Source organism: Mycoplana sp. BE70 (genome assembly GCF_031455855.1).
Classification (GTDB): domain Bacteria; phylum Pseudomonadota; class Alphaproteobacteria; order Rhizobiales; family Rhizobiaceae; genus Mycoplana.
The window spans coordinates 1-54,458 of sequence record NZ_JAVDTM010000011.1; the positions used below are offsets into that span (position 1 = coordinate 1).

General features: G+C 61.8%; 56 protein-coding genes and 2 pseudogenes. 25 read left to right on the forward strand and 33 right to left on the reverse strand.

What is annotated here, in order from left to right:
* Positions 1–659: 659 nt before the first annotated feature.
* Together hutC and J2Y48_RS19440 are read right to left on the reverse strand one after the other, a co-directional pair.
* Positions 660–1,415, reverse strand: a complete 756-nt coding sequence (gene hutC, locus J2Y48_RS19435) for a histidine utilization repressor (protein WP_310421286.1) — start codon at positions 1,413–1,415, stop codon at positions 660–662.
* 103 nt (positions 1,416–1,518) lie between these two features.
* Positions 1,519–2,451 (reverse strand): DUF6282 family protein, encoded by a 933-nt coding sequence (locus tag J2Y48_RS19440; protein WP_310421288.1) that lies wholly within the window; start codon positions 2,449–2,451, stop codon positions 1,519–1,521.
* A gap of 199 nt (positions 2,452–2,650) precedes the next feature.
* On the opposite strand from J2Y48_RS19440, the gene J2Y48_RS19445 reads away from it, so the two are divergent.
* A complete protein-coding gene (locus J2Y48_RS19445) occupies positions 2,651–3,904 on the forward strand; it encodes an MFS transporter (protein ID WP_310421290.1) in 1,254 nt (417 codons plus the stop codon).
* 113 nt (positions 3,905–4,017) lie between these two features.
* Here the strand turns inward: J2Y48_RS19445 and J2Y48_RS19450 are convergent, their stop codons facing one another.
* The 6 genes from J2Y48_RS19450 to J2Y48_RS19475 all read right to left on the reverse strand — a co-directional run bounded on the left by J2Y48_RS19450 (position 4,018) and on the right by J2Y48_RS19475 (position 7,347).
* Positions 4,018–4,434 carry a hypothetical protein gene (locus J2Y48_RS19450; protein ID WP_310421292.1) on the reverse strand — a complete coding sequence of 139 codons (417 nt, stop codon included), beginning with the start codon at positions 4,432–4,434 and terminating at the stop codon, positions 4,018–4,020.
* Positions 4,435–4,447: 13 nt separating this feature from the next.
* Positions 4,448–5,140, reverse strand: coding sequence for an ABC transporter ATP-binding protein (locus tag J2Y48_RS19455; RefSeq protein ID WP_310421294.1), 693 nt, complete (start codon positions 5,138–5,140; stop codon positions 4,448–4,450).
* 1 nt (position 5,141) lies between these two features.
* Complete coding sequence (locus tag J2Y48_RS19460) at positions 5,142–5,522, reverse strand: FtsX-like permease family protein (protein ID WP_310421296.1); 381 nt, start codon at positions 5,520–5,522, stop codon at positions 5,142–5,144.
* Between the two features lie 252 nt (positions 5,523–5,774).
* Positions 5,775–6,275: an ABC transporter permease gene (locus J2Y48_RS19465; protein ID WP_310421298.1), complete on the reverse strand. Its 501-nt coding sequence runs from the start codon at positions 6,273–6,275 to the stop codon at positions 5,775–5,777.
* A gap of 247 nt (positions 6,276–6,522) precedes the next feature.
* Positions 6,523–6,747, reverse strand: coding sequence for a hypothetical protein (locus J2Y48_RS19470; protein ID WP_310421300.1), 225 nt, complete (start codon positions 6,745–6,747; stop codon positions 6,523–6,525).
* Positions 6,748–6,750: 3 nt separating this feature from the next.
* Positions 6,751–7,347, reverse strand: a complete 597-nt coding sequence (locus J2Y48_RS19475; RefSeq protein WP_310421301.1) for a TetR family transcriptional regulator — start codon at positions 7,345–7,347, stop codon at positions 6,751–6,753.
* A 343-nt stretch (positions 7,348–7,690) separates the two neighbouring features.
* On the opposite strand from J2Y48_RS19475, the gene J2Y48_RS19480 reads away from it, so the two are divergent.
* The 8 genes from J2Y48_RS19480 to J2Y48_RS19515 are packed head-to-tail and all read left to right on the forward strand — an operon-like array spanning position 7,691 to position 15,773.
* Positions 7,691–10,090: an FdhF/YdeP family oxidoreductase gene (locus J2Y48_RS19480; protein ID WP_310421303.1), complete on the forward strand. Its 2,400-nt coding sequence runs from the start codon at positions 7,691–7,693 to the stop codon at positions 10,088–10,090.
* A 26-nt stretch (positions 10,091–10,116) separates the two neighbouring features.
* Positions 10,117–10,710, forward strand: a complete 594-nt coding sequence (locus J2Y48_RS19485; protein ID WP_310421305.1) for a cytochrome c — start codon at positions 10,117–10,119, stop codon at positions 10,708–10,710.
* Positions 10,707–11,693, forward strand: a complete 987-nt coding sequence (gene coxB, locus J2Y48_RS19490) for a cytochrome c oxidase subunit II (RefSeq protein WP_310421307.1) — start codon at positions 10,707–10,709, stop codon at positions 11,691–11,693. Before J2Y48_RS19485 ends, coxB begins: the two co-directional genes overlap by 4 nt.
* Positions 11,690–13,600 carry a cytochrome c oxidase subunit I gene (gene ctaD / locus J2Y48_RS19495; protein WP_310421309.1) on the forward strand — a complete coding sequence of 637 codons (1,911 nt, stop codon included), beginning with the start codon at positions 11,690–11,692 and terminating at the stop codon, positions 13,598–13,600. The genes coxB and ctaD overlap by 4 nt, the downstream gene beginning before the upstream one ends.
* Positions 13,597–14,199 carry a cytochrome c oxidase subunit 3 gene (locus J2Y48_RS19500; RefSeq protein ID WP_310421311.1) on the forward strand — a complete coding sequence of 201 codons (603 nt, stop codon included), beginning with the start codon at positions 13,597–13,599 and terminating at the stop codon, positions 14,197–14,199. Before ctaD ends, J2Y48_RS19500 begins: the two co-directional genes overlap by 4 nt.
* Complete coding sequence (locus J2Y48_RS19505; protein WP_310421313.1) at positions 14,196–14,507, forward strand: hypothetical protein; 312 nt, start codon at positions 14,196–14,198, stop codon at positions 14,505–14,507. Before J2Y48_RS19500 ends, J2Y48_RS19505 begins: the two co-directional genes overlap by 4 nt.
* Positions 14,495–15,388 carry a cytochrome c oxidase assembly protein gene (locus J2Y48_RS19510; protein ID WP_310421314.1) on the forward strand — a complete coding sequence of 298 codons (894 nt, stop codon included), beginning with the start codon at positions 14,495–14,497 and terminating at the stop codon, positions 15,386–15,388. Before J2Y48_RS19505 ends, J2Y48_RS19510 begins: the two co-directional genes overlap by 13 nt.
* Positions 15,372–15,773, forward strand: coding sequence for a c-type cytochrome (locus J2Y48_RS19515; RefSeq protein ID WP_405030262.1), 402 nt, complete (start codon positions 15,372–15,374; stop codon positions 15,771–15,773). Before J2Y48_RS19510 ends, J2Y48_RS19515 begins: the two co-directional genes overlap by 17 nt.
* Here J2Y48_RS19515 and J2Y48_RS19520 read toward each other — a convergent pair whose 3' ends face one another.
* Entirely contained in the window at positions 15,774–16,679 is a 906-nt protein-coding gene (locus J2Y48_RS19520) for a cytochrome c (RefSeq protein ID WP_310421565.1), read from the reverse strand.
* A gap of 58 nt (positions 16,680–16,737) precedes the next feature.
* On the opposite strand from J2Y48_RS19520, the gene J2Y48_RS19525 reads away from it, so the two are divergent.
* Together J2Y48_RS19525 and J2Y48_RS19530 are read left to right on the forward strand one after the other, a co-directional pair.
* Positions 16,738–17,037 (forward strand): hypothetical protein, encoded by a 300-nt coding sequence (locus J2Y48_RS19525; RefSeq protein ID WP_310421316.1) that lies wholly within the window; start codon positions 16,738–16,740, stop codon positions 17,035–17,037.
* On the forward strand, positions 17,034–17,606 hold the full coding sequence (locus tag J2Y48_RS19530) for a hypothetical protein (RefSeq protein ID WP_310421318.1): 573 nt from the start codon (positions 17,034–17,036) through the stop codon (positions 17,604–17,606). Before J2Y48_RS19525 ends, J2Y48_RS19530 begins: the two co-directional genes overlap by 4 nt.
* Positions 17,607–17,876: 270 nt before the next feature.
* Here J2Y48_RS19530 and J2Y48_RS19535 read toward each other — a convergent pair whose 3' ends face one another.
* A complete protein-coding gene (locus J2Y48_RS19535) occupies positions 17,877–18,383 on the reverse strand; it encodes a sigma-70 family RNA polymerase sigma factor (protein ID WP_310421320.1) in 507 nt (168 codons plus the stop codon).
* A gap of 279 nt (positions 18,384–18,662) precedes the next feature.
* On the opposite strand from J2Y48_RS19535, the gene J2Y48_RS19540 reads away from it, so the two are divergent.
* The gene (locus tag J2Y48_RS19540) at positions 18,663–18,854 is read left to right on the forward strand and encodes a hypothetical protein (RefSeq protein ID WP_310421322.1); all 192 of its coding nucleotides are present in this window, start codon (positions 18,663–18,665) and stop codon (positions 18,852–18,854) included.
* 81 nt (positions 18,855–18,935) lie between these two features.
* Here the strand turns inward: J2Y48_RS19540 and J2Y48_RS19545 are convergent, their stop codons facing one another.
* The 12 genes from J2Y48_RS19545 to J2Y48_RS19600 all read right to left on the reverse strand — a co-directional run bounded on the left by J2Y48_RS19545 (position 18,936) and on the right by J2Y48_RS19600 (position 30,731).
* Positions 18,936–19,736, reverse strand: coding sequence for an SDR family NAD(P)-dependent oxidoreductase (locus J2Y48_RS19545; protein WP_310421324.1), 801 nt, complete (start codon positions 19,734–19,736; stop codon positions 18,936–18,938).
* Positions 19,737–19,748: 12 nt separating this feature from the next.
* Complete coding sequence (locus J2Y48_RS19550) at positions 19,749–20,918, reverse strand: zinc-dependent alcohol dehydrogenase (RefSeq protein ID WP_310421326.1); 1,170 nt, start codon at positions 20,916–20,918, stop codon at positions 19,749–19,751.
* A 322-nt stretch (positions 20,919–21,240) separates the two neighbouring features.
* Complete coding sequence (locus J2Y48_RS19555) at positions 21,241–21,702, reverse strand: YbhB/YbcL family Raf kinase inhibitor-like protein (RefSeq protein ID WP_310421327.1); 462 nt, start codon at positions 21,700–21,702, stop codon at positions 21,241–21,243.
* A gap of 24 nt (positions 21,703–21,726) precedes the next feature.
* Positions 21,727–21,876, reverse strand: coding sequence for a hypothetical protein (locus J2Y48_RS19560; protein ID WP_310421329.1), 150 nt, complete (start codon positions 21,874–21,876; stop codon positions 21,727–21,729).
* A 49-nt stretch (positions 21,877–21,925) separates the two neighbouring features.
* A complete protein-coding gene (locus J2Y48_RS19565) occupies positions 21,926–22,687 on the reverse strand; it encodes a BON domain-containing protein (RefSeq protein WP_310421567.1) in 762 nt (253 codons plus the stop codon).
* A gap of 292 nt (positions 22,688–22,979) precedes the next feature.
* On the reverse strand, positions 22,980–24,041 hold the full coding sequence (locus J2Y48_RS19570; RefSeq protein ID WP_310421331.1) for an SDR family oxidoreductase: 1,062 nt from the start codon (positions 24,039–24,041) through the stop codon (positions 22,980–22,982).
* 13 nt (positions 24,042–24,054) lie between these two features.
* Complete coding sequence (locus J2Y48_RS19575; RefSeq protein WP_310421333.1) at positions 24,055–25,167, reverse strand: glycosyltransferase; 1,113 nt, start codon at positions 25,165–25,167, stop codon at positions 24,055–24,057.
* Entirely contained in the window at positions 25,164–26,249 is a 1,086-nt protein-coding gene (locus J2Y48_RS19580) for a glycosyltransferase (RefSeq protein ID WP_310421335.1), read from the reverse strand. Before J2Y48_RS19580 ends, J2Y48_RS19575 begins: the two co-directional genes overlap by 4 nt.
* On the reverse strand, positions 26,246–27,358 hold the full coding sequence (locus tag J2Y48_RS19585; RefSeq protein WP_310421337.1) for a glycosyltransferase: 1,113 nt from the start codon (positions 27,356–27,358) through the stop codon (positions 26,246–26,248). Before J2Y48_RS19585 ends, J2Y48_RS19580 begins: the two co-directional genes overlap by 4 nt.
* 3 nt (positions 27,359–27,361) lie before the next feature.
* Positions 27,362–28,435 (reverse strand): glycosyltransferase family 4 protein, encoded by a 1,074-nt coding sequence (locus J2Y48_RS19590; protein ID WP_405030265.1) that lies wholly within the window; start codon positions 28,433–28,435, stop codon positions 27,362–27,364.
* Positions 28,436–28,503: 68 nt separating this feature from the next.
* On the reverse strand, positions 28,504–29,628 hold the full coding sequence (locus tag J2Y48_RS19595; RefSeq protein WP_310421341.1) for an NAD-dependent epimerase/dehydratase family protein: 1,125 nt from the start codon (positions 29,626–29,628) through the stop codon (positions 28,504–28,506).
* On the reverse strand, positions 29,625–30,731 hold the full coding sequence (locus J2Y48_RS19600) for an SDR family NAD(P)-dependent oxidoreductase (RefSeq protein WP_310421343.1): 1,107 nt from the start codon (positions 30,729–30,731) through the stop codon (positions 29,625–29,627). The genes J2Y48_RS19595 and J2Y48_RS19600 overlap by 4 nt, the downstream gene beginning before the upstream one ends.
* Before the next feature lie 165 nt (positions 30,732–30,896).
* Here J2Y48_RS19600 and J2Y48_RS19605 point away from each other — a divergent pair, with 165 nt between their 5' ends.
* From J2Y48_RS19605 to J2Y48_RS19615, 3 genes are all read left to right on the forward strand, one after another.
* On the forward strand, positions 30,897–31,448 hold the full coding sequence (locus tag J2Y48_RS19605; protein ID WP_310421345.1) for a DUF1003 domain-containing protein: 552 nt from the start codon (positions 30,897–30,899) through the stop codon (positions 31,446–31,448).
* Between the two features lie 100 nt (positions 31,449–31,548).
* Positions 31,549–32,532, forward strand: a complete 984-nt coding sequence (locus J2Y48_RS19610; protein WP_310421347.1) for a zinc-binding dehydrogenase — start codon at positions 31,549–31,551, stop codon at positions 32,530–32,532.
* On the forward strand, positions 32,529–33,548 hold the full coding sequence (locus tag J2Y48_RS19615; protein WP_310421349.1) for a Gfo/Idh/MocA family oxidoreductase: 1,020 nt from the start codon (positions 32,529–32,531) through the stop codon (positions 33,546–33,548). The genes J2Y48_RS19610 and J2Y48_RS19615 overlap by 4 nt, the downstream gene beginning before the upstream one ends.
* Before the next feature lie 73 nt (positions 33,549–33,621).
* Here J2Y48_RS19615 and J2Y48_RS19620 read toward each other — a convergent pair whose 3' ends face one another.
* Positions 33,622–35,367 (reverse strand): hypothetical protein, encoded by a 1,746-nt coding sequence (locus J2Y48_RS19620; protein ID WP_310421351.1) that lies wholly within the window; start codon positions 35,365–35,367, stop codon positions 33,622–33,624.
* Positions 35,368–35,508: 141 nt separating this feature from the next.
* Here J2Y48_RS19620 and J2Y48_RS19625 point away from each other — a divergent pair, with 141 nt between their 5' ends.
* Positions 35,509–36,612, forward strand: coding sequence for an inositol-3-phosphate synthase (locus tag J2Y48_RS19625; RefSeq protein WP_310421353.1), 1,104 nt, complete (start codon positions 35,509–35,511; stop codon positions 36,610–36,612).
* Positions 36,609–36,728: pseudogene (locus tag J2Y48_RS19630) on the forward strand (histidine phosphatase family protein); the annotation flags it as partial. The gene J2Y48_RS19625 and the pseudogene J2Y48_RS19630, both read left to right, overlap by 4 nt.
* 238 nt (positions 36,729–36,966) lie before the next feature.
* On the opposite strand, the gene J2Y48_RS19635 reads toward J2Y48_RS19630, so the two are convergent.
* Positions 36,967–37,278, reverse strand: coding sequence for a succinoglycan biosynthesis protein exoi (locus tag J2Y48_RS19635; RefSeq protein WP_310421355.1), 312 nt, complete (start codon positions 37,276–37,278; stop codon positions 36,967–36,969).
* A 564-nt stretch (positions 37,279–37,842) separates the two neighbouring features.
* The gene (locus tag J2Y48_RS19640) at positions 37,843–38,274 is read right to left on the reverse strand and encodes a MucR family transcriptional regulator (RefSeq protein ID WP_405030263.1); all 432 of its coding nucleotides are present in this window, start codon (positions 38,272–38,274) and stop codon (positions 37,843–37,845) included.
* 690 nt (positions 38,275–38,964) lie between these two features.
* Here J2Y48_RS19640 and J2Y48_RS19645 point away from each other — a divergent pair.
* Positions 38,965–41,073, forward strand: a complete 2,109-nt coding sequence (locus tag J2Y48_RS19645; RefSeq protein WP_310421359.1) for a catalase — start codon at positions 38,965–38,967, stop codon at positions 41,071–41,073.
* Positions 41,074–41,673: 600 nt separating this feature from the next.
* Here the strand turns inward: J2Y48_RS19645 and J2Y48_RS19650 are convergent.
* Complete coding sequence (locus J2Y48_RS19650) at positions 41,674–42,831, reverse strand: PHB depolymerase family esterase (protein WP_310421361.1); 1,158 nt, start codon at positions 42,829–42,831, stop codon at positions 41,674–41,676.
* A gap of 363 nt (positions 42,832–43,194) precedes the next feature.
* Between J2Y48_RS19650 and J2Y48_RS19655 the strand changes: the two genes are divergently transcribed.
* The 5 genes from J2Y48_RS19655 (at position 43,195) to J2Y48_RS19675 (ending at position 48,260) form a co-directional block, all read left to right on the forward strand.
* Positions 43,195–43,398 carry a cold-shock protein gene (locus tag J2Y48_RS19655; RefSeq protein WP_310421363.1) on the forward strand — a complete coding sequence of 68 codons (204 nt, stop codon included), beginning with the start codon at positions 43,195–43,197 and terminating at the stop codon, positions 43,396–43,398.
* 1,010 nt (positions 43,399–44,408) lie between these two features.
* Complete coding sequence (locus J2Y48_RS19660; protein ID WP_310421365.1) at positions 44,409–45,461, forward strand: type III polyketide synthase; 1,053 nt, start codon at positions 44,409–44,411, stop codon at positions 45,459–45,461.
* On the forward strand, positions 45,458–45,964 hold the full coding sequence (locus J2Y48_RS19665; protein WP_310421367.1) for an isoprenylcysteine carboxylmethyltransferase family protein: 507 nt from the start codon (positions 45,458–45,460) through the stop codon (positions 45,962–45,964). Before J2Y48_RS19660 ends, J2Y48_RS19665 begins: the two co-directional genes overlap by 4 nt.
* A complete protein-coding gene (locus J2Y48_RS19670; protein WP_310421369.1) occupies positions 45,948–47,492 on the forward strand; it encodes a DHA2 family efflux MFS transporter permease subunit in 1,545 nt (514 codons plus the stop codon). Before J2Y48_RS19665 ends, J2Y48_RS19670 begins: the two co-directional genes overlap by 17 nt.
* Positions 47,493–47,837: 345 nt before the next feature.
* Positions 47,838–48,260: a GNAT family N-acetyltransferase gene (locus J2Y48_RS19675; RefSeq protein ID WP_310421371.1), complete on the forward strand. Its 423-nt coding sequence runs from the start codon at positions 47,838–47,840 to the stop codon at positions 48,258–48,260.
* Positions 48,261–48,385: 125 nt separating this feature from the next.
* Here the strand turns inward: J2Y48_RS19675 and J2Y48_RS19680 are convergent, their stop codons facing one another.
* Positions 48,386–48,679: a type II toxin-antitoxin system RelE/ParE family toxin gene (locus tag J2Y48_RS19680; RefSeq protein WP_310421373.1), complete on the reverse strand. Its 294-nt coding sequence runs from the start codon at positions 48,677–48,679 to the stop codon at positions 48,386–48,388.
* Positions 48,676–48,984 carry a type II toxin-antitoxin system RelB/DinJ family antitoxin gene (locus J2Y48_RS19685; protein ID WP_310421375.1) on the reverse strand — a complete coding sequence of 103 codons (309 nt, stop codon included), beginning with the start codon at positions 48,982–48,984 and terminating at the stop codon, positions 48,676–48,678. Before J2Y48_RS19685 ends, J2Y48_RS19680 begins: the two co-directional genes overlap by 4 nt.
* A 239-nt stretch (positions 48,985–49,223) precedes the next feature.
* On the opposite strand from J2Y48_RS19685, the gene J2Y48_RS19690 reads away from it, so the two are divergent.
* Positions 49,224–49,397 (forward strand): hypothetical protein, encoded by a 174-nt coding sequence (locus tag J2Y48_RS19690; RefSeq protein WP_310421377.1) that lies wholly within the window; start codon positions 49,224–49,226, stop codon positions 49,395–49,397.
* Between the two features lie 211 nt (positions 49,398–49,608).
* On the opposite strand, the gene J2Y48_RS19695 is transcribed toward J2Y48_RS19690, so the two are convergent.
* From J2Y48_RS19695 to J2Y48_RS19705, 3 genes are all read right to left on the reverse strand, one after another.
* Positions 49,609–49,731 carry a hypothetical protein gene (locus J2Y48_RS19695; RefSeq protein ID WP_310421379.1) on the reverse strand — a complete coding sequence of 41 codons (123 nt, stop codon included), beginning with the start codon at positions 49,729–49,731 and terminating at the stop codon, positions 49,609–49,611.
* Between the two features lie 140 nt (positions 49,732–49,871).
* Positions 49,872–50,684: a Ku protein gene (locus tag J2Y48_RS19700; protein WP_310421381.1), complete on the reverse strand. Its 813-nt coding sequence runs from the start codon at positions 50,682–50,684 to the stop codon at positions 49,872–49,874.
* 4 nt (positions 50,685–50,688) lie between these two features.
* On the reverse strand, positions 50,689–51,555 hold the full coding sequence (locus J2Y48_RS19705; protein WP_310421383.1) for a Ku protein: 867 nt from the start codon (positions 51,553–51,555) through the stop codon (positions 50,689–50,691).
* Positions 51,556–51,950: 395 nt separating this feature from the next.
* On the opposite strand from J2Y48_RS19705, the gene J2Y48_RS19710 reads away from it, so the two are divergent.
* Positions 51,951–52,766: a hypothetical protein gene (locus tag J2Y48_RS19710; RefSeq protein ID WP_310421385.1), complete on the forward strand. Its 816-nt coding sequence runs from the start codon at positions 51,951–51,953 to the stop codon at positions 52,764–52,766.
* A gap of 23 nt (positions 52,767–52,789) precedes the next feature.
* Here the strand turns inward: J2Y48_RS19710 and J2Y48_RS19715 are convergent.
* Positions 52,790–53,105, reverse strand: a pseudogene (locus J2Y48_RS19715) (exodeoxyribonuclease III); the annotation flags it as partial.
* Positions 53,106–53,253: 148 nt separating this feature from the next.
* Complete coding sequence (locus J2Y48_RS19720) at positions 53,254–54,363, reverse strand: flavodoxin family protein (RefSeq protein WP_310421387.1); 1,110 nt, start codon at positions 54,361–54,363, stop codon at positions 53,254–53,256.
* Between the last annotated feature and the right edge of the window lie 95 nt (positions 54,364–54,458).

The window sequence follows — 54,458 nt, forward strand, 5'->3', positions numbered from 1 at the left end:
GCAGATCGCCACTGAGCGCAGTGACACGTCCAACGCAGCATAGAACATCGTCATCTCCCTTAATCTCGGTTGCACCGGGACTGTACTGGGAGCTTGCCCCTTGTGGGACCGCCCGATTACGCATGCTTTGGGCCACTAGCAGACGTCACACATCGTCCGCTTTGGGCCAATCCCAGACCTTGAGGGCAAAAAATCTCATGTCCGCTTTCCGTGTTGGGTGTCCTAGCAGCGGACGGTCGGCCATCCGCCCCATATCCGTCGCCGCAGTGCCCGGTAAGATCTCCTATCTACGCGAAGTTCCGTCGTATATATAAAGTCGAGTGACGCTCAACCACTTCTAATGTTAACCCGATTAGACGCGGTCTACATGAGGATCGCCGGCGGCAGTGCCTTTACGGACCTCACTGCCGTTGCCCCCTCGGAGCTTGGCCTAAGACCGGCGCCCACATTCTAATCGACATGTCGAACGATGTGGCAGGAGTGCCAGGTCACGCACCACTCCCCTGCGTCGCTGGATGACTGGCCAGCAAATTCATAAGTTCCATAACCTAGCCGATGATTCAAGCAGATACTTCGAAAAACATGGGCACTATTTATCGATCGTCCTGCTTCGCATTGGCGCGGTACTTTTCGGGCTTGTTGGCCTCCAAATAAGGCTTTCATTCGATCATCGAGCCATCGGCTTTCAATTTATAGCGACCACCCAACCGGTATCTCGACGATGGATAGATAAAGAGGCTGAAACTGGTCACAGTCGCTCCGTTCCACGTGCGGCGCTTTAGGCGCAAGCATGGAGACATCGCATCGATCTGCATCAGCGTCTGGATCCTGATGTCGGGCAGAATGGCATCTAGAATTTGCTCGGCTTCGGTCATTGGGCTCCGGGCATTGAGGTACTCGTAGGTCGTCGTCCTCTCGAAATCCTGCTGCAGAAATTCCGGCGCGATGCTGGGTCGAATAAATCGCTCTTCACACTGGACGGCCACGTCTTCGCTGAAGTGGATGACCACGGAGTGGTATACTTCCGCACCCAATTTTACGCCAAGCTCTCGGACAAGTTCCTTGCCGGCTGCAAGTGCTTCAAGGGTGATTACCCTGCTGGAGTGCCGGTGGCCCTGCTCAGAAATTTCCTGGGAGATGTTGCGAATGGCGAGCAATGCCGCTTGCGGTTTGGGATCAGCCACGAAGGTGCCGGTGCGCGGCGTACGGATAAGGACTTGCTCAGCTTGTAACTCGCGGAGCGCCCGGTGGATCGTCAACCGGGACACCCCAAGGATTTCCACCAACTCCTGTTCCGAGGGTATGCGGTCTCCAATAGACCACTGTCCTTCCAGAATCTGTTGCAACACGAAAGCCTTGACCCTTTTGTACAAGGGGCCGCTGCCTCTCATCATCTTCGAAGTCGCCAGCGTCATACCTGTCCAACCGTCCGTCGGGCATTCTCACCCCGAATCCAACTGCATCCATATTGCAGCTGGCCGACAAATGCCAACGACGGCTGATCGCGAAGTGCCGCGGCTACGCTATGTCTTCGAACAGGAGCCTGTTGGTGTTCAAGACTGACATCTGGACGATGTCGTCTTCTGCGACGCCGCGCTTTTGAAACTCACCGAAAAACTCGCGCAAAGCGTCACCGACGTTGGGGGAAAAAGTCTGACCTACATCGGAAGACAGGATGACGCCCTGGGGTCCGACAGCTTCGATTACCTCGATGTATTGTTCATATGTCAGGTGATCCATAGCGAGATTGACGAATGCCAGTTCGCTATATGCTCCGTACTCCTGCCACAGTCGCGACATCGTTTCGGGATCAAGCTTGGTAGATTGGAACAGGGGATGTGTAAGGATGATCCGCTTGACGCCGGACTCCCGCGCCATCTTGACAACGGTTAGCGTTTCATCGCGATCGAGATGGCCGGTTGCAAGAATGAGGTCATTGTCAGCGATAGTTTGCAGAGCGCGCTGCAGCGCCGCCGTCTTGTCGGCGTTGTCGGTATCAACGGTGTAGCCGGTGCCCTCGGCATAAAATCTAGTATGCTTGCGTTCGATACCCCATTTTTCCGAAACGTCGTGACGGTTGTAGCAGCGCAGGTGCGCTTCGCAACACAGCGTAGGCATCCAGACAACGAAACGATCTGAATCCGGATTGGCTGCGGTCACGTCACTCTTCCATCCGGAAATGGCAGCGCGCACGCCGTGATCGTCAACGCCTCCAGAGCCGAAATTCAGCGCTACCGACCCAACGAGTGCAACTTTGTCGTCGGGTCGACGAACCTGACTGACTTGTCCGGTCGTTGGCTGGAAGTGGTTTTTCATTACGACGCCAAAACCTTCGCGGCGCGCCTCTGCGGCCAGCGTTTCGGCGTTGTATTTGCGGCGGAGGAATTCAGGACCGATGTGGACATGCATATCGATGACCCGCTTGTCGCCGACGTGGGGTAACGCATTCATATGTCTTCTCCTTTGGTACTGCGCAAATCATTTATATATACAAATGGATTGCGGCGACAAGCAGGAACTGCTAAATAATCACGCGAATGAAGCCTAGACTGCTGCTTTCATTGCGTAAAAGAATCAAGCCATGCCGACGCAATCGACAAATTGCGCGCATGAATGTGCAATTTGTAAATGCTAAAAATGGGAGAGGGATATGACTGATTTACATGTGGCTAGCCGGACCGCTGGACGGTCGGTGGAGGCGGGGGAGGTCGATGGATACGCAAGGAAGGCTCTGGTTGCGTCGAACCTAGGCTATGCGATGGACGGCTTCGATCTGATGATCCTGAGCTTCATGATGCCCGCAGTGGTTGTAGGCCTCAATCTCACCAGCTCGGAGGCAGGCTCTCTCGTTACATGGACGCTGATTGGCGCAGTTCTCGGCGGTCTCATCGCTGGCGTGCTCAGTGACCGATTCGGTCGAATTCGCGTTCTGTCATGGACAATCATGCTTTTTGCCGGGTTCACCGGTCTATGCGCTCTCGCCCAGGGTTACTGGGACCTTTTACTTTACCGGGTGGTCGCAGGTGTCGGCCTGGGCGGTGAGTTCGGCATCGGTATGGCGCTGGTCGCCGAAGCGTGGCCCGCGCATAAACGCGCTCGCGCATCATCTTATGTCGCACTTGGCTGGCAGGCGGGTGTTCTCTCCGCAGCTCTCCTGACGCCGCTATTATTGCCAATCATAGGTTGGCGTGGGATGTTTCTTGTCGGGTTGCTGCCGGCGGTTCTCGCCTTCGGTTTGCGCAGCGTTCTTCACGAACCAGAAATCTTCGTGGCCGCCTCGAAAAAGACGCGCGGTGAGCAGATGAACCCGTATAAATACCTTGTCGCGGATCGAGGCGCGATCACCTCGACAATCGGCATTGGCATCATGACGTCCGCGCAGAATTTCGGCTATTACGGCATGATGATCTGGCTGCCGTCCTATTTGTCAACGCAGCTTGGCTTCTCACTGACCAAATCGGCGCTCTGGACGTCTGCCACGGTGCTGGGCGGTGCTGTGGGAATGTGGTTGTTCGGACAACTGGCAGATCGCATTGGTCGCAAGCCATTGTTTATAGCCTATCAGATCGGGGCGTTGGTGATGGCGTTCATCTATCCGCAGATCACGGATCCTGCCCTCCTGCTCTTTGCGGGCGCGGTGACCGGCATCTTCTTGAGTGGCATGATAGGCGGCTATGGCGCATTGATTTCGGAAAGCTATCCGACGCAGGCGCGAGCGACAGCGCAAAATGTGCTGTTCAATGTGGGCCGAGGCATTGGCGGCTTTGGGCCTTTGGTTATCGGGTGGCTCGCCGCCCAATACTCCCTTCAGGCGGCTTTGTCGCTTCTCGTCGTCGTCTGGTCCGTCGACATCATCGCGACCGCTTTCTTGATCAAGGAACGCAAGGGCCAGGCGTTAGTCTGACTTGCGACGCGAGGCCAAACAAAAGCTTCCAAAAGGCTGGTCGTTTGAGACGGCCAGCTTCTCCTGCTGAGCAATCGAGCAAACGTGCACCCATGCCATGATCGGTGTTTCGTTCAATGTCGGGAATTTTCGTGGTGAGGAACAGCGCAATCCCTTCGGACTCGTCTGTTTCCGGCGGCGACCGTCACAATGGCTGACCAGACGGCAAATCGCAGGACCATAGCGACGGCGGTACGGAGCTCGTATGGCCCGCCGCGCCAGACATGCCAGAGAAAGGCAGCGAAGGCTAACGCCGTTGCGACCGCAACACCGATGGACAGGGCGAACGCCCATCCCGCACCTCGCCAAAGTGCAAACCCGGTCAGCACATAGACGAACCCGGCCACGCAGTTGAACCATAGGACGAAAGGAACCACCGCGCCCATGTTGGCGTCACCAAAAAGCGCGCGACCACCCGAGAGTACGGTCACCAAACCAAATATCACCGCCACACCGGCGGAGATGGAATGAGAAAGCGGCCTTGTGGTCATGGTGTCCTCCGGGTCAGGCGTCGGCCAACCGGCCGTCGCGCAGATGGATCAGGCGGTCAAAACGATCGAAGATCTTCTCGTCATGGGTGACGGTTACGATGCAGGCCTCCTGCTCGGCGGCAAGCTTGCGCAACAGATCCATCACCAGCCCGGCCCGTTTGCTGTCGAGCGCGGCGGTGGGTTCGTCAGCGAGGATGATGCGGGGGCGATTGGCTAGCGCCCGCGCGATGGCCACTCGCTGCGCCTCGCCGCCGGACAAAAGCGCGGGTTTGGCCGCAGCGCGGCGGTCGACTTCGAGATAGTCAAGCAGATCGCGCGCCCGCGCCCGCGCCTTTTCCGTCGACCAGCTGGCAAGATCGAGAACCACCGCGACGTTCTCCTCTGCCGTGAGGAAAGGCAGCAGGTTATGAGTCTGGAAGATGAAGCCGATCTTGTCGAGCCTGAGCCGCCGCAAGTCGTGCCGCAGCCATTCGCCATCAAATACTGTCTCGCCGTCCAGAGCCACCCGGCCAGCCGATGCCGCAAGGATGCAGCCGATGACGTTAAGCAGCGTCGTCTTGCCCGAACCCGATGGGCCGAGAAGCGCGATCACTTCGCCGGCCCGCACCTGAAGGCCCACGTCGCGCAGCGCATCGACACGGGTCTCGCCTTTGCCGAAATGCTTGGCTACGCCATGCACGTCGATCAGGATTTCGTTGGGCGCCATGTCAACCTCCCAGCGCGGTGGGCGGATCCACCTTCATCGCGGCACGAACACCAAGACCAGAGGCGACGATGCAGACGGCGAAGATGATCCCGGCCAGCACCATGACGTTGAACGGCTCGAGCACCACCCGGCGGGGGAAGTAGTCCTTCACTACTAAGACGAGTGTCAGCCCGATTCCCCAACCCGTAGCGCCAAGGATCAGCGCTTGCTGCACGATGAGTCCGATGATCGTACGGTCGGGCGCACCGATCAACTTCAGCGTCGCAATCTGCTTCAGCTTCTCCATCGTCATCGTGTAGATGATCAAGGCGATGACCACTGCCGAGACGCTGAGCAGGATGCCGAGGAACAGGCCGATCTGCCGTCGCGCCAGATCTACCACCGAGGCGAGAAGGATTTCCTCCTGTTCTGCTTGGGTCAGTGCCGCCAGATGTTTCCAATTGCCGCACGGTCGCGGTTAGCAATTCGACATCCGCCCCCTGTTCCATCCGCGCGATCACCGCCGCGACCGAAGCGGACTTGGACAGAAACCGTGCCCCGCGCCGCCTGAACGCGCTGCGCTGCGCGATTAAGCTCGGTCTGAAGCGCCATCGCATCGGCCAGCGTGATTAGACCGCCGGATCGCCACCCGAATTCATCGCCCCTTCGACCAGCCCGCCACAGTGAAGTGGTTGCGCCCCAGACGGATCGTGTCACCGGGCAGAAGGCCGGTCCTTCTGTCGGCCACCAGTTCGAAGTGGCTGGTGCCGATGGCCCGCCCCTCGGCGATGCGCTGCGGGCCGCCGGGATGGCGCGGCTCATACCCGATGACGTAAAGCCGCAGGGAGGCGCCGGCATGCGCGGCCTCGACATTCTGGAAATTGATCGCCCCGGTCTCGGCTACGCCGGGCATCCGCGCCACCGCATCACGGATCGTAAGCGGGATGTTCGACGCTTCGGCGAAAGGCCCCCTGGTGTCGCTCTCAACCACCCATACATCCACCGCCGGGGCCCTCACCACGGCAAGTGCATCGGCGACAAGGCCATTGTAGATGCCGATCATCGACAGGACGACCGTCATAAGCAGCCCCAACCCAAAACAGGTGAGGACAAAACGGCACAATCCGTGGTGGATATCTTTGAGCGCAAGGTTCATGGCGTGTTCCTGACTCGCGCCCGCCGTCCCTCGGATACGCCCTGTGGCGGTTGGGCGACGATGGCCGCACCCTCCGGCAGGCCGCCCGTGACCTCGACCGGTGATGGGCCAGAAGCACCTCCTCCTGTTGCAAAGCGGCGGCCGCATCGACGCCCTGAGCGCGGACCACCGCCATTCGCGGCTCGGGCGCGAGCGACACGCGCTTCCTGCTCGGCCGGATTCAGGACCGCCAATTCCTGCCCCCGGATCACGCTATCCCCGCATCGGCGGCCAGCACGGTCAGGGCGGCCCCAACCTCGAATCCAACCCGGCTGAGGATCCGCGCCTCGACCGAACCAAGACCATAGATGCGCAGCGCCACCTCGTGTTCGGACTGCACCACGCTTACTGGAAGCGGTCGTTCCGTCAGAAACAGCGCCACTGCCCCGAGTGCCAGAACCGCCACCACACCGTAAAGCCACAGACGCCGCATGGCCTAATCTCCCTTCACGGCCAGAAGCCGCAGTTGCACTTCAAAGAGCCGCATCCCTTCCTCAATCAGCGGAAAGTCGCGCGCGCCAAGCGACCAGCGGATCGCCATCCCCTGTACCAGTGACGTCAGCAGCACCGCGGCATCACCCGGAACCAGATCATGACGCAGGGACCCGACCTCCTGCCCATGCGCAAGCTCGGTCACGATCAGCGCGTGAAACCTCATGAGTAGGCCGTGGAAGGCTGCGCGGAGATCCCTATTTTCGACATTCAGTTCGCGTGAAAATAGAAGCATGGGCAGCGCCGGTGTGGCCGCTATCTGCCCCAATTGTGCACCTACCAGCGCCCTAAGTCTCCCAACGGGGTCATCGGTGTGGGCCAGAGCTCGTTCCCAGGCAGTCGTCAGTTCCTCGGTCACATGGTCCGCCACGGCGCGCCACATCGCGGCCTTGGTTGGGAAATGCCGAAACAAAGCAGCCTGGCTCACGCCCACCGCCGATGCCGCCGCGCCGGTTGTGACCCGGTCCGGCCCAATCCGATCGGCCAGAGCCAGAACGGTGGTGACGATTTCTGCCTTGCGCAATTCTGCCGATTTTCGCATGAGTAACCTAAGTGAGTGAGTAGTCACTATCTATAATTGGTAGGAGGAATTGCGGTCAAGAGAAGCGGCCGTGGCTTTCGGCCGCTTCTCGTTCCGTGACCGCTTCCGTCGTTCGGACCGCCGGTTTAGCTTGGGCAGGCGTTCGCCCGGCGCCGCCAAACTTTGCCTGGGGCATCCTCGGTCCACCGCCGAGGTTCATGGCCGGGCTGGAAGCGGAAGGAGTGATCCGACCAGAAACTTCGCGATCCGTGCCTAAAGACCGCTGGGAACATAGTCCCCCTGCCTTCGTTAAGTCCCGTCCTGCAAAATTTCCGTGTCCGCGTCGGCGGCGACAGGAGGAGCTATGACGGAAAGGCCCCGGCCTGAACCAAGGATCGGCTTCGATAGTGGTCCCGCCGGCGGGTGGGGGTCGGCAAAATCAGTCAGCGCGATCGTGCTCCGCGAGCACATCCCGCTTTCCGGTCCCTCACTGCTGCTCCACCAGAACAGACCCGACGGCTATATGTGCGTAAGCTGCGCCTGGGCGAAGCCCGCCAAGACCCATGCCCTGGAGTTCTGCGAAAGCGGTGCTAAGGCGACGGCCTGGGAGATCACGAACCATCGCACGGATGAGGCCTTCTTTGCCGCGCACACGCTGCGCGAACTGGAAGGCTGGCTGGATCACCGCCTGGAGGAGCAGGGTCGCCTGACTCGGCCACTGCGCTGGCACCCCGCTTCGGACAAGTACGTGCCTGTCACCTGGGAGGCAGCCTTCGAGGAGATCGGTCGGGAACTGCGGCAGCTGGATCCGGCGGCCGTCGAATTCTACACGTCCGGCCGTGCCTCGCTCGAAGCCTCCTACATGTATCAGCTCTTCGCGCGCATTTACGGCAGCAACAACCTGCCCGATTCCTCCAACATGTGCCACGAAAGCTCGTCCGTCGGCTTGCCGGAGAGCATTGGTGCGACGGTCGGCACTGCAATCCTATCTGATTTCGAAAATTGCGACTGCATCTTCTACATGGCCCAGAATGTCGCGACGTCGTCGCCGAGGATGCTTCACGATCTGCAGGATGCAGTCGATCGGGGCGTGAAGATCATTTCCTTCAATCTGCTGCGGGAGCCCGGGCTCGAGCGGTTTGTAAACCCGCAGGCGCCAAGCCAGATGCTGACAGGCAAGGAGACGCCGATCTCGAGCGCGTACTACCAGGTGAGAAATGGCGGAGACGTCGCCGCGCTGTTCGGCGTCTGCAAGGCCTTGATCGAGGCGGACGACGCGAAGAATGCAGGGCACTCAAGCGAGGTTTCTGGTTCCGACGCAAAGCCGAAGGACGAAAGTGCCGCGGCCGTCGCTTTCGCCGCCTCCATCGCCGCGGCCGACAAGAAGCACGTTCTCGACCATGATTTCATTGCCGAGCACACCGCCGGCTTCGAAGAATTCGCCGCTGCCGCCCGCGCCCATTCCTGGGACGAGCTGGAGCGGATTTCGGGTCTGACGCGCGACCAGATGATGCAGGCGGCCCACACCTATGCGGCATCCGATGCGGTCCTGCTGATCTACGGCATGGGTCTCACCCAGCACGTCATGGGCGTCCAGAACGTCCAGATGGTGGCCAACTTGGCCTTGCTGCGCGGCAACATCGGCAAGCCAGGCGCCAATATCTGCGCCGTCCGGGGCCACTCGAACGTGCAGGGCCAGCGAACGGTCGGCATCACCGAGAAGGCGGCCCTCGTGCCGCTCGACAAGTTGGCCGAGCTATACCGATTCGAACCGCCCCGCTGGGACGGGCATTCGACGGTCGATGCGTGTGAGGCGATCCTGAAGGGCGAAACACGCGGCTTTGTCAGCCTCGGCGGTAATTTCCTGCGGGCGATACCGGATACGACGGCAATGGAGGCTGCCTGGCGAAAGCTTCGCCTGACCGTGCAGATCGCGACAAAGCTCAATCGGAGCCACCTGATTCATGGCGCGGTGGCCTACCTGCTCCCGTGTCTCGGCCGGCTGGAGATCGACCAGCAGGCGTCCGGGCCGCAAGCGGTCTCCATAGAAAGCTCGGTGGCGCATTTCCACGGGTCGCGTGGCCGGGCAACTCCCGCCAGCCCTCATCTTCTCTCCGAACCGGCGATCATCGCCGGACTCGCGAGGGCCACCCTCACCCGTGGTACCGTGCCGTGGGATCATTGGGTGGCCGACTACTCGAGGATCCGTGAGGCCATCGAGCGGACCTACCCGGAAACCTTCAAGGATTTGAACGAGCGGCTGTTCCAGCCGGGCGGCATTCCGCGGCCGGTGCCGGCCCGCGAGCGGAAGTGGGTCACGTCCAACAAGAAGGCCAACTTCATCACGCCGCCACGGCTGTTTCCGGACTTCGGCGAAGGAGTACTCGCGGACGACGTGATCAACCTCGCGACGCTGCGGTCGAACGACCAGTTCAACACGACGATCTATGGCTACAACGACCGCTACCGTGGCGTCGACGGAACCCGGCAGGTCGTCTTCGTCAATGAGAACGACATCACGCGGCTCGGTTTTGCTCCGGGCGATCTGGTTGACCTGACAACGGCAATCGATCCGCAGACGGAGCGCACGGTGCGCGGCTTCCGCCTCGTCGGTTACGACATTCCCGAAGGCTGTTGTGCAGCCTACTATCCCGAGACAAACCCGCTGTTTCCGCTCTCTCATCACGACCCTAAGGCGAAGACGCCGTCATACAAGCTCTTGCCTATCCGCTTCAGTCGCTCGCATACTGCACCGATCCAATAGGCATCGCGTTAGAACGGCGGTTGGCCATGGACAGCATTGCGCCGGTGAAGACCTTGACGGTGATTGGTGCGATCTCCCTCATCGCCATAGCCGCTGCGATCGGCTGGGCGAGAGAGCCCCGGCAATATCGCACCGATCCCCCCGCCGCGGCCGCGTTCGACCAGTTGCGGCTGATGCCCGACGGCATCAGCGGCACGCCGCCGGAAGTCTATTTCGCGATGGGAAAGCCCTACGAGAGTACCGGGTTCGATCTCAGCCAGGGCAAGCGGCTATATTCCTGGTTCGGCTGTTCGCAATGTCATGGGGACGGCCGCGGCGGCAAAGGTCCTTCCTTTATCGACGGGTGGTGGCTCTATGGTCCTTCTTTAGTGTCGATAGCAGCCTCGATCCGAAACGGCCGGCCCCACGGAATGCCCGCCTTCAAGGACAAGATGACGAGTGACCAGATCTGGCAGCTCGCCGGATACGTCAAGTCGATCGGCGCCTATTCCGCCAGCGTGGTGGCGCCGAGCCGCAACGACGACAAGACGAACCGGCCGGCGGAAAATCGCGCGCCGGCCGCCATCCTCTTCGACGAAGGGCCGGCTCCGCTCCATCCAGACCAGGGGCCGTCACCTTGAAGGCCGCGCTCGTCATCATTTTCATCGTCTTGCTCGCCGGATGCGGCGGCAACCAGTCCGCGCTCGAGGCGCACGGCCCCTCGGCGGTGGCGCTGAAGGACTTGATCGTTCTTTTCACCCTGCTCTGTTTCGCCATCTGGCTTCTCGTCACCGGCTTTCTCCTCTGGGTGCTGGCACGCCGCAGGGCGGAGCCTCGCCAGGATCAGGCGGCGGAGCAAAGAATGACGGTGGCGGTCAGGGCATCGGTGGCCGCCACCGTGCTCGTTGTCGCCGGCCTGACGGTGGCAAGCTTCCATGCCACTCGGAGCCTGAACAGCGGCGCGGATGACGCCGTGCTCGTCAGCGTCAAGGGACAGCAATGGTGGTGGCAGTTCACCTACAAGGACGCAACTCAAGCGTCGATCTTCCAGGCTGCCAACGAACTTCACATTCCGGTCGGCAAGGACGTCCGCCTGGAACTGGAATCGATCGACGTCATCCATTCGCTGTGGATCCCCAGCCTTGCGGGCAAGCTGGACCTGATCCCGGGTCGCAAGAACGACCTGACGCTGCGGGCCGACCGGCCGGGGACCTATCGCGGCCAGTGCGCCGAGTTTTGCGGTTTGCAGCACGGACACATGGCATTCCTCGTGATTGCGCAGGATGAAGGCGATTACCGGCAATGGGCGGCGGCGCAGGCCGCGCCGGCCACAGAGCCGTCCGACGCCGAAGCCGCCGCCGGCAAGGTGGTGTTCATGAGCAAGCCTTGTGCGGCCTGCCACACTATCCGGGGCACGCCGGCCATCGGCTCGTCAGGCCCGGACCTCACGCATGTCGGCGGTCGGCAGACCATCGGCGCCGGACTGCTGGAAACGACGCGCGGCTCGCTTGCCGCCTGGATCGCCGACCCCCAGACGCTGAAGCCGGGCAACAACATGCCACTCGTGCCACTGACAAGTGAGGAGTTGCGGCAGCTTTCCGCTTACATGGAAGGCTTGCGATGATGGGGGAGCAGGAAACATACGCGGCACTGGACGTGGACCTCCATGATGTCGAACTGGAGGCGAAACTCGACAAGACATGGGGTTCCCGCCCCGGCTTCTGGCGAGCAATCGCCACCGTCGACCACAAGGTCATCGCCCGCCGCTACATTGTTACTGCCTTTGTCTTCCTGATCCTTGGAGGCTTGCTGGCAATGGCGATGCGCCTGCAGCTCTCTCAGCCCGAGGCGCGATTCATCGGCCCTGACCGCTACAACCAGATCTTCACCATGCACGGCTCGAACATGATGTTCCTGTTCGCGGTGCCGGTCATGGAGGCCATGGCGGTCTATCTCGTTCCGCTGATGGTCGGCACCCGCAACATCGCCTTCCCGCGTCTCAACGCCTTCTCCTACTGGACGTTTCTGTTCGGAGGCCTCCTGCTCTGGCTGTCCTTTGCACTCGACACGGCACCGGATGTCGGCTGGTTCGCATACGTTCCGCTGTCCGGCCCTGAGTACGGTCCCGGTAAGCGCGCCGACCTTTGGGCACAGATGATCACTTTCACCGAACTCGCGGCGCTCGCCGTGGCGGTGGAAATCGTCGTCACGGTGTTCAAGCAGAGGGCTCCAGGTATGTCGCTCGATCGCATTCCGGTGCTGGTCTGGGCGATGCTGGTGATGTCCTTCCTCGTCATCGTGGCAATGCCGGCAATCATGGTCGCGAGTTCGACGCTCATCCTCGACCGGCTGGTCGGAACCCAGTTCTACAACCCGGCGCTTGGCGGGGATGCGCTTCTCTGGCAGCATCTGTTCTGGTTCTTCGGGCACCCGGAGGTCTACATCATCTTCCTTCCTGCAGTCGGATTGGTCTCGTCCATCCTGCCGACCTTCGTCGGACGGCCGCTGTTTGGCTATCTGCTCCTGGTGATGGCGTTGATCGCTACAGGCGTGCTCTCCTTCGGGCTGTGGGTCCACCACATGTTCGTGGTCGGGCTTCCGCGCGTCGGCGAAAGCTTCTTCACAGCGTCGAGCATGGCCATCGCAGTGCCGGCAGGCGTGCAGATCTTCTGCTGGCTGGCAACCCTGTGGGCCGGACGGCCGGTCTTCCGCACGCCACTGCTGTTCGTGCTCGGTTTTATCGTGACCTTCGTCATGGGCGGCCTGACCGGCGTCATGGTGGCCTCGGTCCCCCTCGACAGCCAGGTTCATGACACCTATTTCGTGGTCGCCCATTTCCACTATGTCCTGGTTGGCGGCGCCGTGTTCCCGCTGATCGGGGCGGTGTACTACTGGTTCCCCAAGATGACCGGGCGGCTGATGAGCGAACGGCTTGGACGGTGGGCCTTCGGGCTCATCTTCGCAGGCTTTCACCTCACTTTCTTTCCAATGCACATCCTCGGGCTCTGGGGCATGCCGCGGCGCGTCTACACCTACCAGCCGGAGCTGCCCTGGGCCGGCCTCAACCTCTTCGTCAGCCTGAGCTCGGTGGTCCTGGCCGCAGGGTTTCTGGTGTTTTTCATCGACGTGCTGCGCAGTTGGAAAAACGGGCTGCCGGCCGGCCCTAATCCCTGGAAGGCGTCGACGCTCGAATGGGCGACATCGTCGCCGCCGCCTGCCTACAACTTCCGCCGCATTCCTGTTGTCGGCAGCCGCGATCCTCTTTGGTCGGACGCCGACCTACCGGTCGCGGCCGGCATGAGAACCGATCGCCGCGAACTTCTAGTGACCAGCATCGTTGAAGCCTTGCCCCAGGCGAGAGAGTCGTCACCCAGCGATTCCGTCTGGCCGTTCTGGACAGCGATCGCCACCGCGATCATGCTGATCTGGTCGATCTTCTCGCCGTGGGCGGTGGTATGGGGTTCCATCCCGATCGCCGTAGCCCTGATCGGCTGGTTCTGGCCGAAGGGAACACCGGAGGACGAATCGTGAAGGACCGCATTGTACTGGACGTTTCCAAGCTGCCGCTCCACGGCATGGGCATGGTGAGCCCCACATGGTGGGGGACATGCGCGTTCATGCTGATCGAGGGTACTGGCTTCGCGCTGGTCATTGCTGTGTACTTCTACCTGATGGGTCTGGCGCCACATTGGCCGATCGATGCGCCTCCGCCCGATCTCTGGGCGGGAACATGGCTGACAGGCATCCTTCTTGCCAGCGTCGTTCCCAACATCCTTGTCTCTCGCTGGGCCGAGCGGAGGCAGTTGCGCCGTGTGCAGATCGGCCTCGTCGTGATGACGCTCTTCGGCATCGCGCCGCTCGGCTTCCGCGTCTTCGAGTTCCCGGCCCTTCACATCAACTGGGACGACAATGCATACGGGTCGATCGTTTGGACAATGCTCGGTCTGCATACGACCCACATCCTGACCGACGTCGTCGATACGATCGTCCTGATGGCCCTGATGTTCTCGCGCCATGCGGACAATACCCGCCGCTACGGCGATGTTCAGGACAATGTGCTGTATTGGAATTTTGTCGTCATTACCTGGCTGCCGATCTATGCCTGCATCTATTGGGTGCCGCGCCTATGACCTTCGTGCTGACAAGATATGCAGGGCTGTATCTGCCCCCGGCGGCCTGGGCGGTCAACACCCAGCTTGGCCAGATCCTGCCGTATGGTGATTGCAGCGCGGGAGCGCGATGGACCGCCTTTGCGGCTTTCATCGCGGCTATAGTCGCAGTCTCTGGCGTAATCGTTTCGCAGCGGGCGACGGCGGCGACGGTGTCGCGCACGGTGCTGTTTTTGGGTAGGATCGCGTTCCTGCTCGGCCTGTCCTTCGCATTCGCGCTAGTCTTGCAGGGAGCAGCCACCGTGCTGGTCAATCCATGCCTCCATTGATCGCCATCTGCCTCCTGATCTGTCAGGCGACCGCTGCAGCCGCCCACGGCAACGAGAGCCACGACAGCCTATCGTGGACATTTGATCCCTGGATCCTTGCACCGCTTGTCACGATCGCCGTGCTTTACGCGCTGGGCGCAATCCGGCTATCGCGCCGGCGTCATGGTTTCCCGCACTGGATGAGGCGACCGGCCATCCTCTTCTGGACCGGCCTCGCCACGCTTGCGGTCGCGCTCGTCTCGCCCCTGCATGATCTGGGCGAGCACCTGTTCAGCGTCCACATGGTCGAACACGAGCTGATCATGGCGGTAGCAGCGCCGCTTCTGGTGCTGGCAAGGCCGGTCGCCCTTCTGCTGTGGGGCCTGCCCGGTGGGATGCGCCGGCGCGTCGGAAGCGGACTGGCCAGCCGCGGCGTCCGGGTGGCATGGCAGACCTTGATCATCCCTGCCGTCGCGGCGGTTCTGCATGGCCTGGCGATTTGGAGCTGGCACGCGCCGCCATTGTTCGATGCGACGGTGAGCGATGTCCTGCTGCATCGGCTGCAGCACCTGAGTTTTTTCCTGACCGGAATTGTGTTCTGGTGGGCGGTGATCTGGGGCTGCAGCCGAGGCGCCTCCGCCTGGCTCCTGTTCGTAACGATGCTGCATACGAGCATCCTTGGCGCCCTGATCGCGCTGGCGCCCCGCGTGCTCTACCTCGCCCAGACCCAATACGCCGGCGAATGGGGCCTGGCGCCCCTGGAGGACCAGCAGCTTGCCGGGATCATCATGTGGGTCCCGGGCGGGATCGTCTATGCGGGCGCGACGCTGTGGTTCCTCGCCACATGGATCCAAGGCGCAAGCACGGGAGGGGGAAATGCCCAGCATGTCCGCCTGGTATAGGCTGGCAGGCGTGATGCTGATCGGGGTGGCGCCACTGCTTGTCGCCGCCTCCGTCTATTCAGCCAAGGAGCGCTCGAAGCGCCACGCGATGGCGATGGCAATGACGGGCGGCGATCCCGCCCTGGCACCACCCATCTTCCGCCAGTATGGCTGCAGCGGCTGCCACACCATACCGGGCATACCGGAGGCGGACGGCAAGGTCGGAGGCCCCCTGCAGGGGCTTTCGCAGCGGGTCTATATCGGCGGCGTTGCCAACAACTCGGCCGACAATCTCGTCGCCTGGATCGTTTCACCGCAAAGGTTCTCCCCAAACTCTGCGATGCCGGCGACTGGCGTGAGCGCAGCCGAGGCGCGGCATCTGGCCGCCTATCTTTACGCCCATTGATCAGGGGTGCGGCGTCGGCCGCGGTGGCAGCGACTTGATGTACCGGGCGATTGCCTCCCGGTCGCTGCGCGGCAACTGCGCCGTGTTCGTCACCACATCCGCCATTGACGAACCGACCCGCCCATGGTTCGGGGTCTGTCCGGTCTCGAGCAGCCTGACGATGTCGGCCTCCGACCAGTCGCCGATCCGGCTCGGCGTGATGTTGGGAATAAAGCCGGTGCCCTCCGGATCGGGGCCACCGGCAAAACGGGTGGAGGGCTTGATCGCGCCAAGCACGTTGCGCGTTGAATGACATTCAGCACAGTGTCCGAGCGTTTCCACGAGATAGCCGCCGCGGTCACGAACCGGATCGCCATTGAAGACCGCTTCCGACTTCCCCTCCGTAAAGAACAGCAGCTTCCAGAATGCCAGCCCGCGCCGGACGCGAAACAGGAGCGGCAGGTCGTGCGGCGGCGGGCGCCCCGACACGGGCTGCAAGGTCCGCAGATAGGCGTAGACATCGCGCACGTCGGCGAGCGTCATGCCGGTATAGCTGGGATAAGGAAAGACCGGATAATAATGCTGCCGATCGGGGGAGACGCCGGCGATCAGGGCATTGGCCAGATCGGATGCCGACCACAATCCGATGCCGTCGACGGGATCGGGCGAAATATTCGGCACCCTGAACGTGCCGAATGGTGAAGCCAACGCCTGCCCCCCGCCGAGCTTCAGGCGATCAGACTCACCCGGAGTTGCATGACAAGATGCGCAATCGCCGACTGCAAAAACCAGTGCGCCTCGCGCGGCGTCGCCGCCTCCCAGCCGCGGGTCATCTGTCGGAAAGCGCGGCACGGCCTCCGTGACCTTCCACAAGAACAGGACCGCAAGCACGATCGCAAGGATTCCACCCAATAGCCATCGTGCCATGCTCGAACGGAGGCGATCGGGACGGTCGGTGCGATTGACACTCGTAATGGTAGGGGACATGTCCGACCTGCATCTCTCGTTGCCGCTCGGTGGTCGTTTCAGAACAGGCTCTAATGCCGCCCTGTATGCGGTAGATAGGGCATTCGATCGTGTCGGCGAGACCTCCTCACACGACGTAATGGATCGGCGCGTGCTGGTGCACGTCCCATTTGCTGATAACTTCGAAAAGCGCGTGCTCGCGTCCCGCCGCTATCCATCGCCGCCGAATTCGTCAGTCTTCCCGTGGAACCAGTCCTGCCAAGGCGGGTTTGGGGCTTGCCGCAAAAAGCGGCATTATCCCGAAGGAGAACAGCTATGACAAAGTTCATTGCGATTGCTGCGCTTGCGGTCTGTCTCGGCACGGCGGCATTTGCCCAGAGCGGCGGCGGGGGCGGAGGCGGCGCCGGCGGTGCAGGCGGCTCAGGAACCGGCGGTGGTGTAGCCACCGGGGGAACGGGCGCTTCGGGAATGAGCCGCGGCGCCGCCAGCGGATTGGGCGCCGCGGGAGCCGGCAGCGGATTGGGCGCCGCGGGAGCCGGCAGCGGTACAGCCGGCCTGTCCGGTAGCGGGGCGGGCACGACCATGCAGATGTCGAATGGCTGGTCCGGCAATATCGGAAGAGCCTTCTTCAGCAATTCGAACGGCACCACCGCTCGTTCGGCACGTGATATCCGGACGAATTGGAACTCGCTGAGCCGACAGGAGCAGGCCCGGGTCAGGTCCGACTGCAAGAGAGTTGCTTCGGCGGGCACGAGCACCACGACTGGCGCCGATACCAGCGCCGGAGGCGTCAGCAACGAGAGCACGGCAAGCACGACGAACGGCGCCACGGGTAGTCTGACGGGTGCGTCGATGCGGCAGGTCTGCGGCGTCGTCAACGGCATGTAAGTTCGAGCCAAAAAAGGTGAGACTTCTCCTTGTGCCCCCAAGATCGGACCGCTCAGGTAGGGATAGTAGCGGTCCGACCGTGTCGTAAACGCTCGAGAACGAGCGCTCGACGCCACTCGGGTGCGGACAGGAACCGGCCAGGGCATTTCCGGCGTATTGCTGTTCAGGGCAGGCGATCGCACCGGCCGCGCCGGAAGGCGCCTCATTGATGGCGAGGGGCAAACCATTGGGGAATGCGGCCCAAAGGGCTGATCGCGGCTTTCCGCAGCGTCATCCCGACCGGGGGTTGTCGACTTCGGCGGCTAGGCGCATCCGCGCCCTGTTGAGGCGGCTTTTGACGGTGCCGACCGCGCATCTCAACCGTGCGGCTGCCGCCTCATATGTCGCCCCCTCGATCGCCACAACTTCGATGATAGTCCGGCTCGCGGGCGAAAGCCTGGCAAGGGCTTGCTCCAGTTCGAGGCCGCGCAGATGCCATTCCTGCTTCGCCGGCGTTGATCCGGCAAGCGCGCCACAATCCTCGTCGCGGCCGGGCGCTTCGCGCTTGGCCAATTTCGCGCGCGTGCAGAAGGTGTTGCGCATGATGGTGAACATCCAGGATTTCAGGTTCGTTCCCTCCTGGAACTTGTCCAAATTCGCGAGCGTCTTCAGCAGCGTTTCCTGAACAAGGTCGTCCGCATCGGAGGCGCTGATGTGGAAGGTACGCGCAAAGGCGCGAAGCGCCGGCATATAGTCGACGATCTCGGCGCGGATCCGCTCATTTGGCATGGACGACATGACGGTTTCCCTCCGGAACTACGTCCGGAAAAATGCGCCCCGCGCCGGAACGTTCCTTAACTTCCAAGGTCAAAGGGAGATTAATTTGATGGAAAAAAGGGACTAACCGTGGACTAGAAGGCAGCTGGAGAACTGTGGACCGACGATGACTTCGGTGAGCGGGCATTTGTCCTTTGCGGGCGCCGGGCGCGCCTCGCATCTAAGGACAATGATCCTTCTCCGGTCGAACAAATCGAGCCCGGCACCGTTATCTATCGATCAAACGACGGAAACGCGGAAATGCCCCGTTCGGCGAAAAAGCAAACGAGCAGTCTTGACGCGATCGCGCAACAGGAAGAGGCGGACTACTTGCGCCGCACGTCGATGACATTCCTTGAATGCGCCATTCACCTCTGCGTCACTCATATGCCCATGAAGGAAGTCGCCAGCATCCTTGAACGCCATGCCAGCATATTGCGGGAATACGGGTAGTGTAGGGGCGGCGCAGAGCACACGGGCATGGCGCCCTTGCCCCTAGCGCCGCTTCCGGGCTCCCGCTCTCGTTCGGCCGGATCAGTCAGCGGCCGAACCCGGTTCGGCCATCTTGCGATGCTTCTCGGCGAGAATGCTCGCGGGTGTAATGTTGGCCACCGCCGCCTGCAGCTTGTTCTTCCAGCCACTGACGACGTCGCCCTCACCGTCCATCATCGCATCGTAGCCGATTTTCGCGACGTCGGCCGCATCGTCTTTCTTCGCCTGGCCGATCGCGGTGTCCATCAGTCGGGCGCGTTCGAAGAAGCGGGTCTCCGTCGCCCCGGGCATCAGGCAACTGACGCTGACGCCCGAGCCCTGGAGTTCCTCGCGCAGCGCGAAGGAGAAGCTGTTGATGAACGCCTTCGTAGCGTTGTAGACGGCCTGATAGGTGCCTGGCATGAAGCCGGCAATCGAGCCGGTGAACAGGATCCGCCCGTATCCCTGGCTGCGCATGAGATTGCCGATACGCTGGGCCAGGTAGATCGTGCCGGTGATGTTGGTATCCACCACCCGCCGCGCTTCGGCAAAGTCCTGGTCGAGAAAACCCTCGCCGAGCCCGCGGCCGGCATTCGCCATCAGGAGGTCGATCGGCCGGTTCGCCGCCTGCACACGATCGACCAGCCGCTCGACGCCCTCCACCGTCGCCAGGTCGGCCTCGACGGCCTCGACCGACACGCCAATGTCGCGAAGCATCGCCGCCGCCTGGTGAATTTCCGGCTCGTCCGCGGCAATGACGAGGTCATAGCCCTCCGAGGCCGCGCACTTGGCGAGTTCGCAGCCGATGCCGCTCGAGGCACCGGTGACGATGGCAAGACCTTTCTCGGTCCGGTTCGTGTTCATGGCAGTGCTCCTTCAGGGCTTGAGAACGACCTTGACGCAGCCGTCCTTCTTTTCCAGGAATGTCTTGTAGAGATCGGGCCCGTCTTCCAGGCTGCCGCGATGTGTGATCACGAAGGAAGGATCGATCTCGCCTCTCTCGATGCGCTCCAACAGCATCGGCAAGTAGTGCTGAACCGGCGTCTGGGCCATGCGGAAGGTCAGTCCGCGGTTGATCGCGGAACCGAATGGAATCTTGTCCAGAAAGCCGCCGTAAACGCCGACGATCGAGACGGTGCCGAAGTTGCGGCAGCAATGAATCGCCTGGCGCAGCACGTGCGGGCGGTCCGTACCCATGAAGGTCGCGACCTTGATGCGGTCCCAGCGCGCATCCCAGCTCGCCGACGGATCCGACTCAGTCCCGACGGCATCAATGCAGGCATCCGCCCCTCGCCCCCCGGTCAGCTCCATGATGCGATCGTAGACATCCTCGTCGAGATAATCGAGCGTTACCGCCCCGGCGGAGGTCGCCAGCGTCAGCCGTTCGGGGACGCTATCGATTGCAATTACGCGCTCGGCGCCGAGCAGGAAGGCCGAGCGTATCGCCATCTGGCCGACCGGACCGCAGCCCCAAATTGCGATCGTGTCGCCCTCCTGGATGTTGCAGAAGTCCGCGGCCATGTAGCCGGTGGGGAAGATGTCGGACAAAAACAGCACCTGCTCGTCGGTCAGTCCCTCCGGCACCTTGGCCGGCCCGACGTCGGCATAGGGCACCCGCAGGTATTCGGCCTGGCCGCCGCTGTAGCCGCCGAGCAGATGCGAGTAGCCGAACAGGCCAGCTGGCGAGTTGCCCCACATCTCGGTGACTTTCTCGCGATCGGGATTGCTGCGCTCACAGCCGGAAAAATAGCCGCGCCGGCAAAAGAAGCACTCGCCGCAGGCGATCGTGAACGGCACGACGACGCGGTCGCCGACCTTGAGCTTCCTGTTGTCCTTGCCGACCTCGACGACCTCGCCCATCGTCTCGTGGCCCATGATGTCCCCGCTGTGCATAGACGGGATGATGCCGTTGTAGAGGTGCAGATCCGATCCGCAGATCGCGCAGGCCGTCACCTTGATGATGGCGTCGCGCCCGTCCTCGATGGTCGGGTCGGGAACGCTTTCGCAACGAATGTCATGCTTGCCGTGCCAGGTCAGCGCTTTCATGGTCGCCTCCTTCGATGTTTGGCTACTCCAACACGCCGACCGGCAATCGGTTCCCCCAGAATGGGTGCCAGGACGGCGCGCGCGTCAGAAGGGTTTTTCGGCAGCGCCGAGGGCTCCCTACAGGAGCGACAGTGCATCCTCGACCGAGCCGCCGCTTCGAAGCTGAATATGCCGCGGTCCGAACATCTGCATCAGGCCGAACCCCGTGAAGCGGCCATGGGAGCGCGGTTGTTCCAGCGGTTCGCCTGGGCGAACCGACGCGGTCGGTACCCTCGCGGCTCAGCATTTCCGCGCAGCTGCTCGGCCGTTGTCCAGTTCGAGCTCATCGCTCGTAAAGGCCGGTAAGGGTCGCTTCCGCAACGCTGTGCTTGCGGGCTGCCGCCCACATCGACGCGGCATCAACCGCGTCCGGCAGGCCAAGCCGCGCGACGTCAAGGGCGGCGAGCCGGAAGACATACCGATGCGGTCCGCTGCCCGGTGGCGGCTGGGGGCCGTCGTAGCGCACATTGCCGAAATCGTTCTTGTGGAAGCGCGACCCGTGGTCCGGCGCGGTGTCGGCGCTTGCCGGCAGTTCGGTCCAATCCGACGGTATGTTGGACAACCCGAAATGCCGGAACGTTCCGCGGGGTGCATCCGGATCCTCGATGACCAGCGCGAAGCTGAGCGTGCCTTCCGGCGCGCCCGTCCATTTCAGCGGCGGACAAAGGTTCTCGCCCATCCGCGTGTACTTGAGAGGGATTGTCCCGCCTTCGGCGAAGGCGGGACTCATCAGCGTAAACCCCACTGGAGCCTCCTGTTCGGTCGAGCTCTAGTGCCCGCGCCGCTTGCGATGCTCGCTTTCGCCCCGCTGCTCGAGGTCGCGTTCCTTGGGAAGGCCCGCTTGGCCCACTTGCGACTGCTTCAGGTCGGCCGAGACGTCGAAGTCCGCACCTGCTATTTGTGTCTTTCTACTTTGCATGTCACTCTTCGCGTGAGGACCGCAGACTGTGGGTCGGCGGTCCTGCTCGTCACGTTTGGTCGGTGCTTCGGCCCATCGAACCCGTCGAGCCCATCGTTCCAGCCGAGCTTCCGGTCGCGCCGGTGGTCGTGCTTGTGCTGCCCGTCGAGCCGGTCGCGCTCGTGCTTCGGTTCGAGCCTGACGTGCCGGTCTGCGACTTTGCCCAATCGCTGTCATTGCGGGTCTTGACGCGCAGGTTGTTCTGGACGTTGGAGACGCCCGAGATTGCTTCGGCGCAGTCTTCGGCGCGGCGTTTGTCCTGGCGGCTGGAGACGTGTCCGCTCAGGGTGACTTCTGCGTTCGACACCTTCACCTCGATATCGCTAGCGTCGAGATAGGGATCATCGCTCAAGCGGTCATTGACATCCTCTTCGATCCTGGAATCGGAGCGGGTATAGCCGCGCGGGCCCTTGCCGCGATGCTGGTCCATCCGCCGCCGTCGGGCCGCGTCCTCGTCGCCGAACCAGGAAGCCACTTCGTCGCCGGCGCGATCCATGAAGCCGCGGCGATTATCATAATCCCGATCGTAATCACCGCCACGATTGTAATCGTCGCGGTAGCCGCCCGCGCCGCGGCCCTGGGTGCCGTAGTAGCCGCCGCCGTAGCGGTCACCGTAGCCGCCACCGCTCATGCCGTACCTGCCGGCGGAATAGCCGTAGCCGCGGTCGTTGTAGCCGAGATCGTCACTGGTCCACATATCGCGGTCGCCGCGATCGAAGTCCGAACCGCGCCAGCGGCGACCTTCTCCCCGCCCTTCATCAGAGGAGCGCATTCCGCCTTGGTAGCCGCCGCCCTGCCGGCGGCCCTGCTGGCGCCCATCGCGGGAACGGTTTCCACGATCGTCGCGCATATCCTCATACCAATCGTCTGCCATCGGAATTTTCTCCTTGTCTGGATGAGTGGGGCAGAACCGCGCAGAGAACCAAAAGTTCCCAATGCAAACGTGTCCATCGCGAACAGGGCGGGCAGCGTCAATGTCCCCGCCCAGCGCTTTCAATCTGGGCGCGACAGCGGACGGCGGGACCGATCAAGGATCGAATTCCCGCAGCTTTATTGGATAGTCGTCATTCGTGAGGCAGTTCATCGCCCGGCCTTGTCGCACCATGTTCGAGTTCAGCCATCGGACGGTGCGCGCGCCTGGGGACCGCCATCGCCGGCGGGATCTTCTGGCTGAACCAGGCGACCGTGTGCTCCAGCCCTTCGGCCAGGACTACCTTCGGCTCCCAGGCGAGCAGTTCCTTAGCGCGCGAGATGTCGGGGCGGCGGCGCTTCGGATCGTCGGTCGGCAGTGGCCTATGCACGATCTTGGACCGTGTCGGCACGCGAGCCAGCACCATCTCCGCCAGTTCGGCGATGGTGAACTCGCCGGGGTTGCCGAGATTGATCGGCAGGCCCGGATTGGGCTCGACGTTCATCAACCGTATCAGTCCGTCGACGAGATCGGAAACGTAGCAGAAGGAACGCGTCTGCTGTCCGCTGCCAAAGATCGTCAGCGGCTCGCCGCGCAGCGCCTGCACGATCAGGTTGGAGACGATCCGACCGTCATCCGGCTGCATCCGCGGTCCGTAGGTGTTGAAGATACGCACAACCCGCGCATCGACCGAGCCGGCCCTCAGGCTGTCGAAGCAGAGCGCCTCGGCGGCGCGTTTCCCCTCGTCGTAGCAGGCACGCGGACCTGTGCAGTTGACATGCCCCCAATAGCTCTCGTCCTGCGGGTGCTGCTCCGGGTCGCCGTAAATCTCGCTGGTGGAGGCGAGCAGGAACGCGGCTTGGTGCTGCACGGCAAGCTTGAGCAGGTTGGTCGTACCGGCAACGCTGGTCAACATCGTGTGGATTGGGTCAGCCTGGTATCGCGGCGGCGAGGCGGGACAGGCGAGATTGTAGATCTGGTGCAGCGGCGCGATCATCGCAGCCAACGGCTCGCAGATATCGTGACGGACCACCGAAAAGCGCGGATGGTTCTGTAGTGGCGCGATATTTTCGAATGATCCTGTCAGGAAACTGTCGACGCAGACGACGTGGTGCCCAAGCCCCAGAAGCGCGTCGCAAAGATGAGAGCCGAGGAAACCGGCACCGCCTGCGACGAGCACGGTCTTGCCGCCGAAAGCATTGGGTCGCTGCAACATCGGAACCTTCCTTCTATACCTGCGTCTGTCGGGATTGCCGTGAGAGCCTCTGCTTTTCTCTCAGGCCCAGGCATTGGAGCGCCGAGGCGAGCTCACGCGCACGGACCTGACCGGTATGACGACGGAGCACGCAGGCGCGCGCCCGCGCTGCAAGGTCTTGCCTCCGGGGCTCGTTTATCGTCGTGAGCGCACGAACCACATCGGCGGTATCGTCGACGACCACGACCGCTGTGCCGAACAACTCGTCGAGGCCGCGCCAGAAGTCGCTGATGAGCGGCGCTTGGCAGGCCGCCGCCTCGAACAGACGCACGCTCGGCGACCAGCCGGCAGCGACCATGTCGGCGCGGGTGACGTTCAGCGTGAAGCGCTGGCGGCTGTAGAAAGAAGCGTGCTGCGCCGGCGGCAGGTGTTCGATCCGCTCGACATTGCCCGGCCAGTCGATGGTGGCGGGGTATTGCGGACCGGCAACGACGAAGCGCATCTGCGGCAACCGACGGGCCGGCTCGATCAGCAGGCGCTCGAGCACGGGTTGGCGGTCCTCGCTGTAGGTGCCAAGATAGCCAAGGTCCCAGCACGCCGCTTCGCCGCTGTGGCGATAGTTCTCCGCGTCCACGGAACAATAAAGGGCGATCGCACGCCGGGCGCGGTATACCCGCTCCAGCCGCTCCAGAACCGGGCCGCCAGTAAAGGAAAGATAGAGGTCGAAACCGGGGATTTGTCGTCGCGCCAGATAGGTCTCGTCGGCCCGGTCGAGTTTTGCCAGCGTCACGGGCGTGTCGATGTCATAGAAGCAGAGACCTTCGCTTCGCAGGGCATGTAACGCATCGATGATGCGAACGCCGTCCGGCAGGTAGGAGCCGACCACCACCGAATCGGCACTCGCCAGCCGGTTCGAAAAGCGCGCCAGCAGGTCCGGCAAGTCGCAGTAGAACGAAAGCGCGCAGAACCCGGGGGTGGCGAGGTCGCGATTTTGCGCATACCAGGGGACGTCGCGTTCGAGGAAAAGCAGCCGATGCCCTTCCGCATCCAGCCCCTTCAACAGGGCCCGGTATGTCGTGGCGTGGCCGTTGCCCCAGGAGGACGAAAGCGACAGGCCGAGAACGACGATGTCGAGCGGTTTTGTCATTCAGCCGCCTCCCGTGTTGCGAGCATCTCGAGAAAGCGGTCGACCTCGGCTGCGCGCTGCTCGTAGGTGTGGTGTCGCAACACATGCTGCAGCGCGGCGGCGCCTATTTCGGCAGCCCGCTCTGGCGTCAGTTGCGAGAGGATCTCTTCGACGTCGTGACCGTCGCGGGCGACCAGCACCTCCTTGCCGGGTTCCAGGAAACGCTCGATCCCTTCCCAGGCGTCTGTGATGAGGCAGGCCCCGGCGCCTGCCGCCTCGAAGACGCGGGTCGCCGGAGAGAAGCCGATCTTCGCCATGTCCTGCCGCGAGATGTTCAGGACCGCGAGCGGCGAGGTGTTGAGGGCGTTGTGGTCGCGGGTCGGCACGTGACCGAGGTAACGGACGTTGGGCGGCATCGACTTGTCCTGCCAGCCGCTGCCGCCGAGCAGGAATCGGCGGCGGTAAAGGCGCCTGGCAGGCTGCAGGAAGAATGTGTCCACCCGTGCCTCCCGGTCTGGGAGCCGATTGCCCAGAAAAGTGAGGTCGGCGGCAAATTGCGGCTTCGGCGGCACTGGCCGATGCGTTTCCGGATCAAGCGCATTGTAGATCGGCACGCAGAGCTTGGCACCGACCTCCCGATAGGCCTCGATCACAGGCTCGCCGCCGCCGTAAGTGAGCACGGCATCGAGGCCGGGAAGCGCGCGCCGCAACGGATTGGCGGGGTCAGCCCGCACAGCGGCGAGCGTCGCAGGCGCGTCGACGTCCCAGAACAGCTTCAGTGCGCCCGGCCGCGCTGCGGCAATCAGACACTTCAGCAAAAGGTCGTCCTCGAAGCCGACGCCGCTCGCCTTGACGACGACGTCCGCTGCGGCCGCCTCCGCGGCAGCCACCTTCAGCGCCGGCACGGTGCCCGGATAGACGGCGACGCAGCACCAGTCGGGCGGATCGATATCTCGATTGTCCTGCCGATCAAAGACGTCGGGCTCGTAGAAGGTGATCGCGTGGCCCCGCGCGGCAAGCGCGCGCAGCAGCCCCCGGTAGTAAGTTGCAGCCCCATTCCAATAGGCCGACAACAAACTCGAACCGTAGAATGCAATCTTCATGCGGCCGTCTCCCGTAGTGGCGTCCTGCCGAGCCCGGCGATGATCGATAGAAGCTCGTCGACGCGGTGCCGGCAGGTATGCCGCGCACGAACGGTCTCAAGTCCGGAAGCAGACAGCGCCGCGGCGAGATCCGGGTCCGAGAGAATTACGCGAATGTGCCGCGCCATCTCGCCTTCGCTTCGGGCAAACAGAAAGTCCTGCCCCGGCCGGAACAAGCCTTCGCTGTCCTGCCACGGTGCCGAGACCAGCGGAATCCCGCAGGCGAGTGCCTCGAAGACGCGGATCGTCGGGATCCCGGCAAGGGCCTGAACATAGGGCCGGCGTGGAATATGCACGGTGAGGCGGCTGCCGGCGAACGCGCGCGGGACTTCGGCGTTGGCGATCCAGCCGCCGTAACGGACGCCGGATCTCTTAAGCAGTTCGATGGCTTCGGCGGGATAGCGCACCCCGCGCACGGCGGCCCGGATGCCGAGTTGCCGGACCGGTCCGACCAGGTAGGCCATGATCTCGTCGCTGCGCTCGTCATCGCCCCAATTGCCTACCCAGAGGAGGTCGTCCGTCCTTGCGATCTCGGGAACCGGCCGGAAGAGGTGATCGTCCGCCGCCTCGTGCCAGGTCACGACCTGCCGCCCCCAGCCGGCACTGAGATAGCGCTGACGAAGCGTTTCGCCGAAGGCCAGCACCAGGTCGTAGTCGCCGAGATCGAGATGGGCGAGTTCGCTGCCGCGGGACACGGCGCGGTGATGGGTGTCGTGGAAGACCAGCAAGAACCGGCTGCCGTCGCGGCGAATTCGGCCGAGCCGGCCCACCAGCGCCGGATCGTTCCACTCATGCATCACGACGACATCGGCGTCATCCGTCTCCGCCTCGTGGTCGAACGCTGCATCATAAATTTTCGAGCGAAGACCCGGAAAGGTGCGATGAAAGGCGGCAATCGCTCCATGGCCCTGGTCAGCAATGAGGTTACGCCGGCTCCAGGAATTCGCCGGCTCCAGCGCCACCGCCTCGTGCCCACGCAAGACCAGTTCGCGCATCACCCCGCGCAGGAAATGCGCGTTGCCGTGGTTCCAGTCCGAAATCAGCGAGTGCGTGTAGAAAACAAATTTCATGGCCTACTCCGCCGCCTCGATCCTTTGCGGGCGCTCCAGCGCACGGGCATAGACGTCGAGCGCCTGCCGGCATTGATGCTCAAGAGAAAACTGCAGCGCCCGTTCGCCTGCATGCTGCGCAAGTCGGCTCCTGAGGCGGGGATCGTCTGAAAGTCGGTCGACCGCGGCGGCAATCGCGCCTGGATCTTTCGGATTGGCGAACAGCGCGGCCCCATCCCACAGTTCCCGGTAGGTCGCGATGTCGGCGAGCACTAGCGCCGCGCCCTTGCGTGCCGCTTCCAGGGCCGCAAGTCCGAACGGCTCGTACAGCGACGGCGAAACGAAGATCGCGGCGCTTTCCATCAGCGCGGCCACCTGTGCATGCGGGAGTTCGCCGAGCACTCGCGCGTGGGCAACTTCAAACCGGCTGCCCTCTGGCCCCGCGAACGCTCCGGCCATCAGCACGGGGGTGCGGCACTGTGCGGCCGCCCGGTCGAGCGCTGCGCCGTTCTTGCCCTCGTCCCACCACCTGGCGGCGGCCAAGGCGAAGGCTTGCCTCGGACGCTGCTCGACCGGCAAAGCGCAGGCGTTGTGGAGCACCTCCAGCCGCGCCACGGGGCCGTAGCACCGCCGAAGCGCGTCGGCATGGCTGCGGCTCGGCGCGATCACGACGTCGGCCCTTTCGAAGCCGTGCCGGTTGCGGCGCTCGTGCCACGCCCAGCTCTCCGGCACGCCGCTGCCCCGCACGGCCTCGAACCAGGTGACGACGCAGGAATGCGACACGGCGACGACCGGCACCGAGACGTCGAGCCCGGCCGCCTGTGACGGCGCATTCAGGTGCACAAGGTCGATCGCAAAGGCCCGGACAAGCCTTTCGATCAGTGCGGGGATGCGATCGAGTCTCTCCTCCCCCTCGCCGGTCCAGTCGAGATCGGCGTCGAGCCACACGAGCGTCCCGATCGCCGATGCTTCTGCCGCCTGCACATCGGAAGGGGGTGGACCGAAGCCGGCGAAAACCACGGCGCAACCTTCCCGGCGCAGTCCGCCGGCGAGGTCCATGGCGTATCGCCAGACGCCGCCGACCGCGTCGACGCTCATCAGCACGCGGCAGCCTCGGGCGCGATCGCCGCACCCGGTCGCCTGCCGGTCGATTCCGGATCGGGCGTTCATGCAACGCCCCTCCTGTGCTGCATCTCCGCCGGGTTTGGACGGCTGGCGCGGATCCAGTCGCACAGGTCGGAAAGACCGGGCCGCCAGCCGATCCGAGGCCGCCAGCCGATGGCTTTGCAAAGCGCTCGCGTGTCGGAAACGTAGTAGAGCTGGTCGCCCGGTCGCCATGCCCGGTGCTCGCAGGCCACGGGATGGTGGAGCAGGGTTTCGATTTCGTTCAGGAGGCTTCGGAGGCTGACGGCGTTCTCCGGGCCGCCGCCAAGGTTGAAGGCGCGTCCGGCGAGCATGCCGATCTCATCCAGTACCGCCCGGTAGGCGCCCACCGCGTCCCTGACGTGCAATACGTCACGCACCTGCCGCCCGTCGCCGTACAGCGTGATGCTTCGGCCACTGATCGCGCGCCTCAGGAAATGGGCGACCCAGCCCTGGTCCTCGGTGCCGAACTGGCGCGGGCCGTAGATGCAGCTCATGCGAAGCACCGCGGTCGGAAGCCCGAAACTCGTCGCGTAATCGAGAACATATTGGTCCGCCGCGCCCTTGGAGCAGCCATACGGCGTGCAAAAGTCGAGCGGGCGATCCTCGCCGACGCCGTGGATGCGGATCGCCTCGTCGGTCGGCTGGTATTGGTCGCCCGCCTTGGCAACACCGAGGTCGCCGAGCGCGCCATAGACCTTGTTGGTGCTGGCAAAGATGACGGACGCGTTCCGACCAGCCTTCCGCGCCGCCTCGAGCACATTGAGTGTTCCGAGGGCGTTGACTTCGAAATCCTCGAGCGGGTGCGAGAGGCTGGTCGTCACTGCCGTCTGTGCGGCGAAATGGAAGACAGCACGCGCATCTGCAAATGCTGGTTCGATCGCCGCTGCGTCGCGGATGTCGGCGATGACGGGATGCACGCGTGCGCCGTGCCGGGTTTTCAGCCAGTCGAGGTTTTCCTCGGCGCCGGCGCGGCTGAGATTGTCGAGCACGATAACGTTCTCGCCGTCCGCGAGGTAGCTGTCGGCCAGATTCGAGCCGATGAATCCGCTGCCGCCGACGACAAGGACCGGAGCCGTCCGTCCGTTGAAAGCCGGCCGCGACCCTGCCTTGTCGCGCGTTGCGTGTGAAAGGTTTCTGCCCGTCATGAAACCAACCCCCGTTCTTCCAACTGCCGCCTCATCTCCGGCCCACGGTCGACGGCACCGCTTGTCCGAGCCCAAAGGGCGAAGTCCTCCAGCGATCGTTCGAGCATGTGCTGCGGATCGAAACCGAGCAGGCGTTTGGCCTTTGAGATATCCGCAAAGCAGTTGCGGATATCTCCGCTGCGCGCCTTGTTGGTGATTTCCGGGGCGATGTGCGGCACCGCCATTTCCCGCGCCAGCAACCTTGCGACCTCTTCGATGGAATAGGATTGCCCGCTGCCGATGTTGATCGCTTCGCCTGCCGCCTGCGGCTCCTCCAGCGCCTGCCGAAAGGCGCGGGCGACGTCGCGCACGTGGACGAAGTCCCGTCGCTGGCGGCCATCCTCGAAGAGGATCGGCGGCTGGCGGTTGGCGAGGCGCGATGCGAAGTTCGCAAGCACCCCCGTGTAGGGGTTGGCAAGCGCCTGGCCGGCGCCGAACACGTTGAACAGCCGCAACGCCACGGCATCGATGCCGTAGGTTCGCCCGAAGATCAGCACCTGGCGTTCCTGCGCGAATTTGGTGAGAGCATAGATCGATTGAAGATCAGCCGGCTTCGCCTCGTCGGTGGGAACCGGTGTGACCGCGCCGCCATTCGGTCCGGTGGGATCCCATCCCAGGTCAACGGATCGACCGCGTGAGCAGCGCACGACCTCCAGTCGCTCCCCCGTTTCGCTCACGTAGCGGCCCTCGCCGTAGACGCTCATGGACGAGGCGACAACCACGCGCTCGATCGGAAGGCCGATCATCGCCTCGAGCAGCACGGCCGTCCCGAGGTCATTGGTACCGACATAGCGCGAGATTTCATACATCGATTGGCCAACGCCGACCTCGGCGGCGAGGTGCACCACCTTGGCGACGCCCTCGAGCGCCCGGCGCACCGCACGGCCGTCGCGCACGTCGGCGCGGATGATCTCGGCCTCCTCGGATACATCCGTCTGCGCGTCCTGGTGCACCTGCGCGATAAGGGCGTCCAATATCCGTACTTCATTCCCGTGGGCGAGGAGTTCTTCGACGACATGGCGGCCGATGAAGCCGCAACCTCCGGTGACGAGTATCCGTGCCATGGCAGGTCCTGCGTGTTAGGTACAAACGTTATAGATGCGCCACAACAACGGTATCCCGCGAATGTTCCATTCAGGGTTCTTTATAGTGGCCGTGCCGCCCGGCCGTGGGAACCCTTCGGTTTCCGTCGCGTTGGCAGAGTCCTATCCTCAAAGCGGATGTCGCGAATGAACCGGAATACGGAAGTCCCGTCGCCCTGCGATGCCGACGACGATCGAGTTTCGAGAGTGCTGGACCGCAATATTGACGTCCTCCTCTCCCGCCAGGGCGCTGCGGAAAGTGCGATGACGCTGCAGACGCGCGTCGCCGATGCGATAACCCGCTTCGTCGGGAGTATGACTTTCGTCTATATCCACCTGACGGCAGTGGTGCTTTGGGTGTTGGCAAACCTCGGCTGGTTTCCGCCGGTGCCAATCTTCGATCCGTCCTTCGTGATGCTCGCCATGGTGGCCTCCGTGGAGGCGATCTTCATTACGACGTTCGTGCTGATCAGTCAGAATCGCATGATGGAGGTGGAAAGTCGGCGCGCAGACCTCAACCTGCAGATCTCTCTCCTCGGAGAGCACGAGACCACGCGCCTGATCGCCCTCGTCTCGGCCATTGCCGAACGGCTCGATGTTGAGACTGACGTCAAGCCCGAGGAACTGGACGACCTGAAGCAGACCGTCTCTCCGGAAGCGGTCCTCAACCGCATCGAGCGTAAGCGCAAGGCGGACTGAGGCGGACAAGCGCCAGCTTCTTTATACCCCGCGGGAACCTGGCAGCCACCTTCGAGTTATGAGCGCATTCGGACAGGGCGTGCGAGCGGAGGGACCTGCCATGAACGTGTCCACAGTGCTGCGCGATATGAGGGCGGCGATTGTCACCAGTCCGGGCCGGATGAAGGTGGAGAGATTACCGATCCCTGAACCCGGATCGGGTCAGGTCCGCATTCGGCTGGAAGGCTGCGGTGTTTGTGCCTCCAACCTCACGCCCTGGGCTGGTCCGGAATGGATGACATTCCCGACCGATCCCGGCGGACTCGGGCATGAGGGTTGGGGAAGGATCGATGCCGTCGGCGAAGGTGTGTCGGACGTCGCAATCGGCGAACGCGTCGCCGCCCTCTCCTATCATGCCTACGCCACGCACGACCTGGCCGATCGGTCGGCGATCGTGCCGCTGCCGCCGGCGCTCGACGGCATGCCGTTTCCGGGCGAGCCGCTCGGCTGTGTCATGAATATCCTGCGCCGCAGCGCGATCGTTCCCGGCGAGACGATCGCGATTGTCGGGATCGGCTTTCTCGGCGCGCTTCTGACGCAGCTTGCGACCGCGGCCGGCGCGCACGTCATCGCTATATCCCGCCGCTCCTCGGCGCTGGCGCTCGCCGCAAGGATGGGCGCAGTCGCCTGCATCCCGATGAATGACCATGCCCGCGCCATCGGTGAAGTCGGCGACCGCACGGGCGGTCGCTTTTGCGATTGCGTCGTCGAGGCCGTCGGCAAGCAGTGGCCGCTCGATCTTGCCGGCGAGTTGACGAAGGAGCGCGGCCGGCTGGTCATCGCCGGCTATCACCAGGATGGCCCGCGGCAGGTCAACATGCAGCTTTGGAACTGGCGCGGCCTCGACGTAATCAACGCGCATGAGCGCGATCCTGCCGTCTACGTCCGCGGAATGCGCGAAGCCCTCGATGCGGTGGTCGCTGGCCGTCTGTCCCCCCTTTCCCTCTACACGCACACCTTCCCGCTCGAAGAGCTGGATACAGCGCTTGACGTGACGCGCGATCGTCCCGAGGGGTTCGTCAAGGCGCTGGTGGACTGCTCATGAGCGAAACGGCAAGCAGCGTCGGCGGTGTTGCGTCCCGCCCCTTGCGGCTCGGCTTTACCGGCGTCGGCTGGATCGGCCGCCACCGCATGAAGGCAATGCTGGAGACCGGTTTTGCGGAGGCGGTGGCACTTTGCGACCCGGCCTCCGCGATGATCGAGGAGGCCTTGGCGATCGCACCGCTTGCGACCGTCGTTCCTACCTATCGGTCGATGCTTGAACAGGGGTTGGACGGCATCGTGATCGCCACGCCGAATGCGTTCCACGCCGAGCAGGCGATCGCCGCGCTCGACAGTGGCTATGCGGTGTTCTGCCAGAAGCCGCTGGCACGATCCCGGAAGGAAACCCTTGCGGTGATCGAGGCGGCGAGGCGGTCGGATAGGCTTCTGGCGGTGGATTTCTGTTACCGGCACACCGCCGGCATGCAAGCATTGCGGGAGATGGTGTCCGTGGACCGGCTCGGCCAGATCTTCGCCATCGACCTGACCTTTCACAACGCCTACGGTCCGGACAAGGACTGGTTCTACGACAGGGCGCGAGCGGGCGGTGGATGCGTGATCGACCTTGGCGTCCATCTGGTCGACCTGGCGCTCTGGCTGCTCGATTTTCCGGAGGTCGTCTCCGTCGAAAGCCATCTCTTCCATCAATCCCGGCCGATCCACCGCGGTTCAGAAGAAGTGGAGGACTTCGCCGTGGCAACGCTTGCGCTCCGCACAGGCGCCGTCGTGCGCCTTGCCTGCTCCTGGCGGCTCAATGCCGGCCGCGACGCCGTCATCGGCGCGACCGTCTACGGCTCCGAAGGCGGCGGCGCATTCCGCAATGTCGACGGTTCGTTCTACGACTTCGTGGCCGAGCGCTTCGACCGGACATCGACGACGACGCTGACATCAGGTCCGGACGACTGGGGCGGCAGGGCGGCGGCCGATTGGGTACGCAGAGTTTATGGTGGCGCCTGTTTTGACGACTCGTGCGTTGAGTTCGAAGCGGTGGCGCGGGTCGTCGATGCCATCTACGGATGATGATCTTAGGCACAATCAAGCACGCTGGGAGCGACAACGGTCCCTTGGCGGCGCTGTTCCCGCTCCCACTCTGTCAGCGCAGCATGCGCGACAGCCTTGCGGAATAGGTCCGGACCATCGCGAGCGCGAGGTTACGGTCGGCGGCTTCCCCGCTCTCGCTTGCCCGGCGCCACAGCCCGATCTGGAAGGCGAGGTAGCAGGGTTGGAGGGCCTCCACCAGTTCGGCACGGACACTTCTACCCGCTGCAAGCGAAACGACTGCCGCAAGCTTGCCGCGCTCGTCGGGCGAAAGGTCGAACTCGACGCCGGCGCCGGCGACGTCCCACGCGATGTCTTGCGGTCCGACCAGGTCGTGGCTGGTGCTGTGATCAAGTGCGTCAGTCTTGACCAGCCGACCGTCCGGCGTCACGAGCCATTCCCAACGGTGCAGACGATTGTCGGTGTTGACGGGCATCAACTGTCCCTGCAGCCGTTCCGCCGGCCCGAGCATACTCTTTAGCGCCGACGCCTCTTCCGCGCCCAGCTCCTCGCCGGTATTGGCGAGCGCCATGGCAAACAGCCGCTCGGGGTCGGCGCCCGCCGCTGGTGCCTCGAGATGCGCCGCTCGGAAACCAAGATAACGACCGATCCGCTCCACAAGCTGCGGACGGCTGAAGGCGCCCGCATCCACCGATTTGCCGTCAATCCATCTCTCGACGAGGAAGCCGTGGCAGACCCCGGCCACAGGTGGACAGAACCCGGCCTTGGCAAGGACGCGCGCCGTTCGCAACTTGCGAAACCCCAGCTCGCCGATCCCGGCGAACCGCGCACACCACGTGCCCGAATGGGCCCGCACCAGATACTTCCGCCGCTCGTGGAGGCCGTCAACAGGGGGGCGATCTGCCCTGCTGGTGAAACGGAACTCGCGCCACTTTCCCCCACCGATGTCCCGCAATGAGCCGAGCAGCGGTCCGGTGCAGGAGGCGATCCATGTCTCGAGCCGGTGGTGGGGATCGACCGCACCCATCAGCAAGTCTTCGAGGCCGAGCACATGGCGTGGAGATCTCTCCCAGTTTTCGCGGGTCGTCTGGCTCGCCATGATCCCGCAGCCGCCCCCGTGGCTCGGAAAAAAGTGAATCCGGCGCCTGTTTACCCCGTGACCGGTCAGCCAGTAGGCTACGCTCGCAAACGAGCTCCCGGAAAGTCCCGGCCCTTCATCGACGACCGCATAACAGGCATCTGGGCTCGACAGCAGCCGCTCCGCCAGTTGCGGTCCGACTCGCAGTCCTCGCTTGAAGGGATGCCCGACGGGGCGGACGGTGACCGGAGGTTCGGCGTCGAGGGCCGCGGCGACGATGGCGGCCAGTCCGGTCCCGATGCTGCGGATGCCGATCACGACGGTATCGGCCGCAAGTCGGGAGCGCATGGCGGCTTCACCGTAGCCCTCAGGGTAGAGCGCGTAAAAGGCGTGGCCCTCCGGCTCCCGGATACGAAGCCGCATATCCGTCGCAAGCGCGGCAAGTTTTCCCGGCCAATCGGTCGGCAACGGCAAGGCGCCGGTAAAGCCGTTGTTCCACGACGCAAGGACGGTGCATGCCAACTCCGTCAGCAACCGCGCGCACGCCCTTTGGGAATCCGTGTCCTCGTCGGCGCCATTGCCCTCGAATTCGGCATCGGCGATGCCTTGGGCGAGTTGGCCGGCGCGCAGGAATGCGTTCACGAGTGCTGCGTGGCGCTTGAGGCCGGCCGGCAGGCGCAGGCAGGTCGACAGAGCCACGTCGATCCCGGCGACCAGGGAAGCCCCCGCCTCGACCCGCTCCAGATCGCCATAAACCAGCATCGCCGCACCTCCGTCGGTCTGCCCAAACATCCGATCGGCAGAAATGGTCCCCGACACCTCTGCCGCCGTGAATATTTGCAGGGAACCATTCAGGGTCGAACCGGTTCGGTGAGGATTGTAGATGCCGGGGAGCAAGGAAAAATGGCTTCGAGGAGCATTCGCATCGGGATCATCGGGGTCGGCAACTGCGCCTCTTCGCTGGTCCAGGGACTGACCTACTACCGCGACGCCACCGACAACGAGCCGGTACCCGGCCTGATGCATGTCGACCTTGGCGGCTATCGCGTCGGCGACATCGAGGTCGTCTCCGCTTTCGACGTCGCCGCCATCAAGGTCGGAAGCGATGTGGCCGAGGCGATCTACGCACCGCCCAACAACACCCATCGGTTCGCCGACGTCGAGCCGATCGGCGTGCGCGTCATGCGCGGGCCGACGCTCGACGGCATCGGCTGCTACCTGCGCGATGAAATAAAGGAATCCGGCGAACCGATCGTGGACGTCGCCAAGATCCTGCGGCGCACCGAGACCGACATCGTCGTTTCCTATCTGCCGGTCGGCTCCGAAGAGGCCACACGCTGGTATGCGGAGCAGACGCTTGCGGCGGGTTGCGGCTTCATCAACTGCATTCCGGTGTTCATCGCCTCGAGTCGAGAGTGGCAGCGGCGCTTTGCCGAGAAGGGACTGCCGCTGATCGGCGACGACATCAAGAGTCAGGTCGGCGCGACCATCGTCCACCGGATGCTCGCCACTCTCTTTCGCGAGCGCGGGGTCCGCATCGACCGCACCTACCAGCTGAACTTCGGCGGCAATACCGATTTCCTCAACATGCTGGAGCGGGAGCGCCTCGAATCGAAGAAGGTCTCGAAGACGCAATCGGTGCTGAGCCAGCTCGACGTGCCCCTTCAACCCGGCGACATCCATGTCGGGCCGAGCGATCACGTGCCGTGGCTCGCCGATCGCAAGTTCGCCTATATCCGCGTTGAGGGAACAACCTTCGGCGGCGTGCCGCTCAATGTCGAGCTGAAGCTCGAGGTCTGGGACTCGCCCAATTCCGCCGGTGTCGTCATCGACGCGATCCGCTGCGCCAGGCTGGCACTGGACCGGGGCATCGGCGGACCGCTGGTGGCGCCGGCAAGCTATTTCATGAAGTCGCCGCCCCGGCAGTTCACCGATGCCGAAGCCCGGCGCCTCGTCGAAGAGTTCATTGCCGACGAGGACGGGGCGCTTCGGGGGGCGGCGGAGTGACCACGACCTTCTTCCTCGTCCGCCACGCCGCCCACGACAACGTCGGCCGTTTCCTCGCCGGCCGCGCGGGTGGCGTGGCGCTGAGCGAACCGGGCCGGGCGCAGGCACGCCGCCTACGCAAGTTCGCTGAGGCGCTGCCCTTGGACCTCACCGGTCGGGCGGGCTTGCCAGCCTTCAGATATGAAGGCGTTGCAGAGTATTTTCGAATTAGTCATCGCAGAACGTCCAACGGTGGATGCTGACAACGCTCATGCTCTCGCGAGGAAAGTCATACGCTTGTATCGGGAAGGCTATCGCGATTCGGTAAAAGTCCGAGACCTTATTGTTGGCGACGGAAAACGATGAGTCCCTCCTTCATTTTCCCGCCGTACGCCATCCCGCGGCGCGAGCTTCAGCTTCCGTGCAGAACCACCTTTCCCCATGCTGCAAACTGATCTTGGTCGCAGAGTAATATTCCTGCCCCGGAACGTGATAGATGCGCGCTCCGGTTCCAATGCTGATGTTTCCTTTGATCCTGCAGCCCGTGGCGAGAGCGGCAACAGACGACATCCTGCCGGTGTCGGTGGAGAACACCACCAATGCAGTAGCCAGCGCACCAAGAACTAAAATACCGGGTGCTCTCCTGATCAAGGAAGGCCGCTTTTGACGAAACTTCTGATAGCGCATGGAGCAATCCCCCTTTGACGTTGAGATAGCACGGTGCTTACATTAGATTATTAGTAATCTTTGATTGAACGGATTCATGAAGCGGAGGAGTCATCCCGCGACAAGGCTTCATCTGGCCTTCCGGGATCAAAACGATATTCCCTCTTTAACGCTGTGTTTTCTTGAGAGAGCAACGTAGACACGGTCGTCGCTCTGCCGTCGCCAGCATGACGGCAGTAGCAGCCGTCCTAGCGGAGGCAGCTATGATTGCAGCGCCTGAGGTACTACGGGAACCGGTGCCATAATTGGCGGGGCAATAGCCGATCCCTTGTGTATGCGCCTCGGCTTCGTGTGAGCTATGCTTCGGCCCACGTCCAATGGTGCGGCATCGCGTTATCGTACATACAGGGCGTATGACAACACCTATGTCCCGCGCATGGCTATAGGGCTCAATGCATGTCGCCCGATACGAGAGGGCGCAGGGGCGCCCCTTCTGGCTTGTCTCTAATGTCCATCATGCTTCGCTAACGACGCTATTCCTGGCTCCTTTGCTTTACTTTTGTGCGGTAGCTGCGCTCTTGGCTTCTACGCGCGTCGCTGGCCAAGGCCCATCTGCTTCGCCAAGGATGAGCGAGCTTCCGAATAATTTGGAGCGACCATAGGATAGTCCGGCGAGAGCTTCCACTTTGTGCGATAATTTTCCGGCGCGAGCCCGTGAGTGTGGAGGTGCCGCTTTAGCGACTTGAAGGCCTTGCCACACGCGAGGCAGATAATGGCGTCAGGCGAAACCGATTTTTTGATCGACACGGCAGGCTTTTGACTTTCCTCCACGGCGACAGTCGTTGGGGACGTCGGAGAGACTTTGCCCAAGTCACTCAGGGCCGCGTGAACATCAGAGATCAAAGAGGCAATGGCGGATTGCGGGGTTACGTTCTTGGCGACGTATGCGGAAACCACATCAGCGGTCAGTTGCGCCAGTTCGTTCTTGCGTTCAACGTTGGACAAATTTGACTCCATCTATTGAGCGGATGCGGTTAGCGCGTCTTGACCAATTTATACAAGCCCTCGTCGGTCAGCGCACGGAAAAGCAGCGGGAAACCCGTGAGATGATCGAGGATGGATGAGAATGGCCACTGTAGGCTGGCATGTCATTCTACGCGCCCTGGCGTTTGGGCGCTGCTCTCAATGAAAGTGTCTAGAATTCACCTTCAGCGACGTCGATATGTAGATTCGGGAGGTAGATGTCGCGAAGAGGAGCCGCGGCCACCTTTCGATCTCGCGAAACATCACGCCCCTCGCCGCCTGGGCGCTGTCGAACCAGAACGAGCCCTGCGACCATCATCCAGCGGCCATATTGCGGCAGTTACCAGTCGGGACAACAGTCACTTCGCAGTGGTCAGCCGCGCGATGGCGTGGCCGAAGGTAGCGGTAAGCGCCAGCGAGCGCAGTGCGCGCCAGGGCGGATCGACGTCGCGGCCCTAGAGGCGAAAGAGCGGTGGCGCACACTGTTGAAAAGCGGCCCGGTTACTTGGAGAGGTCAAAATCACTTTCATGCGCTAGCCATCGCTGAACTACCAGGCAGCCGCTCTTACAGTGACATGCTGCGCATGCGCCGGCCGTCCACCTCCTCCCATATGAATGTTCCGCGGGTGGAACTTCTTCGCGCGACGCGACTTTGTGCGTAAACCGTAGACAAGGAGATGGGACATGGTGCGCAAAGCCTCAACGCCGAAAGACGAACTAGTAACCATCCACGATCAGCACCTCCACCGAGGTAAGGGCGGAGAGCTTCACCAGGTTGCCGAGGACGGGCATGACATCCTCACGACCGCTCAGGGTGCACCGATCGACGACGACCAAAACTCCTTGCGTGTCGGCGCGCGCGGGCCGGCTGTCATCGACGATTTCCATTTTCGAGAAAAGATTTTCCATTTTGACCACGAACGCATCCCTGAGCGGGTAGTGCATGCCCGAGGGTATGGTGCCCATGGCTTCTTCGAGACCTATGAGTCGTTGGCGCACTATACAAAGGCCGACTTCCTCCAGCGTCCTGGCGAGAAGACGCCTGCATTCGTGCGCTTTTCCACCGTTGCCGGGAGCAAAGGATCATTCGATCTTGCCCGTGATGTCCGCGGTTTCGCCGTCAAGCTCTACACCAGGGAAGGCAACTGGGATTTGGTCGGAAATAACATTCCGGTTTTCTTTATTCAGGATGCGATCAAGTTTCCGGATGTCATCCACGCGGTAAAGCCGGAACCGGATCGGGCGTTCCCACAAGCGCAATCGGCCCATGACAACTTCTGGGACTTTATCAGCCTGACGCCTGAAAGCATGCATATGATCATGTGGGTAATGTCGGATCGGGCCATTCCACGTTCGTTCCGCTTCATGGAAGGGTTCGGGGTCCACACGTTCCGCTTCATCAACGCAAAGGAAGAATCGACGTTCGTAAAGTTTCACTGGAAGCCAAAGCTGGGCCTCCAATCCGTCGTCTGGAACGAGGCGGTCAAAATCAACGGTGCGGATCCGGACTTCCATCGGCGCGACCTTTGGCATGCCATTCAGTCGGGCGATTTCCCGGAATGGGAGCTCTGCGTGCAGTTGTTCGACGAAGAGTTCGCCAACAATTTCGATTTCGACGTTCTTGATCCAACCAAAATTATTCCGGAGGAGGTCCTCCCCGTAGAGCCAATCGGACGACTCGTTCTCGACCGCATGCCGGACAACTTCTTCGCCGAAACAGAACAAGTGGCGTTCATGACGCAAAATGTCCCCCCCGGGATCGGCTTTAGCAACGATCCGCTACTCCAGGGGCGGAACTTCTCCTACCTCGATACGCAGTTAAAGCGTCTTGGGAGTGCGAATTTCAGCCACTTGCCGATCAACGCTCCGAAGTGCCCTTTTCACCACTTCCAACAGGACGGCCACATGGCGATGAGAAACCCGATCGGCCGGGCGAACTATCAGCCGAACTCCTGGGGCGAGGGGCCGCGCGAGTCTCCGGTGTCAGGATACCGTCATTTCCCTTCCGACGAAGTTGGGCAAAAGGTGCGCCTCAGGCCCGAGAGTTTTGCCGATCATTACAGCCAGGCACGACAGTTCTTCATTAGCCAAACCCTTCCCGAGCAGCGCCACATCGCCATGGCTCTGACCTTCGAACTGAGTAAGGTCGAAACGCCGGTAATCCGCGAACGGATGGTGTCACATCTGCTGAATATCGACGAAACCCTCGCAAGCAAAGTGGCGAACGCACTGGGAATTAAAAAGATGCCGAAGCCCGCCGACACCGCCGTCGAACCCAGACAGGATCTCGACCCGTCCCCTGCCCTAAGTATTGTGAAGAACGGTCCGAAGCGCTTCGAAGGCAGGAAGCTTGGAATACTGGTCACCGACGGAAGTGACGCCGCACTGGTTCAGGCGTTGGCAGGTGCGATCGCAGGTGAGAAGGGCATTGTGGAATACATCGCCCCAACGGTTGGCGGGGTCACGATGTCAGATGGTGCATTCCTAGCCGCTCAGCAGATGATCGATGGTGGGCCGTCCGTCCTTTATGACGCGCTCGCTCTGATCCCCGGGGCAGATTTTGTCCCCGACCTGTTGAAGGAAGCGACGGCGCGAGACTTTGTTGCCGACGCGTTCGCGCATTGCAAGTTCATCGGGTATGCCGCCGCGGCCATCCCATTGTTGGAGAAGGCAGGCGTCACCGAACTGGACGAAGGCGTCGTTGAACTTGGCAGCGACACTGTCGAGGCTTTTGTCAGTGAACTTGGCAAGCTTCGGGTCTGGGCTAGGGAACCGTCGACTAAATTGCAGTAGCCCAAGTTGGGTGTTGCGGATCCGCAGTTCCGGCGTGAGCCTTCTCCGGAAGGATGCGAGGCGACTTGTTTGCCCCAACCGGCGGTGCTGCTTCGCACCCGCAAGCCGGTCATAGACGCCGCCGCTGAGCCGACCTTAAAGCGGAGATCGAGTTCGCCGGAGTTCCGTCGCCTTCGCGTTATGTTCGGTCGGCACCATTAAAAGCCGGACTTCGCGCGCCCGCAGACTCGTCGCCCGTGGGATAAGCTAGGGACTGGACGAAACCACAGAAAAAGGCCGGTCGGCGGAAGTCAAATTGTTCAGTATGACGTTCCAGGCAATGCGGGTTCGAGAAACAAGTCCAGCTCTCCCTTCGAAGGCGTGGACAGGGAGGATAGTTCCGGCGTGCGCGGTTTCGGGAAGACAGCAGCAAGGAAGGGCCATGCCTACGGCGACCGAGAATGGAAACCTGCATCCCGATGACCGAATCGAATCTCGGCGGAGACAACAGAAGTTCTAGGACGCTCGGATCCCCCTTGTGCGCCGTCAACATTCACATTAGTCGACCTTCAAGAACATAAATGAATTCCGCGCTTCCGTGTCATGGATCAAGTCTTAGTCTTACTTTATCAGCCCTGCTGCACGGAGCGCGTCTTCGATGGTTTTTTGGATGCCAGCGGCGTGCGCGTTCTTCGTCCCAAATCGGCGACCCGTCCCCTCCTCCTGAAGTTTGTCGGTGAGTGCACCGGGCACGAGTATCTCGCCCCTGTGGACATACTCTTGTGACGCCGTCTCTGTGCCGCGACGATCATGCGCGGCGTCAGCAAGGCCCCAGAATGTCGCGATCCGCAAAGTGGAGGATACGCCAGATTCCAGCATGAACGGACCGACCTTTCCGTAGCTGTCCGGACCAGCCGCTGCCAACGGCGTGCCGTGACCCATGCCAGGGATTGTGTAGGATTCGATGCATTCTCGCCCGTCCGCGCCATGCCAGACCTTGCGCAGAAATCCCTGTTCAGTCTCGCTGACATAGTCCGATATCTTGACGCCATGAAGCCCTGCCCACTGCCGGACGATTGCCTCCATGTTCGATATATCTACGACATTGTCGGCCGTTCCGTGCCACACCGAAATCGCCGGCCACTTCCCGCGCCAGGGTGATGCGTCGCGAACCAACTTCTGCAGCCGCAATTCGCCTGGGCCGCCATGGCCACGCATGCGATCGAACGCTTCGGGCATGCTCGAGGCGCTACCAAAGGGCAATCCGGCGATGATGGCCCCGCCAGCAAAGACATCGGGGTAAATGGCCAACATTACGGATGCCATCGCCCCACCCGCCGATAGCCCGACAATGAAAATGCGGTCGCGATCCAGGCCGTGGGTCGCCACCATGGTTTCGATCATCTCCCGGATCGAGAGCGCTTCGCCCGCGTCTCGTTTCGCATCCTCCGGTTCGAACCAGTTGAAACAGAGGTTGGCGTTGTTGGACCGTTGCTGCTCCGGAAACAGCAGCGCGAACCGGTATCGATCGGCGAGGTCCGACCATCCTGAGCCCTCGTCGTATGCGGCCGCGCTTTGGGTGCAGCCATGCAGGGCCACCACGAGCGGCCTGCCGGATGCCAGATTGTCGGGAACGAATGTGCTCGCTTTCAAGGCTCCGGGATTGGCCCCGGTCAACTCCATGTCCTTTAGCCGGTTACGCGGGGCGCGGTGGCTCACCTGACGCTGCGCAGCTTTGAGCGCGGCGAGCCGGGCAATGGTATCCGACAATTTCCTCATTTGAAAATCCCGCTTTGCAAGAGGCCGACCCGATGCCGACACTCACCAACGCACTTGCGAGCGATTGGTTGCTGCGTCGCACAAAACAATGCGGGAACTGGCGTCGATAGTTGTGGTCAGTTGCGCTAGCTCGTTATGCGGTCGCTCACAATTCTTACTGCGTCAACAGATGGGGTGCGGTTGCCTATGTCGCCACACGACGTAGAAATCCCAAGGTAGATTTCATCCAACTCCGCTTTTCGGCGTGATCGGCGAAATCTGTACATGTCGCCAGTTCGTCGTCTGCCCCTGCACATTCAATACATTGCATGGCGGCCGATCGCGGGATAAGTTTCACGGCGATAAACCCAAAGAGGATGGAACATGGCCACCGGGACCGTAAAGTTTTTCAACCAGAACAAGGGCTTTGGCTTCATTACACCCGAAGACGGTGGGGACGATGTGTTTGTGCATGTATCCGCTCTGCAGGGCTTGGGCTCGCTCCAAGACGGACAAAAAGTAAGCTACGACCTCGGTCAGGACCGCAAGACTGGAAAGTCCAAGGCTGAAAACGTCAGACCTCTTTGAGGCGTCGCTACCGCCACGAACGCATCGGCGGCGGTTTCCACCTCCCCCTCCTACGCCGCTCGCTTATCAGGTGACGTTCAAGCGCCTTCCCTCTCCTGCTTGTGTGGCCCTCCCTTTACTATCAAGGGCTTGCCTGTAAAATTTAGCCCAAAGACCCCAAACAACATCAATGGGGTTATCTGCGCCCGAGCACAGTTCCATAGCCGAGTGCGTCGGAGCCACGCGGTGACCGCTTACGGCCCTTTTGCAGCTTTGAGCCTCGAACCGTGAGATAACATAGCGGAGCGCACGTACATGAGCCGACTGGCTCCTCGGGCAACTATTGCCGAATGTCGACCCGACAACGATGCCTGCATCCGGCTGCTGATCAAAACCGCTTTTACGCCGCGGGCGCACTGGTTCCCGCCTATCCGGATTGAGTTCCAGCTCCGATGATTTACGCTCGTGTCAGCATAAGGGCGATCCCGCACTTCCCTTTCGCGAATTGCGAAGACGCAACCGATCCCGGAAAAGCGAGAGTCAGCAAGCGTCAGTAGCAGGATATTATTCAGGGGACGACGTCCGCAATTGGCGCGAAGCGGACGAGCGATGACGTTCATTCTTGGCCGAGACTGACAGGCCGGTTTCGGCTTGAGCAGCGCAACGCGCGCCCCCCATCCCGACACAGGATGCATCGTAGCTGACACCTTCCGCCAGGCCAAGGTCGGGGCGTCACGCACGATGCGTCCCAGGAGGGCGGGCATACAACGGCGGCCCTCGCGCGACGTACCGCCGCTCACGTACGTCAGGAAGGCCGATAACTTTCCTCAATCCTTGGTCAGCGACTGCGAATCCGCGACCCAATCTTTTTTCGGTTGCGGACTTCGGCGCAGCCGGATCATCTCGAAGCCTTGGTTGAGCCCACTCAATCATTGGGAGGTGCAACTTCCAAGAGATCACGGCGTTTCCCTATCGGACCTGCCCCGGCGCTGCGGGCCCAAGCCCCTGAAGCGCGTCCCGGAGGACGGTCGATGGTACAGTCCGTAAAGCTTTGGTCCATTGGCACGGCCGTGCCGCCCTATGTTATTGACCAGCGTGAGGCGGCACTCGCCTCACATGAAGCTTTCTCCTCTCGCTTTGCCGACTTTGAGCGGCTGGCGAAAGTTTTCGAAAGTTCGGGGATTCGTCAGCGCTACGTCGTGCGTCCAATCGATTGGTATTTGCGCACGACTGGCTGGGTCGAACGGAACAATGCTTACCTCGAAGGGGCGAGCGCCTTGTTCGTCTCCGCGGCCAGCAACGCACTGACCTTGGCAGGCATGACCGCAGCCGATGTGGATACCATCGTGACCGTGTCGTCGACCGGCATTGCCACACCAAGTTTGGAAGCACGGGTAAGCCGGCAAATGGGGTTCCGCGCCAATGTCGAACGGGTTCCTGTCTTCGGGTTAGGCTGTGCCGGCGGCGTCTCGGGATTGTCGATCGCCTCGCGACTGGCGGCCTCCCGTCCGGGGGCAGTGGTGCTGCTCCTGGCGGTCGAAACCTGCACGCTGGCATTTCGGATGGACAAACTGACGAAAGCCAACATCGTCGCCACGGCGCTTTTCGGTGACGGTGCCGCCGCTTGTGTCCTGAGCGCGACTGGCGGCGGCCTCGCCGAGGTCGAAATGAGCGGCCAGTACACATGGCCCGACACGCTGGATATCATGGGCTGGAGCGTCGATCCGGAGGGCTTCGGTGTTATATTCGACCGCGCGATACCGCCTTTCGCAGAGGCCAACATTCGGCCCGCGCTAGTTTCGGTCCTAAAACGCGCGGGCCTTACGCTGGAGGACATAGATAGGTTCGCCTGCCATCCGGGTGGCGCGAAGATCATAGATGCCCTGGAGACCGCATTGTCACTCGGTCAGGGAACCCTGAACCATGAGCGCGATGTGCTGTCAGACTATGGAAACATGTCCGCGCCAACGGCATTGTTCGTGTTGGATCGTCTTATCTCAGCCGGATTGCCGCGCCGTACCTTACTGACTGCTATGGGCCCTGGGTTTACCTTGAGTTGCGTGTCCCTGAAGGCCGCGGCATGATGTGGTCTACGCTGCTCCTAACGGCGGTGACTTTCGAAAGGCTGGGAGAGCTTTGGCTCGCCAGACGCAATACCCATGCTCTTTTGCAAAAAGGAGCTGTTGAGGTGGGGGCGTCGCATTACCCGGCGATCGTCGCTCTGCATGCCACGTGGCTAGCCGGTCTCTGGCTTCTCGGGTGGAACACGCCGCTGCACCTGGAATGGCTGGCCTTGTTTGCAGGACTTCAGAACTTGCGGCTTTGGACCTTGTCGACGCTTGGCCGGCGCTGGACGACGCGGATCATCGTGGTGCCGGGAGAGAGGCTTGTGACTGCCGGCCCCTATCGTTTCCTTCGGCACCCGAACTACGTTGTGGTGATAGGCGAGATTGCAGTTCTACCGATGTGCTTTGGCCTCTCGCGCTACGCGCTCCTCTTCTCGATCGCCAACGCTCTGATGGTGACGATACGGATTAGGGCAGAGAACGCAGCCCTTTCAGGATTGAGCCATGCCGAACAGGTCTGAGATTAGGCACTCTGCCAGTGGCCCTGTCCTGGTGTGGACGGGATTTATGGCGATGTGCCTCGGAATGTTCATGGCCATACTCGATGTTCAGGTGGTTGCGACTTCGCTTCCAACCATCCAGTCGGCTCTCGATATCAGTCCCAACCAGATGAGTTGGATTCAGACCGCCTACCTCATCGCCGAAGTCGTCGCTATCCCGTTGACCGGATTTCTGACTCGGTTCCTGACGATGCGCTGGCTGTTCGCGTTGTCTTTGACCCTGTTCGTCATTGCATCGGCCGGCTGCGCGGCGAGTAGCAGTTTCGGTAGCCTCGTTTCATGGCGCGTTTTGCAAGGCTTTTCTGGTGGAACGCTGATCCCGTCGGTCTTTTCGGCCGTCTTCATCCTCTTCCCCAAGGAGCGGCAGGCCATCGCCACCACGATTGCCGGTGTGCTCGCGGTACTCGCGCCTACCGTCGGGCCTGTCGTCGGCGGCTGGATGACAGAGACCTATTCCTGGCACTGGCTGTTTCTGATCAATGTTGTTCCGGGAATCCTTGCCGCCATGGTCGCAGTGCGATCTCTGCCGCGCCAAGGCATCGAGGTTTCTGAACTTCGCCATCTTGATGGCGTGTCTCTTGTTCTGATGGCCATGAGTCTAGCCTCATTGGAGCTTGCCCTGAAGGAGGCACCCACGAGCGGCTGGACGTCGTCCTATGTAGCGGCTTTGCTGGGCGTTTTTGTCGTTGATGGAGTGGCGTTTGTTTGGCGGTCCACGCATCGCCCACGCCCGCTTGTCGAGCTCAACAATTTCGGCGATCGGAACTTTCTGGCAGGGTCGATCCTCAGCTTCATTCTCGGCATCGGGCTGTTCGGCTCGGTCTATCTCATGCCGGTATTTCTCGCCTTCGTCAGAGGGCACAATGCATTCGAAATCGGCATGACGATGCTGATAACCGGGATTGCGCAGTTACTGACAGCCCCAATCGCTGTCGCCTTGGAGAAACGACTGGATGCCCGTCTGCTGTCGGCAGCGGGCTTTACGCTATTTGCTATCGGCATCTCGATGAGCGCGTTTCAAGACCCACGCTCCGACTACGACGCGATGTTCTGGCCGCAGGTGGTGCGCGGCGTCGCTATCATGTTTTGTCTTCTGCCACCAACACGTCTGGCGCTTGGCACACTTTCGGTGGACAAGGTTCCCGATGCAAGCGGGCTGTTTAACCTGATGCGGAATCTCGGTGGCGCAATCGGCATCGCGTTGATTGACACGATCATATATACCCGCGCTGAGCCCCTCGGGCGCGCGCTTCTGGAGCGCCTGCAGGCGGGCGACACGGATGTGGCCGCATTCATCGGTGTTCCGCTGCAAGCAATGGTGGAACACAAGGATGGTTTGGATGAAACGACAATGGCGTTGCTCGCTCCACTGCTGCAGACGGCCGCGACCGTACAGGCAATCAACGAGGCATGGATGGTTGTTGCGATGCTGACGGCTTGTGCAATGCTGTGCTTGCCCTTCGCGAAACCCGTCGGTCCGGCAGAATAGTCACATCCGCAAAGGATGCGGCATGAGCGTGGGGCTCCCGCAACCACCATCTTCAGTCGCGAGCGGCTGCTTGCGGGTCGGTGGCCGACCGTCTGCTGCTAGGACACTCAACACGGAAAGCGGACATTAGAGTTCTTGCCGCCAAGGTCTGACATTGGCCCCAAGCGGAAGATGTTCTTGGGATTTGCGGTAACGGCGGCGGCGATAGTGGGCGCGGGTGTGCTCAAGGTGGCGCTCACCTTTCAGATGTGCTCTTAGGACAAGGTCGACCGGCTTGTCGACAACGCCTCATGCCGCCAGCATGAAAGTTGACAAGGTCCTGGCGAGACGAAGAGGAGAAGTCCAATGAACCAGCCTGCCTATTCGATGGTGGCTCGAACCCCATCGGTTAAAGAGTATTTGCATCTTCGCGCAGTGGCGGGGCTAAGTCCGTTTTCGGAGGAAGCCGCCGGCAAGGGGCTGCAGGGTACCATCTTTTCCGCAATGGTTTTTCACGCGGATGTCGCAGTCGGAATGGGACGATTGATCGGAGACGGAGGCTGCTTTTTTCAGGTCGTTGACATTGCTGTTGATCCCGAACACCAGGGGCGTGGACTCGGAAAGGCGATCATGAGGGCCATCATGGATCATATAGGAGACAAACTTCCTTCTTCGGCGTATGTCAGCCTGATCGCTGATGTGCCCGCAAACACGCTTTATGAAAAGTTCGGTTTCGAGGAAACTGCGCCACGGTCGCTGGGTATGGCCTATCGTGTCGACGCGGTTTGACCGCTTTTGGGGCGCGAAGCGGCCGTTGAGCGCAGTATCGCGATTGTCTGCTACTGGGCCGGCGCCCGAACTACCATCCCTGCACTTGAAGGGACTCGAACCACCGCCCACTCATACGAGACGATTTAGCTGGTCGGCAAAGAGTCTGGCCATTCCTGGGCGCCATGGAGGACGCGAATAATGCGAACAGTTGTTTCGCTAACGGTATACGCCACGATGCACGGCGTCCCGTTGATCACAAGTTCGCGCGTACCAGCAATTCTGCCAATGCGGCCGCTCGCAGGAAAGTCGATCAAGCGGCGAACCGCGGCCACGATCCGCTCGTCGATCAAGATGGCGGCAGAAGGATTATCTGCCTCGATATATGTGAAGACCGCATCGCGATCAGATAACGCGAAAGCGGACCAAGTAAGCTTCACGATTTGGACGCGCCCGCCTTAAGTCGAGCTGCCGCTCGACGTTGCGCAAAATGTCTCTCCACTTCATCGTCCGAGAGGTCCGGTCGCGTATCGGCCAGCGCCTCTAGCACCTTTGCGCGAAACCACGCGTCATGCGCCTCGCTTCCCGAAAGGAGTTCGAGAGGCAGCGCGCCCTCGTTGGCTGTGCGGGTGAGCAGGATACGGACCGCGTCAGATACCGTAAGGCCCATGCTCTCAAGCACCGCGGAGGCACGATCCCGAACTTCGGCATCGATGCGTGTTTGGACAAGTGCGTTTGCGGCCATAGCTATCTCCACATCTGACGCCATAGTAATGCATTCGAATGACAAATTCCATAGAAAGATGCTCCGGTGAGGGGCGCGTCGTTGTTGGAGGAGCGACCGCCGCCACTGCTGCCGCCAGAAACCCATCCACTGCTGCACCGCCAGCACTCAAGGTAACGCGTCCGATACATTCTTTCTTAAAACTGGGCTCCCTATTTCCGCTCGCCCTCGGCAATGGCGCCGAGAGAAACGGAATGGGCATGACCAAACAAGATCTTTCATCACGTCATTTTCAACGAAAACTCGGAGTTCTGCGAGGTGCGCATCGCACCGATCGCATCAAAGCGAGCGCTCGAGAATATCCGGCCTTACATACTCAAAAGATCCTCGCGCGGGAACCTTTCAAAGGCGAGCTTGTTTGTGTGACCGCTTGAACGTCACTTGAGCGGCGCAACCTGTCCTCGCCGCTCCTTCGATGACGTTCAAGCACCTTCCCTCGAATGATCCTGAACCCATACCTTGTTCAGCGGCTCCAACGCCCGAGCGCATGTGTCATTCATCATGGCGCGATGCGCAGCCCGGTCCTTGATCTTTTCGCTATGCAGCCGGTGAAGCCGCAAGAACTCATTCAGCACGTCGAGAAACCTAACCGCGTCGGTTGTGGTGCAGTTCCAAAAGAGTGACCAGCCGCTCTTGGTCAACGATGTGTTGTTCGGCTTCAGCGATATGGCGGTCGATCAGGTCCAAAGTCTCTTGATCGGTGGGCATTGCCGGTTCCCTTCCAAAAAGGGCAACCGACATTGTACGCCGATGTTCCGCATGCTGCTTAGTTTTCGCGGCGCCGCTTTCTAACGTTGCCGGTCGGCTGGTCTTCCTCGTGCTGCCGATCATCGAAGCCTGGCGCAGTTCTACCGTTTCGCCTTGGCCTCCGACTTCTTCGAGCCGCCTTCGAGGCTTTTTTTCAGCGCCGCCATCAGATCGACCACGTTGCTCTTGGATGCAGTCGGGACCTCGATCGGCTTGACGACGTTCTTCAGGCCCTTTTTCTTGGCGGCGATGATCTTCAGCAGGTTCTCCTGCATCGGGTCCTTCACGAACGACGGCGACCAGTGCTTCGTCTGCCCCTGGATCACCTCCTGGGCGACCTCGAGAAGTTGGGGGTCCGTGTCAGCCGTGATGCGATCGAAATATTCGTCCTCGTCGCGCACCTCATCGCCATAATGCAGGGTCCAGACGACGATGCCATTGCCTCGCGGCTCCAGCATGATCGCATGCTCCCTGCGTCCGATAACAAGTCGGGAAATTCCAACGACGTCTTCGGCCGCCATTGCATCCCGGATGACCGCGAAGGCATCTTCGCCGACCTTGCCGTCAGGCACCAGGTAGTGCGCCTTGTCCAGCCAGATCCAATCGATGGTTTCCCTTGGAACGAAGGTACTGATCTCGATCGTTCTGACGCTCTCGAGGTTGACGGCCTGCAGCTCGTCGTCCTCGAGAAGGACGTACTCGCCGCCGCGGTCAAAGCCTTTAACCTCATCCTCGTCGGAGACCTCCTTGCCCGTGACGCTGTCCACGTAGTGGGAAACGACGCGGTTGTGGGTCTCTCTGTTGATGGTGTGAAACCGGACCTTTTCCGACTCGCTCGTCGCCGGTGACATCGCGACTGGGCACGTGACGAGCGATAGCTTCAGGTAGCCTTTCCAGTATGGACGGACAGCCATGGTGCTACCCAGCCTTTCTACGTTCGCCGGACGCTGTTTTCCGTCCAGTCTTTGCAGCGCCTGCCGCCCTCGACTTGGCGGTGGTTCTCGTCCTTCGTTTTTCCGTTACGCCGACGCTCTCCCGCAATGCCTCGAGCAGACTGCTCACGCCTTCCACCTTCGGTTCTTTCGGCGGCTTGATTGTTCTGCCTTCCGCCTTGGCCTGCACCAGTTCCATCAGCGCGGTATCGTAGCGGTCATCGAATTCCTTGGGATTGAAGGTGCCTTTCTTGGTCGCAATGATGTGCTTCGCGAGATCGAGCATCTCGCCTTCAATGTGAACCTTGGGAGCGTCCTCGAAGGCCTCTTCGGCGGATCTGACCTCGTAGTCAAAGTTCATGGTCGAGGCGATCAGGCCGTTGCCGTGGGGACGGATCAGAAGGGTGCGCAAGCGGCGAAACAGTACGGCGTGGGCAATGGCCGCCACGCCGGAGCGCACCAAGGCGTCACGCAACAGCACGAACGCCTCTTCTCCAGCCTTGTCGGGTATCAGGTAGTAGGACTTGTCGAGGAAAACGGTGTCGATTTCCGAGTTCGGAATGTAGTCGGAGACGCGTATGGTCTTGTCGCTCTCAGGAACGATCGCGGCGATCTCATCCGGTTCGATGATGATGTGTTGGTCTTTCTCGACCTCATAGCCCTTCACCTGAGCGTCACGTTCGACGGGCTCTCCGCTACCGCTGTCGACGTATTCTCGACGAACCTTGTTGCCCGTCCTGCGGTTGAGGATGTTGAAACTCACCCGCTCCGCCGATGACACGGCGGTGTATAAGATGGCGGGGAAGGTAATTGCCCCGAATGTCAGAAATCCCTTCCACAATGCCCGGGCCATACTCGGTACCTCCACGGAGCAAGAAACGGTGCGCAAGCCATTTGGTTTCTCTGATTCCCGAATCAAAATGTGTCAAAAAGCGGGCCGATGATCTGTTCCCGGTTCCAGGGTCTCGTGCGCAGGTCTGCACGTGCGGGCTAAACCGCTTCGACTGCTGTGGGCGGGGTGCCCCCTCGGGGAAGAGGTCGAAGCCCTCAGCCCAACGCCCGTATGCTATATGGTGATTGTCGGCCGACCGCCGGGCGATAGCAAGCATCACCTCGGCAGGCGACATCACACGTCATTGTTGGTTGTTCTGAACCTGCGCCCCGCCGGAGCGTTCCTTCTCCAAGGAAAACAGGGGGCTTCCAATGCGACACCTCCCATCGACCTCCTCAGCTCCACCCGGAGCCTTCGTGGCTTTCCCGTACGATCGCGCGACCGTCGAGCAGTTCCGCGAGAGCTTCCCCAGAGCACGCTGGGACGATGAGCGGCGAAGCTGGTTCGTTCCCGGCAAGACCGCCGACAGAAGGATTGCGCACTGGATTGATCGCCAGACCTCCGCTCTCGACGCATTTGCTGACGACAAAGGAAGAGATGCGTACGACTTCGAGCCGATCGACAGCCAGTATATTGAAGTTGCCGACGACCTGCGGGTGCGCACGCCTTACTCGAGGACGGTGATCCGTGAACTGCGTCAGGTGCCGTGGGCCCATTGGGATGAAACACTGCGGCTATGGCGGGTGCCCTTCCGATCCTATGAAGATCTGCGCAAACGGTGGCCGACCATCGAGGCCGCCGCTCAGCGCAATGAGCCCGAAGCGCGCAGAATCCGCCGCCTGACCTTGCGCGGCTCCGACGAAGAGCGCAAAGCGCGAATGCTGGCCCGCGAGCGTCGTCTTCGGCGCTACCCGGTTCCCAGCGTCTTTCCTCCGCCATTGGATCGCCCCGTCTCGACCGAGACTTACGGAATCGTCCTGTTTACAGACATCTCGGGTGAACTCGCCACCCCCGACTTTTCCTCTTTCTACCCGCACCTGACCAACAGCCTAATGGACTTCATATGGGCGTCGTGGAGGCTTCCCTCCTTGAAGGAACTCGTCTCCACCTGGCCCGTGCGTAGCGAGCCCGACCGAAGGCTGGGATGGTGGCTGCCGACGCTTGCGGAGCTAAGATCGGCCAGGAAACTCGCCCGTTCACGTGAGCGCAGGCGGGAGACATCCTCCAGATAGTGACGGTGTGTGATCCTGTTAAGTCAGTTGTTTTGGAGCATTTCTTCGTTCGTCAGGGCATCAGATAGCTCGACCCAGGTCGGGGCATGGTCGCTGGAGTGCTCCCATCCGCGCACCTCCTTGTCGACCCCGGCCCGCGCCAGCCTTGCAGCGAGTTGCGGACCGAGCAGGAAGGGATCGATCCTGAGCCCGCATCCCTCGCGAAGGCATTTCGGAAGCAGTCCCAGAACGTGTAAATGCGTTCGCCCGGGTGCAGTTTCCGCCTTGGTCGACAAGACGACGAAACGCCTTGCGGACCGCGACGCGGAACTGGGCGTCGTCGAGCCAGCGTTCGGGCTTGGGATAACGACGGGCGACCTGCAATCTGTGTTGTTCTGCGCGGATTTCGTGCGGAACGCCGTAGGTCCTCGGCACGCGTGAATGTTTGATCGACTTGCACGGTGGGCGGTATGCAGCAGGAGACCTCTGAACGGGCCGACTTCACGCGTTACTTCTTCCGTGGTTGATCGACATCCGTTCCTGCGACAATCATCTTTCCGGCTCGCTTGGCGAGGACTGCGTCCCGCAAGGTAAGCGCAGCGTTTCTAACCTCTGCCTGGATGGCCCGGTCCTGGTCGAAGTCAGCATGCCCCTTCGCATATTCTTTCCAGTATCCGATGTAGCGGTCGATCTCGGCGAGTGCTCCGGCCGACTCCAATTCCATCGAGCGTAGCCAGTCGGCGAGGTCCCGACGGGTATTTTCTGCTCCTTCCGTGTCGCCATGCACGACGACCGAGAACAGACGTCCGGCGAGATGACGCGGATAATCCCAACCCTGCATTTCAATTATCTTTGCGAGCGCGGCGTCTTTGCCCTGGGTCCGCGAAGGGTCAGGATTGCCTCCATCGGCACAGACAAGGCGGTCCATCATGAGTTTGACCGGAGACGAAGGGCTGTACCAGTTCACGGGGGTCACGATCATGATGCCGTGTGCGCCGACCCAGAGCGGGTAGATGTCGTTCATCCAATCCTGCACCTGGCCGAGGGAGTGGTTGGGATAGCACGAGCAGGGCCAGTGACAGAGCGCCGGGGAAGTCGAGAAACAGGCCTTGCAGGGATGGATATGACGACCATACTCCGACGCAAGCCGCTCCAGCGACAGAACATCGACATCGACGCCGCCGACCGCTTCGATGGCACTTCTAGCAATCTCCACCATCCTGTACGATTTCGACTCCTCGCCGGGACAGGTGTGCTCGCTGCGGGACGAGCCATTGATCAGCAGAACGCGCGGTAAGATTGACTTGTCGTCGTGCCGTTTTTGCGCCTCGTCGATAGCATCCTTCGCAGCGATCCAATCGACCGATAAGTCGTACTCTGGATCATCATATCCGGGTCCCGCCTTCCGAGTGTACGGGCTTTTGCGCGAGTTCTTGTAGGCGTCCCACGCGGCATCCGTCACTGAATCGATCTCTGATTTCAGGTGTTCGAAGGCTGGGTCTTCGAACAGTTGCCGGTAGCGGCTTCGGAATTCAGCCTCATCAAGCCTTGGACTCGGCATTCCTTTGCGGGGCGTCAGGATAGGGTCGAATTGGGGTGCGTTCTCGCTTGGTGGCATGTGTGTCGTCCTCCATGGTGTGGTAGGAACCGCCGCGGGGAAGCAAAGTTTCGCGAATGCGTCGCTTCCTACCATCGATGATGTCGCAGGGAGGT

What these genes read in the sequence shown, in the direction of transcription:
- J2Y48_RS19455 (WP_310421294.1), bottom strand. Translation starts at nt 5,140, where the DNA reads ATGGCGCCCAACGAAATCCTGATCGACGTGCATGGCGTAGCCAAGCAT.
- J2Y48_RS19445 (WP_310421290.1), top strand. Translation starts at nt 2,651, where the DNA reads ATGACTGATTTACATGTGGCTAGCCGGACCGCTGGACGGTCGGTGGAG.
- J2Y48_RS19575 (WP_310421333.1), bottom strand. Translation starts at nt 25,167, where the DNA reads ATGACAAAACCGCTCGACATCGTCGTTCTCGGCCTGTCGCTTTCGTCC.
- J2Y48_RS19580 (WP_310421335.1), bottom strand. Translation starts at nt 26,249, where the DNA reads ATGAAGATTGCATTCTACGGTTCGAGTTTGTTGTCGGCCTATTGGAAT.
- J2Y48_RS19535 (WP_310421320.1), bottom strand. Translation starts at nt 18,383, where the DNA reads ATGTCGTCCATGCCAAATGAGCGGATCCGCGCCGAGATCGTCGACTAT.
- J2Y48_RS19470 (WP_310421300.1), bottom strand. Translation starts at nt 6,747, where the DNA reads ATGCGGCGTCTGTGGCTTTACGGTGTGGTGGCGGTTCTGGCACTCGGG.
- J2Y48_RS19565 (WP_310421567.1), bottom strand. Translation starts at nt 22,687, where the DNA reads ATGCGCTCCTCTGATGAAGGGCGGGGAGAAGGTCGCCGCTGGCGCGGT.
- J2Y48_RS19475 (WP_310421301.1), bottom strand. Translation starts at nt 7,347, where the DNA reads ATGCGAAAATCGGCAGAATTGCGCAAGGCAGAAATCGTCACCACCGTT.
- J2Y48_RS19645 (WP_310421359.1), top strand. Translation starts at nt 38,965, where the DNA reads ATGGTGCGCAAAGCCTCAACGCCGAAAGACGAACTAGTAACCATCCAC.
- J2Y48_RS19590 (WP_405030265.1), bottom strand. Translation starts at nt 28,435, where the DNA reads ATGAGCGTCGACGCGGTCGGCGGCGTCTGGCGATACGCCATGGACCTC.
- J2Y48_RS19600 (WP_310421343.1), bottom strand. Translation starts at nt 30,731, where the DNA reads ATGGCACGGATACTCGTCACCGGAGGTTGCGGCTTCATCGGCCGCCAT.
- J2Y48_RS19520 (WP_310421565.1), bottom strand. Translation starts at nt 16,679, where the DNA reads ATGGCACGATGGCTATTGGGTGGAATCCTTGCGATCGTGCTTGCGGTC.
- hutC (WP_310421286.1), bottom strand. Translation starts at nt 1,415, where the DNA reads ATGACGCTGGCGACTTCGAAGATGATGAGAGGCAGCGGCCCCTTGTAC.
- J2Y48_RS19690 (WP_310421377.1), top strand. Translation starts at nt 49,224, where the DNA reads ATGACCAAACAAGATCTTTCATCACGTCATTTTCAACGAAAACTCGGA.
- J2Y48_RS19705 (WP_310421383.1), bottom strand. Translation starts at nt 51,555, where the DNA reads ATGGCCCGGGCATTGTGGAAGGGATTTCTGACATTCGGGGCAATTACC.
- J2Y48_RS19640 (WP_405030263.1), bottom strand. Translation starts at nt 38,274, where the DNA reads ATGGAGTCAAATTTGTCCAACGTTGAACGCAAGAACGAACTGGCGCAA.
- J2Y48_RS19655 (WP_310421363.1), top strand. Translation starts at nt 43,195, where the DNA reads ATGGCCACCGGGACCGTAAAGTTTTTCAACCAGAACAAGGGCTTTGGC.
- J2Y48_RS19650 (WP_310421361.1), bottom strand. Translation starts at nt 42,831, where the DNA reads ATGAGGAAATTGTCGGATACCATTGCCCGGCTCGCCGCGCTCAAAGCT.
- ctaD (WP_310421309.1), top strand. Translation starts at nt 11,690, where the DNA reads ATGATGGGGGAGCAGGAAACATACGCGGCACTGGACGTGGACCTCCAT.
- J2Y48_RS19450 (WP_310421292.1), bottom strand. Translation starts at nt 4,434, where the DNA reads ATGACCACAAGGCCGCTTTCTCATTCCATCTCCGCCGGTGTGGCGGTG.
- J2Y48_RS19440 (WP_310421288.1), bottom strand. Translation starts at nt 2,451, where the DNA reads ATGAATGCGTTACCCCACGTCGGCGACAAGCGGGTCATCGATATGCAT.
- J2Y48_RS19525 (WP_310421316.1), top strand. Translation starts at nt 16,738, where the DNA reads ATGTCCGACCTGCATCTCTCGTTGCCGCTCGGTGGTCGTTTCAGAACA.
- J2Y48_RS19635 (WP_310421355.1), bottom strand. Translation starts at nt 37,278, where the DNA reads ATGCGCTATCAGAAGTTTCGTCAAAAGCGGCCTTCCTTGATCAGGAGA.
- J2Y48_RS19665 (WP_310421367.1), top strand. Translation starts at nt 45,458, where the DNA reads ATGATGTGGTCTACGCTGCTCCTAACGGCGGTGACTTTCGAAAGGCTG.
- J2Y48_RS19605 (WP_310421345.1), top strand. Translation starts at nt 30,897, where the DNA reads ATGAACCGGAATACGGAAGTCCCGTCGCCCTGCGATGCCGACGACGAT.
- J2Y48_RS19700 (WP_310421381.1), bottom strand. Translation starts at nt 50,684, where the DNA reads ATGGCTGTCCGTCCATACTGGAAAGGCTACCTGAAGCTATCGCTCGTC.
- J2Y48_RS19625 (WP_310421353.1), top strand. Translation starts at nt 35,509, where the DNA reads ATGGCTTCGAGGAGCATTCGCATCGGGATCATCGGGGTCGGCAACTGC.
- J2Y48_RS19540 (WP_310421322.1), top strand. Translation starts at nt 18,663, where the DNA reads ATGCCCCGTTCGGCGAAAAAGCAAACGAGCAGTCTTGACGCGATCGCG.
- J2Y48_RS19620 (WP_310421351.1), bottom strand. Translation starts at nt 35,367, where the DNA reads ATGCTGGTTTATGGCGATCTGGAGCGGGTCGAGGCGGGGGCTTCCCTG.
- J2Y48_RS19670 (WP_310421369.1), top strand. Translation starts at nt 45,948, where the DNA reads ATGCCGAACAGGTCTGAGATTAGGCACTCTGCCAGTGGCCCTGTCCTG.
- J2Y48_RS19570 (WP_310421331.1), bottom strand. Translation starts at nt 24,041, where the DNA reads ATGTTGCAGCGACCCAATGCTTTCGGCGGCAAGACCGTGCTCGTCGCA.
- J2Y48_RS19505 (WP_310421313.1), top strand. Translation starts at nt 14,196, where the DNA reads ATGACCTTCGTGCTGACAAGATATGCAGGGCTGTATCTGCCCCCGGCG.
- J2Y48_RS19545 (WP_310421324.1), bottom strand. Translation starts at nt 19,736, where the DNA reads ATGAACACGAACCGGACCGAGAAAGGTCTTGCCATCGTCACCGGTGCC.
- J2Y48_RS19675 (WP_310421371.1), top strand. Translation starts at nt 47,838, where the DNA reads ATGAACCAGCCTGCCTATTCGATGGTGGCTCGAACCCCATCGGTTAAA.
- J2Y48_RS19465 (WP_310421298.1), bottom strand. Translation starts at nt 6,275, where the DNA reads ATGAACCTTGCGCTCAAAGATATCCACCACGGATTGTGCCGTTTTGTC.
- J2Y48_RS19595 (WP_310421341.1), bottom strand. Translation starts at nt 29,628, where the DNA reads ATGACGGGCAGAAACCTTTCACACGCAACGCGCGACAAGGCAGGGTCG.
- J2Y48_RS19480 (WP_310421303.1), top strand. Translation starts at nt 7,691, where the DNA reads ATGACGGAAAGGCCCCGGCCTGAACCAAGGATCGGCTTCGATAGTGGT.
- J2Y48_RS19685 (WP_310421375.1), bottom strand. Translation starts at nt 48,984, where the DNA reads ATGGCCGCAAACGCACTTGTCCAAACACGCATCGATGCCGAAGTTCGG.
- J2Y48_RS19660 (WP_310421365.1), top strand. Translation starts at nt 44,409, where the DNA reads ATGGTACAGTCCGTAAAGCTTTGGTCCATTGGCACGGCCGTGCCGCCC.
- J2Y48_RS19550 (WP_310421326.1), bottom strand. Translation starts at nt 20,918, where the DNA reads ATGAAAGCGCTGACCTGGCACGGCAAGCATGACATTCGTTGCGAAAGC.
- J2Y48_RS19530 (WP_310421318.1), top strand. Translation starts at nt 17,034, where the DNA reads ATGACAAAGTTCATTGCGATTGCTGCGCTTGCGGTCTGTCTCGGCACG.
- J2Y48_RS19610 (WP_310421347.1), top strand. Translation starts at nt 31,549, where the DNA reads ATGAACGTGTCCACAGTGCTGCGCGATATGAGGGCGGCGATTGTCACC.
- J2Y48_RS19585 (WP_310421337.1), bottom strand. Translation starts at nt 27,358, where the DNA reads ATGAAATTTGTTTTCTACACGCACTCGCTGATTTCGGACTGGAACCAC.
- J2Y48_RS19485 (WP_310421305.1), top strand. Translation starts at nt 10,117, where the DNA reads ATGGACAGCATTGCGCCGGTGAAGACCTTGACGGTGATTGGTGCGATC.
- J2Y48_RS19695 (WP_310421379.1), bottom strand. Translation starts at nt 49,731, where the DNA reads ATGCCCACCGATCAAGAGACTTTGGACCTGATCGACCGCCATATCGCT.
- J2Y48_RS19615 (WP_310421349.1), top strand. Translation starts at nt 32,529, where the DNA reads ATGAGCGAAACGGCAAGCAGCGTCGGCGGTGTTGCGTCCCGCCCCTTG.
- J2Y48_RS19510 (WP_310421314.1), top strand. Translation starts at nt 14,495, where the DNA reads ATGCCTCCATTGATCGCCATCTGCCTCCTGATCTGTCAGGCGACCGCT.
- J2Y48_RS19560 (WP_310421329.1), bottom strand. Translation starts at nt 21,876, where the DNA reads ATGCAAAGTAGAAAGACACAAATAGCAGGTGCGGACTTCGACGTCTCG.
- J2Y48_RS19720 (WP_310421387.1), bottom strand. Translation starts at nt 54,363, where the DNA reads ATGCCACCAAGCGAGAACGCACCCCAATTCGACCCTATCCTGACGCCC.
- J2Y48_RS19515 (WP_405030262.1), top strand. Translation starts at nt 15,372, where the DNA reads ATGTCCGCCTGGTATAGGCTGGCAGGCGTGATGCTGATCGGGGTGGCG.